The following is a 57,671-nucleotide window of genomic DNA, read 5'->3' on the forward strand; positions in this document are numbered from 1 at the left end:
AAGAGGTTTCCGCAATCGGGAGCGCTTCCGCAATGCGATTTATTTCCATCTCGGCGGCCTTGACCTATACCCCGCTCAGGTGGGAAAGCGGTGATTCAACCCACTCGAATGAGTGATGACCCATTTTTATAAAACTTGCATCGCCCTGCTCCAACAACTGAGTCACCACATTACGCTGCTCCAGCGTCAGCGGCTGTTCGCGCAGATCAGCCCCCAAGGGACGAAGGTTATTTACCTCCTGATAGATGCGGAAGCGCTGTGTACTTGGCAGGGCCAGCGGTGCGCGTTCCTCATCCGGGAGCAAGGTACAGCGGCCGGGCTTGACGGGCTTTAGTGGCCGTTGATGCAGCAAAATATCCTTGAGTTCAGTTCGTGCCGCATCATTGAATAGTGCAGGACTCAGACTACGCTGCTTTTCCCAAAGCGTGTCGAACTCATGTTCAATCATCGCGCGGTCAGCGTAAAAGTCGTATGCCTTGTCCTTTTGGGTTCTCCCCCGAAGCCTGGCGCGTACGCTAAGACGGGCTTCGTGGCGCCTGGCGAGCCATTCCCCCAGGGTCTGGCAATTCTCTTGTTGTAATTTTTCGTGCAGCTCTTTGATGGCCTTTTTGAGCGCGCCGCTGTCATTGTCCTTCTTGTCGGTCTTGCGATTACTCAAAAATCCACGACGCTGGTTGATGTGAAACAGCGCACGGGCGAATTCTGGGCCGGTCAGTGCTTCATACAACCCCTTTTTGCGCAGGGCATAGGGATCGAGAAGCGCCAGTTCCTTGCGGGCTTTCGCATCCTGCGGGAAAAATCCTAGGCGAATCAGCGCGGCCAGCATTCGTGCTTTGCGTTTCAGCAGTCGGTCACGGCGGCGACGCATCTGGCGCGCCAGCCGACGGGTAACGGCTAGCGAAGTGCCATCCTTGGGGTTTCGCCCATCGGAGAAAATCCTGACCCCCATGCGAATAACCGCTACAGGCTCATCTGCGGGATTCAATCGAATCAAACACCAACCTATGGACGTTGACCCTAGGTCCAGCCCGAGCCGATAGCGCATTTTTGGCAGCATGTTGTCCTCCTTGTTGACTAGTGTTATGGCGCGCGTATATCCTCGGATCTGTTTAGATCATCGGGATATGCGCTCTGTCCGCTAACAAGCTGAGAGATGCACCAAATGCGAGGCCGCTATATGCGGCCTCTTTTCATTCTGTGAGACCTACTCCCTCTGCCGCTCAGGTCTGAAGTTACCGTGTTCAGCCAGATGATGGAATAGGCCATGTCGCCACGACTCCGCCCGCGCCTCCATTTCACCCAGTGGGCTACCGCCCCCCACTACTGGTAAACTGTCGGTCCTTTTCTTACCTATTTTCCATCATGACCCTGGCCATCTTCGATCTGGACAACACCCTGCTCGGCGGCGACAGCGACCACCTGTGGGGCCGCTTCCTGGTGGAACAGGGCATCGTCGACGGTGAGTTTTACGAACGCGAGAACAACCGTTTCTATGAGGAGTACAAGGCCGGTACCCTGGATATCCGCGCCTACCAGCGCTTCGCCCTGGCGCCCCTGGTGGGCCAGGCGCCGGAGACCCTGGCGGCCTGGCACCGCCGTTATATGGAGGAGAAGATCGGCGCCATCCTGCTGCCGGCCTCGCGCTACCTGCTGGACTGGCACCGCAGCCAGGGCCATGTGCCGCTGATCATCACCGCCACCAACCGCTTCATCACCGAGCCCATCGTCGCAGCCCTGGGGGTGGAGTACTTCCTCGCCACCGAACCGGAGGTTGTGCACGGCCGCTATACCGGAGATATCACCGGCATCCCCACCTTCCAGCGCGGCAAGGTGGAGCGGCTGGCGCAATGGCTGAACGAGACCGGCTACAACCTGGCCGGGGCCTGGTTCTACAGCGACTCCCACAACGACCTGCCGCTGCTGGAACAGGTGGATAACCCGGTGGCGGTGGACCCGGACGACACCCTGCGCAGCCACGCCGAGGCCAAGGGCTGGGACATCATCACCCTGCGCCGGGGCGAGCGGCCGATGCCGCTTTCAGGGGACGAGATACGGGGGACGGGAGAGCAAGACAACGAGGCTTGATTTTCGTACCGTATCCCTCCGCCCCGCACCGGCTGGCACCGTCCGCCCCACGCAGGCACAATGGCCGGACAACTAGAACGATTCCCAGGCGCCATGCACCGTTTTTCCTTCCCCATCGTCGCCACCATCAGCAGCACCCTGCTGGTGTTGATCTTTGCCCTCATCGGCATGCTGTTCTGGCAGCATGACCGGCGCGAGCTGGAGCACAACCTGGCGCAGGAGTCGGCGGCGCTGCGCACCACCTTCGAGGTGGCGCTGTCCGACCTGGAACAGCAGATGCTGACCCTGGCCACCATGGTGGCGGCCGACCCGCAGGTGCAGGCATTGTTCTATCGCGGCAAGCAGGCATTGGCGGCTGAAGGCGGCGGTCCCGGCGGGCCACGCACCGCACAATTACGTGAAGCCCTCTATGATCAGGTGGCGCCGGCCTGGATTGACATGCAGCAGCAATTCGGCCTGCGTCAACTGCATTTTCAGTTCGGCCCCGGCGCCCTGTCCTATCTGCGCGTGCACACGCCAGAAAAATACGGCGACCGCATGGATGGCCTGCGCCACATCATCGAGGATGTCAACCGCGACCAGCAGCCGCGCACCGGCTTCGAGACCGGCCGCATCTATTCCGGCGTGCGCGGCGTGGTGCCGGTGTGGCACGAGGCCGACGGCGCGCGCGAATACATCGGCGCCCTGGAGGCGGGCACCTCCTTCGAAACCCAACTCGCCCGCCTCGACCAACAGTTCGGCGCCGGCTTCGCCATCCTGCTCAAGCAACAGCACGTGGAAGAAGCCGTATGGGATCAATACCGCCCGCTGAGCGGCCCGCGCGCCGAACAGGGCTGCGGCTGCTATCTGGAGGCGGCATCGCGCGATGAAGTGAAAAGCTGGATGAATGAAACCGTCCTGCCGCGCCTGCAAGACAGCGAAACACTGTCCCGTCTGCTGTCCTGGCAGGGCAAGACCTGGCACCTTACCCGCTTCCCCCTACGCGACTACCAGGGCAAGGTGGACCCGGCGCGGGCCGCGGTGGGTTCGGTTCTGGTGTGGCGCGACAAGACCGCGGTGCTCGCTACCTGGCAACGCCACCAGCGCTTTACCCAGTTCGCCCTGTTCGCCGCCTATCTGATCACCCAGGCCCTGCTCGTCTGGCTGCTGCGCACCACCCGCCGTGGTCTGTTGCAGCGCATCGACGATGCCACTGCCGCCCTCGGCGCGGCTCGCGAACAGTTGGACCTCGCGCTGCGCGGCGCCGACCTCGGCCTGTGGGACTGGCACATTCCCAGCGGCAAGGTCACCTTCAACCAGCGCTGGGCGGAGATGCTGGGCTACCGGCTGGATGAAATCGAACCCCATGTGTCGAGCTGGGAAAGACTGGTGCATCCCGACGACATACCGACCATCAACGCCGCCCTGGAACCGCACCTGAAGGGTGAAACGCCGCACTACGAATCAGAACACCGTATGCGGCACAAGGATGGCCACTGGATTTGGATATTGGACCGCGGCAAAGTGATGGAGCGTGCTGCCGATGGTACGCCGCTGCGCGCCGTCGGCACCCATCTCGATGTCAGTGAACGCAAGACGGCTGAAATGCGCCTGCGTGAAAACGAGGCCGTGCTGCAGCGCGCGCAGGCCGTGAGCCATGTGGGCAGCTGGGAATTGGATGTACCGACCCAGCGCCTCGACTGGTCGGCGGAAACCTACCGCATCTTCGGCCTCGCCCCCGATACCGCCCCCGACTACGCGATGTTCCTGTCGCTCATTCATCCCGATGACCGCGGCCATGTGGATGCGGCCTGGCAGGCCGCCCTGCGCGGAGCACCCTATGACATCGAGCACCGCATCGTGGTCAATGGAGAAATCCGCTGGGTGCGCGAAATGGCCGAGCTGACGGTCGACGAGGCCGGCGCACTGCTCTCCGCCTTGGGCACGGTGCAGGACATCACCGATCTCAAACGTATGGAGCTGGAGCTGCGTGCCAGTGAAGAGCGTTACCGCACCACCTTTGCCGCCGTCGAGGACGGCCTATGGGAATGGGATGTGCCGGCCAATCATGTCACCTGGGACGAACGCAGTTATCGCATGCTCGGCTACGAACCCAATGCATTCGCGGTCACCTTCGAAACCTGGCTGAGTCTGATCCATCCCGATGACGTGCAGAGCGCGCGGACAGAAGTACAAACACAGTTGGCCCGTGGCGCAACCTTTAGCACCGACTATCGCTACCGCTGTGCCGACGGCAGCTGGCTCTGGGTGCAGGGCCGTGGCAAGGTGGTGGAGTGGAAGAACGGCGAGCAGATACGGGTAGTCGGCACGCACACCGACATCTCCGTGCGCAAGAAGGCGGAAGAGGCCCTGCACGCCACCCATGCCCGTCTGGCCACGGTCATCGAAAGCTTCCACGGCGCCATCCTGCTGGAGGATGAGACCCGCCACATCGCGCTGGTCAATCAAACCTTCTGCGATATGTTCGCCATCCCTGTTGCCCCGGAGGCGCTCATCGGCAGCGACTGCGCCAGCAGTGCCGAACAGGTCAAGGCCCTGTTTGCGCAACCGGAACGCTTCGTGCAGCGCATAACCGAGGCGGTGACACGGAGAGAGGCCGTGATCGGCGAGGAGATCAATATGGCCGACGGCCGCGCCCTGGAGCGCGACTATCTGCCCATCGTCAGCGGCGAGACCTTCCTCGGCCATCTGTGGCTGTACCGCGACATCACCGAACGCAAGGAGCGCGAGCTGGAGCTGCGCCGCCTCGCCACCACCGACATCCTCACCGGCCTGCCCAACCGCCGTCACTTCCTCGAGCGCCTGGAACAGGAGCTGGCCCGCTTCCACCGTTTCGGCAAACCTACCGCCCTGCTGATGATCGACATCGATCACTTCAAGCAGGTCAACGACAATTACGGCCATGCCATGGGCGATGCGGTGTTGCGCCACTTCGCCGACCTCACCCTCGGCAGCCTGCGCAAGCTGGACCTGGCCGGCCGTCTCGGCGGCGAGGAATTCGCGGTGCTGCTGCCCGGCGCCGATGCGGATGGCGCCCATCTCTTCGCCGAGCGCCTGCGCCAGAAAGTGGAAAGCCATCCCTGCCTCTCCGCCGCCCACGACGTGGCCATCACCGTGAGCATCGGCCTCACCCTGTTCATCGACACCGACGTGGGCGCCGATCTGCCCCTGGCCCGTGCCGATGCCGCCCTCTACCGCGCCAAGCAGAACGGGCGCAACCGGGTGGAAATAGGCTAACTGCCCCTGCCATGCGCCTCGCCCTGCTCCCCCTGCTCCTGCTACTGACGCTGGCCTGCTTTGCCGTCGGCCTCAGCAGTGGCAGCGTAGCGGTACCGCTGAGCGAAATCATGTCGGCACTGTGGGGGAGCGACACGCTGCACAGCACGGTGATCCTGGAACTGCGTCTGCCGCGCCTGCTCGCCGCCTTTGCCGTGGGCGGACTGCTCGCCGTGGCCGGTGCGCTGTTGCAGGTGCTGCTGCGCAATCCGCTGGCCGACCCTTACATACTCGGCATCTCCGGCGGCGCCGCAGTGGCGGCCTTGCTCGCCATGCTGGCCGGCCTCGGCGGCTGGTGGGTAAGCGGCAGCGCCCTGTTCGGTGCGCTCGGTTCCATGCTGCTGGTGTTCGGCCTGGCGCACAGTGCCGGCAGCTGGACGCCGACACGGCTGCTGCTCACCGGCGTGGTGGTGGCTGCCGCCTGGGGCGCGCTGATCAGCTTCCTGCTGGCGGTGGCGCCGGAACACAATCTGCGCGGCATGCTGTTCTGGCTGATGGGTGATCTGTCCCACGGCGGCGAGTGGCACGCACCGCTGGCGCTGCTCATCGTCGGCCTGCTTCTGCTGTTGCCCTACGCGCGCGAACTGAACCTGCTGGCGCGCGGCGAGATCACCGCCGGCAGCCTCGGTGTCCACGTCGGCCGCCTGCGACTGATTATTTATTTCGCCGCCTCGCTGCTCACCGCTGCCGCCGTCACCACCGCCGGCAGCGTCGGCTTCGTCGGCCTCATCGTGCCGCACATGCTGCGCCTCATCGCCGGTTCCGATCATCGCCTGCTGCTGCCCGCCAGCGCTCTGCTCGGCGGCAGCTTGCTGATGCTGGCCGACACCTTGGCGCGCAGCCTCATCGCTCCGCAACAACTGCCGGTGGGCGTGCTCACTGCACTCATCGGCGCGCCGGTATTTCTCTATCTGCTGCACCGCGAGGCGCGGCACTGATGGAACTGCTGCGCGCCACCTCGATCGACATCGACCTCGCCGGCCGCACGCTGCTGCGCGACCTCAACCTGGCTGTGCATACCAGCCAGTGCTGGGCCCTGCTCGGCGCCAACGGCACCGGCAAGACCACCTTGCTGCACACCCTGGCCGGACTGCGCCCACCGCAGGGAGGCAGCCTGTGGCTGCAGGGCGCAGCGCTGGCACGTCTGCCGCGCCGTGTCGTCGCGCAGCGCCTCGGCCTGTTGCCGCAGGACAGCAACGACAGCTTCCCCGCCAGCGTGCTGGAAACCGCCCTCATCGGCCGCCATCCGCATCTCGGCCGCTGGCACAATGAAGGCGCAGACGATGTGGCCCTGGCCCGTCAGGCCCTGGCCCAGGTGGATCTGGCCGGCTATGAGTCCCGCCCCTGTCACACCCTGTCCGGCGGTGAGCGCCGCCGCCTCGCCCTCGCCACCCTGCTCACCCAGGCGCCGCCGCTGATGCTGCTGGACGAACCCACCAATCATCTCGACCTCAGCCACCAGATCGGCGCCCTGCAACACCTGCGCCATCTGGCCGACAGCGCGGGCCGTGCCGTAGTGATGGCCCTGCACGACATCAACCTGGCGGCCCGTTACTGCGACCATGCCCTGCTGCTGTTTGGCGATGGCACCTGGCAGGCCGGTTCCACCGCAGAGCTGTTCACCGAAACCACGCTGTCGCGTCTCTACGGCCATCCGATCCAGGCCTGCAACGCCCCCAACGGACACAACGCCTTCCTCCCTGCCTGAATCACTGTCTACTCCCCGGCGGTTTCGGGTACAGTGTCCAGAGGGGGCGATGGAGATGCACCGTTGGGAAGCGAAGGTCTACGCGAAATTCTTGCTGCTGGCGCTGGCGCTGGTGATGCTGGTCGCCACCTTGCAAACTCTGTTCTTCGTCGGCCAGCCCGACTGGCGCTTCTTCCTCATGCCCGCCTTCGTCGCCAGCCTGTTCGGTGTGGTCCTCGGCCACGTGGCGGTCCTCAAGCGCCGGCTCGAAAAGGCGACCACGCTGCAGGAGGCGCAGATCGCGGAACGGACCTGGAAGCTCTCGCTGCAGAACACCACCCTCGATGCCATCAACCGGCGCCTGCCGTTGGTGGAAATCCTCGATACCCTGGCACGCCGCCTCGAACACAGACATCCGGAGCGGTTGTGCGCCATCCTGTTGCAGGAGTATGACGGCCGCCACCTGCTGCCGGGGGCCGCGCCACGTCTGTCGCCCCACGCCTTGCGCGGCTTATATGACGCGAACCTGTTTGAAGACCGCACCCTGGCGGAGTTCCTGTCTGTACCGCGCATGGCGCAGGACATGCAGGCCGAGGACTTGCCGCAGGCGTTGCGTGATTTCGGCGTGCGCGCCGAATTGGCCTCTTTCTGGACCCACCCGCTGTGGGACCACACGGGGCAGGCACTGGGCCTGTTCATCCTTGGCCATCGCCATGGCGGTGCGCTGACCGGTGAAGAGCAGGACCACTTCGATACCGCCGTCCGCCTTGCCCTGCTCGCCATCGAACACAATCGCTACAACGAAGAGCTTGTGGGCCTCAACGAACGCCTCACCGCCCTGGTGGAAGCGATCCCCGACGCCATCTTCTTCAAGGACGGTGCCGGCCGCTGGCTAGTCACCAACGCCGCTGCCCAACGCCTGTTCCGCCTGCATGAGTTCGCCTGGCAGGGCCATACCGATGCCGAAATGGCCGAGCAGCGCCCCGCCTTCCGCGAGGCCCATCTGTCCTGTCTTGCCGACGACGAAACGGCCTGGCTCAGGGGCGAACTCACCCTGTTCGAGGAGCAGGTACCGGAGGAAGACGGCCGGCACCAGTTCGAGGTGCGCAAGATGCCGCTGTTCGAGGCGGACGGCGCGCGCAAGGCCCTGGTGGTCATCGGCCGCGACATCACGGCGCAACGCGAGCGCGAGCAGGAGCTGCGCATCGCTGCCATCACCTTTGAATCACAGGAGGGCATGTTGATCGCCGATGCCGCCGGTATCATCCTGCGCGTCAATGCGGCCTTCGTCGAGCAGACCGGCTACAGTGCCGAGGAGGTCATCGGACAGCCGGTCGGCATACTCAAATCCGGGCGACACAATAAAGACTTTTACCGTGTCATGTGGGGCGCGCTCAACGCCGATGGCTACTGGCAGGGCGAGGTATGGAACCGGCGCAAGAGCGGTGATGTTTATCCGGTATGGCTGACCATCACAGCCGTCACCGATCACAACGACCAGTTGACGCATTACGTCGGCACCTATTCGGACATCACCGAACGCAAGGAGGCGGAGGAGCGCATCCGTCATCTCGCCTTCTACGATCCGCTCACCGGCCTGCCCAACCGCCGCCTGCTGCTCGACCGCCTGCATCAGGCCCAGGCTGGCAGCAACCGTAGCGGCCGTTATGGCGCCCTGCTGTTCATCGATCTCGACAACTTCAAGACGCTCAACGATACCCAGGGCCATGTGGTCGGCGACATGCTGCTGACGGAGGTGGCAGAGCGGCTGCGTCGCTGTGTCCGTGAAGGCGATACGGTGGCGCGCCTCGGCGGTGATGAATTCGTGGTGTTGCTGGAAGGGCTGAGCAGCGACCCGGATCGCGCCGCCGCACTGGCGGAGACGGCAGCGGAAAAATTCCGTGCCGCCATCATTCAGCCCTACCACCTGCGCGAGCGTGAACACCACAGCAGTCCGAGTATCGGTATCAGCCTGTATCTCGGCCACGCGGAGAGTAGCGAGGACTTGCTCAAGCGTGCCGACCTGGCCATGTACCAGGCCAAATCCGCCGGACGCAACACCATCCGCTTCTTCGATCCGGCGATGCAGGCGGCGGTGGAGATGCGCGCGGCATTGGAAACGGATTTGCGCCGTGCCGTGCAGGAGAAGCAGTTTGCGCTGCACTACCAGATCCAGTTCGACAGCGACGGCCGGGTGCGCGGCGCCGAGGCCCTGCTGCGCTGGATCCATCCGCAGCGCGGCATCATCGCACCGGCCGACTTCATTCCGCTGGCCGAGGAGACCGGCCTGATCCTGCCCATCGGCCAGTGGGTGCTGGAGAGCGCCTGCGCTCAACTCAAGCAGTGGGAAGGCCATCCCGAGGGCCGTCATTTGAAACTGGCGGTGAACATCAGTGCGCGCCAGTTCTACCAGCCGGATTTTGTGGCGCGGGTACGCGACACCCTGCAGCGGCACGGTATCGACCCGACGCGCTTGAAGCTGGAGCTGACGGAAACCCTGGTGCTGGACGATATCGACGACACGGTGCGCAAGATGAGCGCGCTGAAGGACCTGGGCTGCCGCTTCTCCCTCGACGACTTCGGCACCGGCTATTCATCCCTCGCCTACCTGCGCCGCCTGCCGCTGGACGAGTTGAAGATCGATCAATCCTTCGTGCGCGACGTCACCATCGATCCCAATGACGACGCCATCGTGCGCGCCATCATCGCCATGGCCGACAGCCTCGGCCTCGACACCCTCGCCGAAGGCGTGGAGACCGCGGCACAGAAGCAGTTCCTGCACCAGCACGGCTGCAATGCCTTCCAGGGGTTTCTGTTCGGACGGCCCGTGGCAATCGACGAGTTCGATGCCCAGTTAGCGAAGGTCTGAATAAGTCCAGCCTGGACTTCTCAGCCCTGCTCCAGCCAGCGGATCAGGGCCTCCCACTGACGCTGGTCCTGGGCCACGCCGGAGCGATTGAGGTCGTGCACACCGAGGCCGATCTCGGCGGCGCGCACGTAGTTCTGGGTGTCGCGCAGACGGGCGACGAAGGGGATGTTGAGGGAGTTGAGGAATTTTTCCAGCGACTGGTAGACCTTGGTGTTCTCGCGCACCCGGTTGGCCACCACACCGACGCGGATATTGCGTGCGCGCACCTTGGCCACCAGCAACAGATCCTGAATGAAACGCGAGGCCGCGTGGATGTCGATGGGCGAGGGCAACACCGGGATCAGAATGGCGTCGATCTCGCGCATCAGCTCGATGAGCTGGTGTCCCTGCACACCGGCGGGGGCGTCGAGCACCACCCGTTCGGCACCATCGGGGATGCGCAGCAGAAAGGAGCGCGTTACACCGGACACCACCGGACGATGGGCGGACACACCGTGGATCGGTTTGGCCTCCGTACCACGCAGCGACAGCCACTGCATGGAAGAGCCCTGCGGGTCGTGATCGATGAGCACCGTGCCGCGGCCCTGGCGCGCGTAATAGCTGGCGAGATTGGTGGCGATGGTGGTCTTGCCGCAACCGCCCTTGGCGTTGATCACCAGAATCTGACGCACCGGCGAGGCAAGGCCGGCCATCCGCCCCATGGGCTGGGTGGCGCCACGCAATGCTGTCGGCATGCCTTGTTCCATGATTCGCGACACTCTATCCATAAAGTTACAGCTCACACCTAATCCATTACGACAAATAATAACTGTAACTTTAACATATTCCTTAATTTTTTCTCCAAGAGAAATTCTACACCGGGGCCGTTGCCGTCACCGAGAGGCGGCTCACATCCGCCTAGCGCTCGATGACATATTGCAGATCGGCGCCGCCCTGCTCGCCGCCCTGCTCCATCTTCAAGCTCCAGTGGGATGAAAGCTGGTAGCGCAGACGCCAGCGGTTGGCCGTCTCCCACAGCCCCACCGCATACTGAAGGTATAGCCGCGGACTCAGATATTTGCCCAGCACCACCGCCGCCTCGTCACTGGTACGGCCCTGCTCCAGGCTGACCTCGTCCAAGCCGAATTGCAGCGCGACGCCGCGGGCGGCGCGGTCGCCGCCGAGGGCGAAGGCGGCGCGGTAGAGGGCATCGGCCTCGGTGCGCGAGGTGGCGGTCAGAGGCCGCCCCAGCACCAGCCAGGCCAAGGCCTCGCTCTCCTCCAGCACCGGCACCGAGAACAGACGCAGGCGCGGGTCTTTCAGCCGCCCCCCCACCTCCACGCCCACCACTTGTTCCGGGTCCGGCAGCGGGCGCACCGCACGCACATCCAGACCCGGATTGTCCGGCGGGCTGTCCACGAACAGCAGGCGGCCGCGCTCCACCACCAGATTCTGGCCATAGGCCTCGTAGCGGCCGTCATGGATATTGAGTTCGCCCTGGGCGCGGGTCAGGCCCGGCGTCTCGCCGCGCAGGGTCACTGCCCCGGCCAGACGACCGGAAAAACCGTAGCCCTCCAGCCGCACCCGCTCGCCGGCCACCAGGCGCAGGTCCAGCAACAGGCGCCAGCGGCGCTGCGCCGCCGCCTCCTCCGCCGCATCCAGGATCACCTCGTCCGGCGACACCTCCACCACCGTGGGCAGGCGCGGCAGGTTGATGTCGGCCTGCGGCACCTCCAACTGTCCGCGCACCTCCACCTTGCCCGGCTCCAGCACCACCTGCAGATCGGGCGACACCAGGGCACGGGCCTGCACCAACCGCAACAGCTCGAAGCGCTCACCCTTGAGGCCCACCTCGGCGCGCCAGTGGCCGAAGTGTTCCGAGGCCAAGACGCCACTCACGGCCAGTTGCCCCGCGCCGGAGCGGGCAGCGCCGCTCAGGGTCAGGGTACGACCGTCGGCGGAACGCCCCTCCAGGGACAGGGCGGTGAGATGGATACCGGCGGCCGGCAGCATCACATTGCCATCGCGCAGACTGAACTCACCGCTCAGGGCGGGCTCACTCAGGCGGCCGGCCAGTTGCAGGTGCGCCTGCAGCCGCCCCTGCGGGCGCAGCAGATTGGGCTCCAGGTAGGTGAGCCAATCCAGCCGCTCCGCCTCCAGGTCGAGGCGGCCCCGCACCGGCTGGGCAGCGGTCAGCGGCTGGCCCGGCAGCCAGCCGGGCAGGGACAGCCGCACCTGCGCGGCGCCGCCGTCCTCGGCCACCGCCTGAAGCTCGGCGACCAGCCCCGCCACCGCGCCATCCACATGAAGATGCAGGGTACGCAAGGCGCTCTCCACGGCGCCGTCGGGCAGGCGGTAGCGCAGGCGTCCGTCGGCTACACCGAGGCGCGCGGTGAGTATGGTCATGGCAACGGCATCGCCCTCCGCCACCACGACACCGCCCGCATGGCCGCTCAGGGCCAGGTCCGAACGGGGCAGCCAGGGCTCCAGCAGGGCCAGCGGCACGCCGGCCAGGGCGCCGGTGGCCTGCCAGCGCCCGACAGCGGATGCGCCGGCGATGCACACCTCCCCCTGTCCCTGCCAGCACCAGGACTGCAGCTCACCGCCCTCAGCCCCCCAGACCAGACCGGCCGGCGCCGCCTGCCAGCGGCCCAGGCGCGGCAGGTCCAGTTGGCCACGGTGCAATGCGCCGGACCAGCGCCCCTCCGCCCAGCTCCCTCGCCCCGCCACCTCGAGACTGCCACCCCCGGCGGGCCGTGCCTCCAGGCTCAGATCATGCCGGGCTGCGCTGCCGCGGGCGTGCAAGCGCGCCGACTCCAGCCGCTGACCGCCATGCTCCAGACCACTCAACTGCAGGTCCAGATGCCAGGGGGCCACCCCGGCCAGGTCCACGTCGGCACGCACGCCGGTCTGCGCCAGACGCGCCCCGGCCCAGGCCAAGCCCTGACCCTCGCCCTCCAGGCGTAGGCGCGGCGTCCGTACCGGGCCGTCGACCCGGCCGCCGAACGTGAGCCGCCCCGTCGCCGCCGGCCACAGCTCGGCCAGATCGGCGGCCTCCAGTTGCCAGCGCATATCCCACTGGGCGCCGACGCCGCCGCCGGCACTGAGGCGCGTGCCTCCGCTGTGCAGTTCCAGCCGTGTGATCTGCGCCTGCCCGCCGTCCTGCCAGCGGCCGCTGGCCTCCACCTCGCCGCCGAGACGGGCGGGCCAGCGTGCATCAATCTGTCGCGGCTCCGCATCGGCCATCCCCAGCCGCAGGCGCCAGTCCAGGCCATCGCGCCAGGCCAGCGTCGCCGCGCCATGCCACGTCCCCCCCAGCCACTGCCCGGCCAGGGTGGACAGCGTGATGGCATCGAGGCTGCCGGCAAAGTCAGCGCTCACCTGCCCCGGCGGCAGACCCTCCCGCACCGCGCTGGCGCCAAACCGGCCGCGGTAATCCTCCGGTCGACCGACGGCGTCCAGGCGGCCGCTGCTGCGCCAGCCCGGCAGCAGGGCATGGCTGAACTCCGTCCACTGCGCCGCCAGCCGGGCCGCGGCCTCGCCGCCGGGCCAGGCGCCGTTCAACACCAGCTCGCCGCTGCCCTGTAGTGGCCGCAAGGCCAGCCGCTCCAGCTGCAATCCACCTGCGCCATAGGCGGCACGGCCGCCGTAGCTCCAGCGACCGGCCCGGGCCTCGGTCAGCGCGCCCTCCGCCTCCAGGCTGAACTCGTCCCCCACGCCTGCCAACCGGCCGCGCCCGCCCAGGGTCAGCGCCGGCCAGTCGGGGTGCAGGCCGGCCAGGTCCAGCTCGGGCAGCTCGAACGCCGCCTGCCAGCGCAGCGGCGACGCCTGCCAGGCCAGCGTGCCGTCGATACTCGCGGCGAAGGGTGCGCTGAACCGCGCCGTCAGGCGCGGCTCCAGGAAGTGGCCACTCACCCGCCCCTCGCCGGCCAGCGCCCACTGCGCCACGGTCAACGCCCATTGCGCCGTCAGGTCCGACTCCCGGTCGGGGCCGGTGGCCAGAACGCCATCGAGCTGGATTTCGCCCCAGGGGCCACGCACGGCAAGGGGTGCCAGCCGCAGCCGCGTGCCGCGCCAGTGGCCGTCGAGGCGCACCTCGTCGATGGGCAGCGGTTCAAGCTGAGGGAGTTGCAGGGACAGCTCGCGCAGTACCGCCCCCTGCACCGACAGGGCCAGGGGCAATACCACGGCGGCGGGCAGGGCGGTGTCCCCGCCCCCCTCCGTCTGCTCCAGCCGTATCCCCTGCGCGGTCACATCGTGCAGGGCCAGCCGCCCCGCCAGCAGCCAGCCCGGCTGCCAGTCCAGCGAAAGGGAGTCCACCGCCAGCCCCATTCCGTCCAGCTCCAGGCGCAAGCCTTCCGCCCGCACGGGGCCGAGCAAGCGCCCGCTCACCCGCTCCGCTGTCAGGCGGCCGTCCAGCGCCGTCGCCGCACGGGCCCAGGCCCAGGCCAGCCCGGCCTCGGTGGCCAGCAACCACCAGGTCGCGCCGCCGGCGACCAGCAGCGCCAGGAGGGGAACGCCCCACAGCAGGCGCCGCAGCCTCACAGGTCCGGCCCCACGGTGAGATGCAGCCGCCACTCCGGCTTGGCCTCGTGCACCGGCGAGGCCACATCCAGACGCAGTGCGCCGAAGGGCAGGCGCCAGCGCAGGCCGGCGCCGGCACCCTTCATCACCTCGAGGCCGTCGTCGTCGAAGGCGTTGCCGGCGTCGTAGAACAGGGCGGCGCCGAAGCGCGAACCGAAGTAGTACTCGTATTCCGCCGAGGCCACCGCCAGGTGGCGGCCGCCCAGCACCTCGCCATCGGCATTGGTGGGGCCGAGGGATTTGTAGGCGTAGCCGCGGATGGAGTTGTCGCCGCCGGCGAAGAAGCGCAGCGAGGCGGGGATACGCTCGAAGTGCGGCGTCTGGCTGGCGCCGAGATCGGCGCGGGTGATGAGGCGGCCGCCGGCGAAGGGCAGCACCGCCTTGGCGCGCAGGATGCCCTGCAACAGGCTGGCGTCGGAACCCAGGGTCTCGCTGGCGCCGCGCAGTTCGGCGCCGAGGCGCCAACCCTGGGTGGGGAACAGGCGATCGTCCGCCTCCACCCGCTGCCAGTTGGCGCTGGGCAGCACCAGGGTGGTGACGTCGCTCTGATCGGCGACGGTGTAGCGTTCGTTGTGCACGGTCAGCGCCAGGGTGCGTTGCCAGCGCGCCAGCATCAGGGTGAGGCCGGCGCCGACAGTAAGGGTCTCGCGCGTGCTGGTGTCCAGATCCTCACGCTCCCAGCCGCCGCTGAAGGAGAGGAAGTCGCTGCTGGGGCGCGCCAGCGGAATGCGGTACACGGCGCGCACGCCGGACTGGATTTCCGAGAAGGTGGTTTCCACGTTGAGACGGTGACCGTCGCGGTTCACCCGGCGCTGCTCCATGCCAAGGCTGATGCGTGGCCCGGTGTCGGTGCCGTAACCCTGGCCGAAGGTGTAGCGGGTGGGCGGTTTGAGGCGCAGGCGCACCTCCACCGGCACCTGGCCTGCGGCGGCCGTCTCCGGCTCGGCGCGCACCTCGATGAACTCGAAGTAGTCGCTGTCGGCCAGGGTGCGCTGCAGCTCGAACAGCCGCTCCGCATCGAACGGCTCGCCGGGCGCGAAGGTGAGATAGCGCCGCAGCAATTCCTCGTTCAGCGCCACCGCATCGAAACGCACCGGCCCGAACACATGACGCGTCCCGCTCACCAGATGCAGCACCACGCGGGCGCTGTTGTCGGCCAGGGTCACCTCCAGCGCCTGCTGCACCAGACGCGCCTCGAAGTAGCCGCGATCGCGCGCCAGTTGCAGCAGTTCGCGCTTGGCCCGTTCATAGGGGGCATGCTCCAGTACACCGCCCACGCGCAGCGGGAATGCCGCGCGCCAGGCGAGAAAGGCGGGGTCCTGTGCCGCCGGCCCGTCCAACTCCAGCGCCAGTTCACGCACCCGCACCGGCGCGCCGGGGGTGATGCGGTAGAGCGCCAGCCAGCCGCCGTCGCGCTCGCTCAAGGTCGCCGCCACCTCGGCGCGGTAATAGCCGAAGGGGCGCAGGGCCTCGCGGATCTCCGCCTCGGCGCGCTGGTGCAGGCGGCGCAGACGGTGTTCCTCCAGCAGAGGATGGGTACGCTCCGTCTCCAGCGTCAGACGCTGCATCACGTTGTCGTACAGTTCCCCGTCGATGCCCTCCACGCGCACCTCGACCGCCAGCGCGGCCCAGGCCAGCGCGGGAACGAAACACAGCAGGAACAGCGCGATACGGATAGGAGTCATGGCCGGAGTAGCGAGAATACCTGCTCATATCCTAACCCATCGCCATCGGCGGCAACGGTCGACGTCAGCATTTCCATCGCCGCACCCTCATCGTTCCCACGCAGAGCGTGGGAACGATAAAAAGAAGCCGCCCAGTCCGTCCTTGACCATCCCGCCCGCAGCGCGTAAAGTGCGCCCCACGTTTCAGGTGTTCCGCGGGATGACCGTCCCGAGGAATGAAACGGGAAGCCGGTGCGCGAAATTTTTCTTCGCAATTCCGGCGCTGCCCCCGCAACGGTAGGCGGTGAGGGCTGGCCACAACGCCACTGCGCGCAAGCGTGGGAAGGCGGTCAGTCCAGGGATCGAATCCCGCACCGCGAGCCCGGAGACCGGCCTGAAGCGACGAGTCCATCGGACTCATCGTTCCAGTGCTGCGGCGGGCGGCATGGCGAGCCGAGACCCTCGACTCCCTCACTCCCCCTCCCGCACTGGGTTCATCCATTCATCACGCGCGGGTGAGCGCGAGAGGGAAACCATGCAAGCCAAACTGTCACTGGCCGCGGCGCTGATCGCCGGCGGCGCATCCATATCCATCCACGCCGCACAAATCATCGAACCGGTGCTGGTCACCGCCACCCGCACCGAATTGCGCGACACCGAGACACCCTATGCCTCCGAGGTACACGGCCGCGGCGATATCGAACGCTCCGGCGCCCTCAATCTGTACGATTATCTGGATCGCCACAGCTCGCTCACCGTCATGCCCAGTTACGGCAACCCCTTCATGCAAAAGTTCGACATGCGCGGCTACGGCATCGGCGACGGCCACCAGAACATCGTCGTCACCCTCGACGGCCGCCGTCTCAACAACATCGACATGGTGCCGCAGCTGCTCAGCGCCATCCCGCTGACCAGCATCGAGCGCATCGAGATCACCAAGGGCAGCGGCTCGGTGCTGTACGGTGACGGCGCCACCGCCGGCGCCATCCACATCATCACCCGCGCCATCGACGGCGCCCAGCTGCAGATCAGCAGCGGCAGTCACGGTATTGCCGGCAGCAGTGTCGCTGCCGGTGTGAGCGGCGACTATGCGGGCCTCTCCGTCACCGCAGAGAATTACCGCCACGACGGCTTCCGCGACCCGGATACCAGCGGAAAGAAAGATCAGGCCGACAGCGACAACCTGCAGGCGACGCTGCGCGTCTACCCCAGCGACACGCTGGAGCTGCGCCTGGGCAAGACGCTGTCATGGATCGACACCGTCTACGGCAAGGGCCTGAGCGAGGCCCAGTTCAAGGCCGATCCGGCGCAGAACGGCGGCAAGACCTACACCGGCCAGACCTTCCGCAACGACACCTCCAGTCTCGGGCTCAGTGCCGACCTGGGCAGCGCCTTCCGCATTGAGCTCGATCACCACATCGAGGACAAGCGCTCGGTCTATTCCAGCGGCTGGCGTTCCGACTACGACTACCGCTCCAGCGATCTGGCTCTGCACTACAGGGCGGGAGCTTTCGGCCTGATCGCCGGCCTGCAACACTTCGACGGCACACGCAGCGGCAGCGACAACAAAACCGGCAAGGAAAACACCGCCTACTATCTGCAAGGCCACTACCACCTCGGCGCCACCACCCTCGCCGCCGGCGCACGGCAGGAGAAGGTGCACTACAGCTACCGCCCCACTGCCGGCACCACGCTCAACGACGACCACATGCTGTCGGCCTGGGACGTGGGCCTCAATCACCGCATCGACCCCGCGCTCACCGTCTTCGCCAGTTACAACAGCGCCTATCAGGCGCCGGATATCGATCGCTTTTTCACCACCGACTGGTTCACCATGACCACCAGCTTCAACACCTTCATCAAGCCAGCGCGCAGCCGTACGTTCAATGTGGGCCTCAATCACATCCGTGGCAACAACAAGCTGAAGCTGACCGCCTTCCACATCAATCTCGATGACGAGATTTATCTGGAACCATTCAGTTACACCAACACCAACATCGACAAATCGCACAAGTATGGCGTGGAGCTGCAAGACAGCTACCGCTTCAATGATCGGCTCGGCGGCTCGCTCAATTACACCTGGACCCGCGCCATCATCGACCGCGAGAATGACGGCGGTGGCGCCTACGACGGCAAGAATCTGCCCGGCGTTTCCGAACACGGCATCGTGCTCGGCCTGGGTTATGCGCTGACGCCACGCGGTATGCTGACACTCAACCACACTTGGCGCAGCGAGACCTGGGCCGCCAACGACTTTGCCAACAACTTCAGCCAAAAGCAGGCGGCCTACCACAGCACCGATCTCGGCTACAGCCACAAGCTGGAACGGATGGAATTGTTCGTGCGCATCGACAATCTGTTCGATCAGGCCAACGGCCTGTGGATCAGCGACGACAACATCTATCCGGTCAATTTCACGCGCACCTGGCGCGTCGGCGTCCGGGCCGCGCTGTAACATGACACCGGCAGCGCATCCGCACGACACCACCCCGCGCCGCGGTCCGGGGCGTCATGCGCTGCCGTTGTTCATCGTCTGTTCCGTGGCTATGCATGTGTTCATGCTGGCGAACTGGACGCCGTCGGCGCCGCAGGTAAGCAGCGGCGGCGTCACCCTCACCGTCGCCCTGAGCCGTCCCGCGCCCGTGCCGGAGTTGAAGTCTGACGCCCCCGCCCCTGCAGTGGCTGAGCCTCCGCGGCGCAAGGACACCGCCCGCCGCATGAGCCGAGTTTCACCGGCGCAGGATTCCGCGGTTTCGGATGCGGTGGAAAAATCGGAACCGTCGCCATCCCCGGCAGGCGCGGCCTCACTGCGGCAAGCGATGGAAATCGACTCTGACCCCACCTTGAACATTGCCGCCCGCGTCAATCTGGAATTGGCGCGCCACTTCCATTATCCGGCGCAGGCCGTGCGCCGCGGCTGGCAAGGCACCGTCACGCTCGGCTTTCGCGTCAGTGTGGACGGCGTCATCGAAAACCTGCACATCGCGCAAAGTTCCGGCTACGCCCTGCTCGACCGCGCCGCCCTCGGCGCGCTGGGCAAGGTGCACGCCATCGCGCTGGACAGCGGCACCTTGCGCGCCGCCCTCGACCTGCAATTGCCCGTCATCTACCGTCTGGAGGAAAGCTGACATGGGACACCGCCTCTCCAAGATCTACACCCGCACCGGCGACAAGGGCACCACCGGCCTCGGCGGCGGCGTGCGCGTCGACAAGGACAACGCCCGCGTCGAGGCCTTCGGCACCGTGGATGAGCTGAACAGCGTCATCGGCCTGCTGCTGGCCTGCCCGCTACCCGAGGCGGTGCGTGCCGTCCTCGATGACGTGCAGCACGATCTGTTCGATGTCGGCAGCGAACTGGCCCAGCCGGGACGCATGCTGATCCCCGCCGACTATGCCGCGCGTCTGGAGCAGGTGCTGGACGGTTTCAATGCCGACCTGCCGCCGCTCAAGGAATTCATCCTGCCCGGCGGCGGCGTGGCCGCGGCCCACTGCCACCTGGCGCGTACCGTCTGCCGCCGCGCCGAACGCCGCGTGGTGACGCTGGGCAAGAACGAGGCTATCAACAACGAAAGCCTGCGTTACCTCAACCGCCTGTCCGATCTGCTGTTCGTGCTGGCGCGCGTACTGGCGCGTGCCGATCAGGGCGAAGTGCTGTGGCAACCGGGCAAGAACCGCGCAACGTAATCCGGCACCGTCCGCACCGTCAGACAATGGCCGCACACACGCTGATGATCCAGGGCACCGGCTCCGACGCCGGCAAGTCCACCCTGGTCGCTGCACTGTGCCGCGTCCTGCGCCGGCGCGGCGTGCGCGTGGCACCGTTCAAGCCGCAGAACATGGCGCTGAACAGCGCCGTCACCGTCGATGGCGGTGAGATCGGCCGTGCCCAGGCGGTGCAGGCCGAGGCCTGCGGCCTGGAACCGCACAGCGACATGAACCCGGTGCTGCTCAAGCCCAACAGCGACACCGGCGCCCAGGTGATCATCCACGGCCGCGCCATCACCAACCTCGATGCGCAGGCCTACCACCAGTACAAGCCGCGCGCCATGCAGGCGGTGCTGGAATCCTATGCCCGCCTGCAGCAGCAGTACGACATGATCATGGTGGAAGGCGCCGGCAGCCCAGCGGAGATCAATCTGCGCGCGCGCGACATCGCCAACATGGGCTTCGCCGAAGAAGTCGATTGCCCGGTGGTGCTGGTGGCCGACATCGACAAAGGCGGCGTATTCGCGCAGATCATCGGCACGCTGGAATTGCTGAGCGAAAGCGAGCGGGCGCGGGTACGCGGTTTCATCATCAACCGCTTCCGCGGCGACATCGCCCTGCTGCAACCCGGCCTCGACTGGCTGGCGCAGAAGACCGGCAAACGGGTGTTCGGCGTACTGCCCTATCTGCACGATCTGCACCTGGAGGCAGAGGACGGCCTCGGCGGCCAACTGCACTGGCGTGCGCAAACAACAGACAAAATCACCGTCGCCGTGCCGCTACTGCCGCGCATCAGCAACCACACCGACTTCGATGCCCTGCGCCTGCATCCGCAAGTTGAACTGCGCTTCGTCGCGCCGGGCGAGTCCATGCCACCCTGCGACCTGGTCGTGCTGCCCGGCAGCAAGAGCGTGCGCGACGACCTCGCCTTTGCGCGCAGCCAGCAGTGGGATACGCAACTGCTGCGCCACCTGCGCTACGGCGGCAAGGTGCTTGGCATCTGCGGCGGCTTCCAGATGCTGGGGACCACCATCCACGATCCGCACGGCATCGAGGGCGCGCCAGGCAGCAGCGCCGGCCTCGGCCTGCTCGACGTGCAGACTGTGCTGGAGACCGAGAAACAGTTGCTGCGCGTTCACGGCCGCCTCGCCATCGCCGACGCGGCCGTGAACGGCTACGAAATACACTGCGGCGTAAGTCGCGGTCCTGCACTCGACACGCCCGCAGTGCACCTGGACGGTCGCAGCGACGGTGCCATCTCCGCCGATGGCCTGGTGATGGGCACCTATCTGCATGGCCTGTTCGACCAGCCCGCCGCCTGCGACGCCCTGCTGCGCTGGGCCGGACTGCATGACGCGCGCAGCCCCGACTACCCGGCGCAGCGCGCCGCCCAGTTCGATCGCCTCGCCGCTGCAGCGGAACAGCACCTCAACCTCGCCGCTCTGCTGGCGTCCTAGCCGGCCACAAGACGAGGCACATCCCGTACAATACGCGGCACACGTCACGGGAGAAAAACATGACCAGCTTTGCGGAAATCCTGCCCACCCTGCCCACCGTCGACGGCATCAGCCGCATCGAACTGACGCAGCGCGGCGCCAACGACGCAGCCGCGGTGATCGAGAACAAACCCGGCCAGACCGGCTCGCTGCGCGTCTATCACGCCCTGTGGCAGAGGCACGGCTGCATCAACGCCGCCGCCGCACAGGAGGGACTGGCGCTGTATGCGGAACACACCGCCGATGCCCGCGCCCACCCCGGCAAGCACCCCAACATCGATCGCCTGCTGCAGATTAGCGCACAGGGACTAAGCTACGACGTGCGCGTCTTCTGACACCATTCAAACAAAGGCGAGAGCAACACCATGGACCATCCCATCATCGTCATCGGCACCGGCGAAATGGCCGGCGTATTCAGCCGCGGCCTGCTCAAACACGGCCACCCCATCGTTCCGGTCACGCGCCAGATGGATATGGAAAAGATCGCCGCTGCGATCCCGCAGCCCCTATTGGTACTGGTCACCGTCGGGGAAAACGATCTGCAACCGGTACTGGCGCGTATCCCCGCGACCTGGCGCGATCGTCTCGGTCTGCTGCAAAACGAACTGCTGCCGCGCGACTGGCAGCCGCACGGCATCGACAACCCCACGGTGATCGCCGTGTGGTTCGAAAAGAAGAAAGGACAGGACTACAAGGTATTGGTGCCCTCGCCGGTCTATGGCCCGGCAGCGCCGATCATCGAGCGCGCACTGGAGTCGCTGGACATTCCGGTGTGGGAACTCGGCAGCGCTGACGATCTCACCTTCGAACTGGTGCGCAAGAACGTCTACATCCTCACCACCAACATCGCCGGCCTCGCCCTCCCCGCCGGCACCGATGTCGATGCGCTGTGGCACAACCACCAGGCGCTCGCGCGCGAGGTGGCCAATGAGGTGATGGACATTCAGTTCAAACTGATCGACGCAGAACTGCCGCGCGACCAACTCATCGCCGGCATGGTGGAAGGCATCGAGGGCGATCTGCAACACAAGTGTATGGGCCGTTCCGCCCCGGCACGCCTGGCCCGCGCCATCAGCCACGCCGATCAGTTCGGCCTCGCCGTGCCGCGACTGCGCGCCATAGCCACACAGGCACGTTGACCCCTACTTCCGTCGCGCCATCTCCAGCGCCGCGCACAGACGCTCAGCACCGTCGATGAAACGCGGCCCGGCGCGTTGCAGCAGATCGGGCGGGATGAAGTACAGATTGTCGCGCTGCACGGCGTTCAGTTGCGGCCAGCGGCGCCAGTCGTCGAGCCAGTCGGGCCGCTCTTCCGCCATGCCGCTGGCGATGATCACCTGAGGGTTGGCGGCGAGCACCGCCTCCAGCGAGATCTGCGGCGCCAGCGCCGGCAGTTCCGCGAAGATGTTGCGGCCACCGCACAGCTCGATGGCAGCGGAGATGAGGTGTGCGCCGCTCACCGTCATCAAGGGCTGGTGCCATACCTGATAGAACACGCTCAGCGGTACGGCCTGCGCATGTCGCTCACGCAGACTTTGCAGCCGTGCGCGCCATTCCGCTGCCGCCGCCTGTGCATCCACTTTAGTGCCAGCGAGAACCCCGAGCTGTTCCAGCATATGCGGGATATCGTCCAGTGTGCGCGGCTCGTGGCGATACACCGTCAGCCCCAGGCGCTCCAGCCGCTCCAGTTGCGCGCTGTTGTTGCCACTCTCCCAGGCGACGACCAGATCGGGGCGCAGGGACAGCAGGCGCTCCAGATCGAGCGCGTTGTAGCTGCCCACTTGGGCAATGTCGCGCGCCTGTGGCGGCCAGTTGCTGTAACTCACCACGCCCACCACGCGCGCACCGGCGCCGGCGGCGAACAGGAGCTCGGTGAGATGCGGCGCCAGGCTGACGATGCGTTGCGCCGGCTGCGACAAGGTGATGGCGCGACCACTGCTGTCGCTCACGCTCACTGCCGCCTGGGCCAGCAGCGGCAGACACAGCAGCAATACCCATGGCCCTTTCATTGCGCTTCGCCCTGCAACAGTTCGACAACCGCTGCGCGCCTCTCGCGCCGCGCCCAGTCCAGCGCCGTCATGCCATCGGCATCGCGCAGTTCACGTTGCGCCCCGGCGGCGAGCAACAGTTGCACCACCTCCGCTTCACCCTCCTTGGCAGCCCAGATCAACGCGCTCCAGCCCATGCCCCGATCCTGTATGTCGACTTGGGCACCGCGCGCCAGCAGCAGTTGTACCGTATCGACATAACCGTTGGCGGCAGCGATCATCAGCGCCGAATAACCGCCCTTGTCCAGCGCATTGACGTCGGCGCCGTGATCCAGTAGCAGACGCGCGATGGCGGTGTGGCCGTTGCTCGCCGCCTTCATCATCGCCGTCCAGCGGCAATCATCGCAGGCATCGATCTCCGCGCCGCGGCGCAACAGGCGCTGCACCGCCTCCCTATCGCCCGCCTCGGCCGCCTGGATCAGCAGGGTGCGGCCGCGGCTATCGCGCTGTTCGGTATCCAGGGCCTGGGCGAGGTAATAGACCGCCACGCCGAGCAAGGCCAGCAGGGCGAAGAAATGGTAGGGAGATCGGTAGGCGTAGTCGCGCACCTTCCGTAGCATTACGTATACCTCCCAGCTCATATGGGAACAGGCGCCGGGTCCGCACAGCGCACCGGCGCCGCAATTCGGCTTTGCCTATTGTCCACGGCACCTACAGACAGCAGAGCCTCCTCCAACCGCTGCCACTCCATCTCGCTGCCGGGCAGGCCGAAGCGCAAGGCGGACGGTTGTTCGAACAGGCGCACCAGGATGCCCCGCTGCGCGAGTGCCTGATGGAGGCGCGCCGCCTGCGCATGGCGCAGATACTGGAACAGCGCGGTGCCGCCGTGCGGCGCCAAGCCGGCGCGCGTCAGCAGGCTGCGCAGGTGTGCGCCATGCGCCAGCAGTTGCGTGCGCATCGCCTGCTGCCAGGACGTGTCGAGCAGGGCCAGACGGGCCACCTCACGCGAGGGATGACTCACGGCCCAGGGACCGAACAACGCGGTCAGTTGCTGCAACAACCGCGGCCAGGCCAGCACGAAGCCGACCCGCGCCCCGGCCAGGCCGAAGAACTTGCCCAGTGAGCGCAATACGATGAGCCCTTCCCTGCCGGCCTGCGCCGCAATGCTCTGCTCGGACGTGGCATCCATGAAGGCTTCATCGACCACCAGCCAGCCGCCGCGCGCCGCGAGTCGCATATTCCAGTCCAATAGTTGCGACGGCGCGTGGCACTCGCCAGTGGGATTGTTGGGATTGATCAACAGCAACACATTGAGCGTCGCAAGGCGGGCGTCGATATCGGCGGCGGACAAGGGCACCACCTCATGACCCGCGCCATGCCAGGCATGGGCATGCTCGGCATAGGCCGGATGCAGCATGCCGACGCGGCACGGTGCGCGCAGGCGCGGCAGTGTCTGGATCGCCTGCTGTGATCCGGCGCAGGGCAGAAGGTGTGGCGTGCCGTAATAGGTGGCCGCCGCATCGAGCAGGCCATCGTCGTCCTCCGGCAGGCGCTGCCAGCACGACGGCGGCAGCGGCGGCACCGGCCAACCCAGCGGATTGATGCCGGTGGACAGGTCGAGCCACTGTGCCAGTGGAATGCCATAGTCACGTGCCGCCTGGCGCAGGCGGCCGCCGTGAGGCAAAACAACCGTAAACGTCATGTCAAAATTCCGAAAACCGTCGTGAACGATGCCGTCAATACAATCACGCCCAGCCACAACCACAGGCTGTGCTGCACCAGCCGAGCAGCGCGCATGATGTCCGCCGTGCTCGGGGCCAGACCCTCGCCCAGCAATGGCCGCTCCTCGACGACACCGTGATACACCGCGGCCCCGCCCAGTTGCAGGCCCAGCGCACCGGCGCCGCTCGCCATCACCACACCGGCGTTGGGACTCGCCGTACGGTGCCCCTGGCGGCGCCAGCAGCGCAGCGCGCGGCGGCTGTCGCCGAGCAGCGCATAGCTGAGCGCGGTGAGCCGCGCCGGTATCCAGTTGAGCATGTCATCCAGCCGCGCCGCCGCCCAGCCGAAGGCTTCATAGCGCTCGCTGCGATAACCCCACATGGCATCCAGGGTGTTGACCAACCGGTACAGCACCGCACCAGGCGCGCCCAGCAGCAGAAACCAGAACAGCGCGGCGAACACTGCATCGTTGCCGTTCTCCAGCACCGACTCGGTGGCCGCCCGCGCCACTCCTTCTTCGTCCAGCACGGCGGTGTCGCGGCTCACCATCCAGCCCACGCGCCGGCGCGCCAGGGCCAGATCACCGTCCGCCAAGGCCTCGGCCACCACACGGCCATGCTGCGCCAGACTGGTGGCGCCGATGGCCAGATACAGCAGCAACACCTCGGCCACCACCCCCAGCGGCGACAGGCGCACTAGCAGCGCCGCCAAAACTACCGGCGGCACCACCAACAGCAGCAGGGCAAGAACACCCAAGCCGCGCTGACGCCGATTGAGCCGGATCTCCACCAGATTTGCCAGCCGCCCGAAACCGGCCAGGGGATGGTAGCGACGCGGCTCGCCCAGCCAATGGTCGAGCAGCACCGCACAGGCACAAAGCACGGCAACCATCATGCTCAATCGCCGTCGATGGCCCGGCTCAATTGGCGCAGCGCCTGCACCAGTTGATGGGATAATTCGGCATATTCATGATGCAGCAAGTGCTCGGCCTGCGCCGTCTTGCCGGTATCGTGCAGGTGCACGATCTCGCCGGCGCAACGATGAAAGGCGGCATGTTCCTTGATGAGGGTCCAGTACAGCGGCTGGTCCTGCCAGAGGGTCAGATTGTCGTACAGCCAGCGCCCCAGCTCGCACTGGTTGTCACGCCCCGCCCACTGCGGGTCGAAGGCAGCATCGGCAATGCCGAGCAGGTGGTTTTGCAGGTGTACCTTCCAGGCCACATGGGAGTTGATGGCGTCGAAGAAATTCATGCGCAGTCCACAGTCAGGCGATTGACGCGATTATACGCCCGATTTGGAGTAAACTGGCGGGAACCATTCCACGCCTACATCCTCTCATGGACATCACTGCACTGCTTGCCGCACGGGACAGAATCCAGGCCGATCCGCGCTCCGGCCAGTCCCTGCTACTCTATGCACTGATCAAGACCCTATCCATCCCGCAGGGCGGTCATGCCTATCTGCTGACCAAACTGAAGGAGATGAACCCGGACACACGTCAGCTCGCCTATGCCTTGATGGAGCTGATGGTACAGGGCGGAGCGGCGCAGGCTGGTTGGAACGAGGCCGTGGCACAGATGGACGCCGCCATTGCCGGGAAATGAGTTCCCGCGAACAGGAATGAACAGCGTCTACCGATAGCGGAACCATGGATCGAACCCTTTTCCAGCGTCTTACCACCAGCGAGCTGGACAGTTACGCCGTCGAGCTTGAGCACGCGGTGGAAAATCACATGCGCTGGCTCAACAACATCAACCGCGTACTGCTGTGCCGCACCGCGCCCGATGCGGCCGACATGCAGCCGGAACCGCACCTGCACTGTCATTTCGGCCGCTGGTATCACGGCATCGACAACCCTGCCCTGTTGCGGATGCCGGAGTTCGAAACTATCGGCCCCTTGCACGAAGACATGCACAAGACAGCCTACCAGCTACTGGCCGCACAACAGCAAGGGCAGCCTTTCGACCCGGCAACCTACGATCGTCTGCTGCACCTGAGCGATGAACTGCGCCACAAACTGAGCCAGTTGCGCAGCGGCTTCAAGCACAACATGAACCTGGTCTCGTTGCTGATGGGCAAGGTGTTCGAGAACGCAGCCGAAGGCGTCATCATCACTGACCCCAATGGCGTGATCCTCAACGTCAATCATGCCTTCACTCACTACACCGGCTACAGTCCTGAAGAGGCCATCGGCAAGACCCCGGCCCTGCTGCGCTCAGGTCGCCAGGGCGAGGCCTTTTACCGTCACATGTGGCTGACCTTGCAGAACGAAGGCCAGTGGGAAGGCGAAATCTGGAACCGGCGCAAGGACGGCAAACATTACCTGGAATGGCTCACCATCTCCGGCGTACGCGACGAGAACGGCGCCATCACCCACTACGTCGCGGTGTTCTCCGACATCACTACGGAGAAGGAAAACGAGGAGCGGCTCTACCACCTGGCCCATTACGATCTGCTCACCGACCTGCCCAACCGCATGCTGTTCTATGACCGTCTGCGCCAGGGCCTGCTGCGCGCGCGACGCAACAAACGCCAGGTAGCCATCATGTTCCTCGACCTGGATGGCTTCAAACAGGTGAATGATGAATTGGGGCATCATGCCGGCGATGAACTGCTGCGTCAGGTGGCACGGCGGCTGAGCGGCGTGTTACGCGCCTCCGATACAGTGGCGCGCTTTGGCGGTGACGAGTTCACCGTTTCCGTGCCCGATCTCGCCCCCGACGATGATATAAGCCGCGTGGCGCAAAAGATCATCGAGGCAGTGGCCAAACCCTATTACCTGGGCAGCAACCGGGTACAGGTCACCACCAGCGTGGGGATCAGCCTGTTCCCGCAGGATGGTGACGACCCCGACACCCTCATCACCCATGCCGACATGGCGATGTACGAAACCAAGAAATCGGGCAAGAACAGCTACCGCTTCTACACAGCCTCATTGTAAGAGTCCGTATCGTTTCCACGCGCTGCGTGGGCTCCGGCATGCGCCGCGCACCTACGCCAGACTCTTCTCCACCACCTCGGCCACATCACGCGACAGCCCCGGCACGGCCCCGATACGCTCCAGCTGCGCACGCATCAACTGCTGCCGTGCCGTGTCGTAACGGCGCCATTGCGTCAGCGGCGTCAGCAGGCGGGCGGCGATCTGCGGATTGAGCGCATTCAGCTCGCACACATAATCGGCGAGGAAGGCATAACCGGCGCCATCGGCCTGGTGGAATCCCACCGGATTGCGCGCGCTGAAGGCCCCCACCAGACTGCGCACACGGTTGGGATTCCTGATATTGAAATCCGCGGATGCCGCCAGGCGCTTGACCTGCTCCAGGGTGCCGGGCAGCGGCGCGGTGGCCTGGATGGCAAACCACTTATCGAGCACCAGCGCCTCATCGCGCCAGCGCGCGTGGAAGGCCGCCAGAGCCTCGCTGCGTTCAGGTGCACCGCTGTGCACCAGCGCCGTAAGCGCCGCCTGTACGTCGGTCATATTGGCACCGGCACGCAGTTGGCTCATGGCCAGGCTGCGCACTTCATCATTGCCCAGTTCCACCAGGTATCCCAAACACAGGTTGCGCAGGCGGCGCTGTCCCATCGCCAGTGCATCGGTTCGATAGGGGCCGTCGTCAGTCAAACGCATATAGGTATCGAGCAGGGCATGACGATGGGCGAAACCGAGATTGCGGCGCAGATACTGCCGTGCCACGTGGATCGCCTGCGGGTCCACCACCGCCATGAACTCCGCCACATACTCTTCTGCCGGCAAGGTGAGCGCCTCGGCGATCAGCGCCGGGTCGAGCACACCGTCGGCCAGGGTGCGGGCAAAGGCGGCGGAGAATTTCTCATCCAGCGCCGGCCGCCCCTCGGTGCGCAGCACCTCGATAAGCCGCAGCAGCACACGCAGGGCCAACTGCTGCCCGGCCTCCCAGCGGTTGAAGCTGTCGCTGTCATGGCCCATCAGGAAGGCCAGCTCGCTGTCTTCCAGCTCCATCTGCACTTTGATTGGCGCAGAAAAGTCGCGCAGCAGCGACGGTACGGGCTCGGCGGCGATATCGGTCAGGACAAAGCGCTGTTCCTCTGCCGTCAGTTCCAATACCCGCTCGGTAGCGCCGTCCGCCGCCTCGCCCTGCAGCCGCAGCGGCAACGCTGTGCCGCTGCTGTCCAGCAGCGCCAGGCGCAGCGGAATATGGAACGGCAGCTTGTGTTCCTGCCCCGGTGTCGGCGGACAATCCTGGCGCAGTGTCAGCGTATAGGTCTTGTGCGCGGCGTCATAGGTGCGCTGCACGCTGACGCGCGGCGTGCCAGCCTGGTCATACCAGCGCTTGAACTGGCTCAGGTCGCGCCCGGATACATCCATCATCGCCTGCACGAAGTCGTCGGTGGTGACCGCCTGGCCGTCATGGCGCGAGAAATACAGATCGGTGCCCCGGCGGAACAGCTCGCTCCCCAACAGGGTGTGCAGCATGCGCACCACCTCGGCGCCCTTCTCATACACGGTGAGGGTGTAGAAATTGTTGATCTCCTGATAGCTCTGCGGCCGCACCGGATGGGCCAGCGGGCCGGCGTCCTCCTGAAACTGGTGCGCACGCAACAGGCGCACATCGTCGATACGCGGCACCGCACTGCCCAACATCGCCGTGGTGAACTGCTGATCGCGCAGCACGGTGAAGCCTTCCTTGAGGGAAAGCTGGAACCAGTCACGGCAGGTGACGCGGTTGCCAGACCAATTGTGGAAATATTCGTGGCCGATGACGCCCTCGATGGCGACATAGTCGGCGTCGGTGGCCGTGTCGGGACTGGCCAGCACATAGCGCGAATTGAAGATGTTGAGCCCCTTGTTCTCCATCGCACCCATATTGAAGTCGGACACAGCGACGATCATGTAGACATCGAGATCGTACTCGCGGCCATAGGCTTCCTCGTCCCAGGCCATCGCCCGCTTGAGCGAGGCCATGGCGTGGGCCGTCTTGTCCAGGTCATGGCTGCGCACATACAGGCGCAGCGCCACGTCGCGTCCACTCATGGTGGTGAAACTGTCTTCCACACAGTCGAGGTCGCCCGCCACCAGTGCAAACAGGTAGCAGGGCTTGGGAAACGGGTCGTGCCAGGTGGCATAGTGGCGGCCATCGTCGCGCGCGCCCTCGGCCACCTGATTGCCGTTGGACAACAGCACCGGGTACTTGGCCTGCTCGGCGATCAGGGTGGTGGTATACACCGTCATCACATCGGGGCGATCGGGGAAATAGGTGATCTTGCGAAACCCTTCCGCCTCGCACTGGGTACAGAAATTTCCGCCGGAAACATACAGCCCTTCCAGCGCCGTGTTGCCCGCCGGATTGATGATGGTTTCGATCTCCAGGGTGAAGCGATCCGGCACCTGGGCGATGGTCAGGGTGTCGGCGTCCACCGTGTACGCATCTGCCGTGAGTGCACGGCCGTCGAGCCGCAGCGCTGCCAGCTCCAGCTCCTGTCCATCCAGGCACAATGCCCCGGCGGCCTGGCGCTGCCAGCGCGAGCGTGCGGTGACGCGGGTGCGCGTCTCCTCCAGCTCGAAGGTCAGTTCGATGCCCTCGATGCGAAACGGATAGGGCGCGTAATCTTTCAGGTAAATGGTGTTGTTGGACATGAGCAGGACTCGGGTTGGCGCTCCCACGCAGGGTGTGGGAGCGATAAATAACTCACTACAAAGCCAGCGCCACCAGGCAGGTAACCTCGACCACCTCCAGCAGCGCACCGGCGGTGTCGCCGGTGGTGCCGTGGATGTGCTTCATCATCAGGTAACGCAGTAGCCAGGCGACGGCGGCCACAATCAGCAGCAGACGCAGACCCGACCAGCCAAACAGCAGCGGCATGGCCAGCGCAACCAGGCCGAGAATCAACCAGCCGGTGTCGCGCGGCACATGGCGCGCCAGATCGGAACCCAGCCCGTTTTCACGCACATAGGGTGTGGAAAGAAACAGCCATATCAGCATAGTGCGGCCGAGGATCGGCGCGATCAACAGTACCAGCCACAGCTCCGCGCGCAGCAGCGCAGTCAGCGCGGCAAATTTCACCAGCAGCAGCATCACCACCGCCGCCACACCGGCGGGGCCGCTGCGCGGATCCTTCATGATCTCCAGGGTGCGCGCCGGGTCGCCGCGTCCGCCCAGCCAGGCATCGGCGCTGTCGGCCAGACCGTCCAGATGCAGTGCGCCGGTGACGATCACCCATGCGGTCAACAGCAGGGCCGCCTCCAGCCAGGGATCCGGCGTGCCCAGCAGGTAATCCAGCACCACCATCAGCAGACCGATGACACCACCAACCAGCGGATAGGCCAGCAAGGAACGGCCGCGCGCCTCCGGCGTGGGTGCCTGCGCCAGGCGCACCGGAAAACGGGTCAAGAACTGCAGGGCGATGAGGAAGCTTTGCATGGGGGGTTACAGACCAGGGAACGAGGGCGGAATTATAAACCTGAAACCCGCCGCAACTCTTCAGTACCGTGTCACAGGCGCCCGTCGTGGAACACCAGCTGCGGCAAGGCATCGGCGCCGCTGCCATCGACGCGGATACGGCTGATGGCGGCGTTGCCCACCTGCAGACGAAACAGCTTGTCCAGCGGCATGTCCAGTACCTCGCGGATGATCATGCGCATCATGCCGGCGTGCCCCACCACCAGTACATGCTGGCCGGCATAGCGCGCCAGGATATCCTGCCAGCCGGTGACGATGCGCTCCCGGAAGGAATGCAGGCTCTCGGCCCCGGGCGGGGTGTGGTTGAGCGGGTCACGCCAGAAATTGGCCAGCCGCTGCGGATCGTCGGCCAGCAGTTCCGCCGCCGTCCTGCCCTCCCAGGCGCCGAAGCCGATCTCCTTCAGGCGGGCATCCAGTTGCAGCGGCAGGCCGTGACGCGCCGCCAGTTCCTCGGCAAAGGCGGAACAACGGCAGAGGGGCGAACTGACGATGGCCTGCCAGGGGCAGTGATCGCCCACCGCATCACGCATCTGTCGCCAACCCTTTTCGCTCAGGGGATCATCCACCTGGCCGCGGTATTTGCGCCCGCCCACGGGCTCGCCGTGACGAATCAGATCAATCAGAGTGGTGGTGTATTCAGACATGCGCCACACCGTACTGGCCCGGTGCGGGAAACACAAGAGGTCTCTTGCCTGCGATCCAACGTTGTCACGCAGCGCGTGAGGGTATTGCGTCAGTCGTCCTGCGCCGGTTCCAGTACGTCCCCCGCCAGCAGGTGGGTGAACTCTTCCGCAGCCACCGGCCGGCTGAACAGAAAGCCCTGCGCATAGTCGCAACCGAGTTCCAGCAATAACTGCCGCTGGCCTTCGGTTTCCACGCCCTCGGCCACCACGGTCATACCGAGATCATGGGCCAGGGCAATGGTATTGCGCACGATGGTGACGCTATGCGGTGTATCCGGCAGTCCCCTGACGAAGGAGCGGTCAATCTTGAGACGATCGGCGGTAATCTCCTGCAAGCGCGTCAGGCTGGAGTGGCCGGTGCCAAAATCGTCGATGGACAGGCGCAGACCGCGCTGCCGCAGCCAGCGAATGCTGCGGCGGGCACGGCGCGGCAGCGACATGGTGACGGTTTCGGTGATTTCGAGTTCCAATGCGCCGTGTCCCAGACCATGCTCGGTCATGGCGCGGCACAGGCTGCGCAGCAGGCCGCGGCCGAAGAGCTGGCGCGGTGACAGGTTCACCGCCAGAATGAAATCCGGCGCCAGCGCGCGCCAGTGCGCCGCCAGCCCGCAGGCCACGGTGTTGAGCCAGGCGCCGATAGCGTCAATCTGCCCCGTCTCCTCTGCCAGCGGGATGAACAGCTCCGGTCCGATCAGGCTGCCCTCGTCCAGCCAGCGCAGCAGCACCTCGCCGCCGACGATGCGTCCGCTGGCCAGCTCCACCACCGGCTGCACGACGAGGTGCAGATCGTTGCGCGCCAGCGCACCGCGCAGGCGCGTCTCCAGTGTCAAACGGTCATGCACGAAACGATCCCCACCCGGTGCATATACTGCCGTATCGATGCCGGCCTGCTTGGCCTGATACATGGCCTGATCGGCGTGGCGCAACAGGGTGTCGGCATCACCGCCGTGCTCGGGCAGGCAACTTATGCCGACGCTGGCGCTCACATACAGTTCCTGCCCATCGACGACAAACGGATCCGCCAGCGCCGCGTGCATCTTGCGCGCAACCTGCATGGCGGCAGGACAAACGGCTGCGCCGTCGCCGTTGCGCTCGGCGCTGCACACCACGATAAACTCGTCGCCCCCCTGACGTGCCAGCAGATCCCCCTCGCGCAACACACCGCGCAGCCGGGCCGCCACCTGCATCAACAGCGTGTCGCCGACGTGATGGCCGAGAGAGTCGTTGATGTGCTTGAAGCGATCGAGGTCGAGAAACAGCACCGCCAGCGGCAGGGGATGGCGCTGCCCCTGGGCGATGAGCAGACGCAGGTGCTGCAACATGAAGCTGCGATTGGCCAGGCCGGTCAGGCTGTCGTGATAGGCAAGGTGGCGGATACGCTGCTCATCGTCCTTGCGCCGGCTGATATCGACAAAGGCGATTACCGCTCCGGTGAGCGTGCCGTTTTCGCGCAATGGCGTGGCGTGACACTCGACCGGGAAACGGCTGCCATCACGACGGGTAAACACCTCCTCGCCGTGGTAGGCGATACCGTCGCGGAACGCCCCCAGCAGCTTGCAGTCGTTGCGCGGCAGGGGTGTGCCGTCGGTACGGCGGTCATGAAAGGCGTCATGGGCGTTGCGCCCCAACAACTCCTCCTCGCGCCAACCCAGCATGCGCTCCGCCGCCGGATTGAGAAAGCGCAACATGCCGTCACCATCGACGCAATACAGACCTTCACCGAGGGCGGCAATGATGGTGTGCTGATAGTCGTGTGCACGGCGCAGCGCCTCTTCGGCGCGGTGTTGTTCGGTAACGTCGGTGTAGATGCCCACATAGTGCAGCAGCACGCCGGCCGCATCGCGCACCGCGGCGATGGACAGGCGCAACAGCGCCAGGCTGCCATCCCCTCGCCGGTTCCAGATCTCGCCGCACCACTCCCCGCGGGCAGTGATGGCCTGCCACATGGCGCGGTAGAACGCTGCGTCGTGCCGCCCCGACCTGAACAGGCGCACATTCCGGTACATCAGCGTGCGGCCCGGATAGCCCAGCATCTGCCCCAGCGCCGGATTGACTGCCTGGATGGTGCCGTGGGCATCGGTGACCAGAATGCCATCCAGGGCGTGTTCGAACACACTGTCGGCCAGGCGCTGGTATTGCACGTTCTCCTGCCGCGCATCCACCAACTCATTGAAGGCCGCGGCAAGTTCCGCCACCTCCCCCCTGCCATGGGTAGCTGCGCGCGCCGCGCCATCGGGATCATTCTGCAACGCGCGAACGGTGTGCCGCAGCCGCTCCAGGGGGCGCGCATAGGTACTCATCAGAAAGTAACCCGATACCGCCAGCAGCAACGCCATCGCCCCCAGCGTCACTATGGTGAGAAAACCGCGTACCCAGGCGCCGAGCAACTGCTGCTGCACCTGGTGATGCAGCCACTGCACCAGTTGAGTTTCCAATGCGGCCAGCGCCTCCAGCCGGGACGCCGCCACCGCGTTACCGGAAAAATCAACGCTGCCACTGCGCAAGCCGCAACGTCGCAGGACCGGTTCAGGTTGGCCGTGCTCGAGCGCGGCCACCGCCGACGCCAGCGACGGCGGCAACTCCCGCGCCAGTCGCTGCCGTAGCTGTTCCTCCTGACGTACTCGCAGGTTGCACAATTCCAGCACCAAGGCACCGTCAGATGACACATTGCCGGATACCAACAACCACGCCAGCTCCTGATCCTGGGCGGCATAATCCATGGTGCGCAGCAATGCCAGCCAAGCCTCCACTGCGCCGGCCAGTTGACCGGCCCGCACCGCAGGCTCGCGCTCCGCCTGCTCCAGCACCGCCGTCGCCACGGCGCGAAATGCCCACAAAATCTCCAGGCCGTCGGCATGGGCTGCATCCACCTGACGCCGGACCGGCGACAGCGCCGCCGCGCTGTCCAGATCGTGTCGTATGGCCGCATCGGTGATGCCGCGCGCCATGTGCAGTTCGTTGCGTGCCACACCGGCAACCCGGCGCAGACTCGCGGCCTGTTCCTGGTGCAGGGCGTGCAGCAATGTGGATGACCTATGCAACTGGTCGATTAGTCCCTCAGCCACACGCACCTGACGCAAGTGTGCAGCCGCATCCAGCAGTACCGTACCAGCCGGGATCAGCCACAGCCCGCTGAGCGCGGCGGTGAAAAGAAGGAAATAGCGGAAGAGTCGCATAGGGCACGCCGGGGCGGCGGCAGGTAGTTACATGGCAATCAGGCCCTGCTGAAACGCCAACCGCACCAGCTGCGTCGCCGAGCGAATATCCAGCTTGTGCATGATGCGGGTGTGATGCACACCGGCGGTCTTGGGGCTGATGGAAAGAATGCTGGCAATGTCGTTGACCGAGTGGCCCTCGGCCAACAGGCGAAACACCTCAAATTCGCGGGGGGTCAGTGTCGCCAGCGCCGGCTGGGGCGCCGCACAGTCCAACGCCTGCAGGCGCGTGGCCAGGGTTTTATCGAAGTACTTCTCACCGGCCGCTACCCGGCGCACCGCAGAGACGATCTCCGCCGGTTCGGCGCTCTTGGTCAGATACCCCGTTACGCCCATGCCCACAGCCTGATTGAACAAGGCGTCGCTGTCGGACACGCTGAACATGAGAACTTTTGCTGCCGCATCGCGCATGCGGATACGGCGCACGGCCTCCAACCCGCCGATCCCCGGCATGCGCATATCCATCAGCACCATGTCCGGGCGATGTGTCTCGTAGAGACGGTAGGCCTCTTCCCCCGTTGCCGCCTCGGCCACGACCCCGATATTGTTCACCTCCAACAGGCGTCGCATGCCGATGCGCGCCACCGGATGATCATCCGCCACCAGCGCGGAAATTCGCTCACTACCCATCACTACCCGCTTCAATGCCTAACGCAACGGCACACGCCGCCGACCATGCGCCCAAGATGCCTGTTGCCAGGGAAGAGGGAAATAAGCAGATGGCGTATTTTTATTTACCAAGCCCCCCTAGCGCCCATTTAGACTTGGAACAAATCGTGGCGACCCAAGGAAGCTCTGCATAGTTCAGAGCTTCCGCGGCACAGGGAAGTGCCGCGCGGAGAGGCCCGGGACGGCTTATTCAGACCTTCCCCAAAAACGACGCGATAGCCTCATGTCAAAAAAATAACTACAAAAGAGATGTAGGCAGACACACTAGCCCACCCGCGGCGGAATTTTGTCCACGCTCTCATGGTGTGATGACCCCGTGGCGCAGCGCCAGACGCACCAACTGCACCGAGGTGTTCACCTCCAGCTTGTGCATGATGCGGGTGTGGTGCACACCGGCGGTCTTGGGGCTGATGGAAAGAATGCCGGCAATCTCGTTGACCGAATGGCCCTCGGCCAGCAGGCGGAACACTTCGAACTCGCGCGGCGTCAGCCGTTCCAGCAGGCCGCCGCGACCACCGCTGATGGCTCGCCCCACCAGATCGGGGTCGATGAACATCTTGCCCTGCGCCACTGCATGTACGGCCTCGAGCAGGACCGCCGGCGCCGACTGCTTGGTCAGATAACCGGACACCCCCACCTGCAAGGCACGCGACAACATCGCCTCGTTGTCATGAATGCTGAACACCAAGATACGTGCCTCGCCGTCATGCGCCAGGATGCGCCGCGCAGTCTCCAATCCGCCGATACCCGGCATGGCGAGGTCCAGCACCACCACATCAGGATGCGTTTCCTGGTACAGGCGCACCGCCTCCTCGCCGCTGTCCGCTTCGGCCACCACCATGCCCTGGTTCACTTCCAGCAGGCGCCGGAACCCGGTGCGCACGACTGGATGGTCGTCCACCAGCAACACCCGAATCGCATCATCTTTCATGCTGCACCTCGCGCTTTGTCAACGGCAGCGAGACATGGATGGTCGTCCCCATGCCAGGCCCCGTGGTCAGATGAAACTCTCCGCCGGCCGCCAGGGCACGCTCACGCATGCCAATCAAGCCATAGCCGCGCCCGTTGGCACTGCGTTCGATACCGCGGCCATCGTCGCGGATGCGCAACTCGAACTCCCTATCCAGGGTACGCAGCACCAGTTCGATACGGTTCGCTTCGGCATGTTTGACGATATTGGTCAAAGCCTCCTGCACGATGCGGTAGGCCGCCAACTCCACTTCATGGGACAGCGGCGGCAAAGAGTCCAGCGTCGCCTCCACTGTCAGTTCCGGATGATGGCTGCCGCATTGGCGCAACAGCTCCTGCAACGCCGCTGCCAGACCGAGATCATCCAGCAGTGCGGGTCGCAGTCGGTGCATCATGCCGCGCACCACACCATAGACCTGTCCAGCCACCGCATTGATGGCCCCGGCGCATTCACTGATGGTGGAGCTGCGATCGCGATTGATCTGTAGCACGCATTCCGCCTCGGCGCGGATGGCGGTAAGCGATTGCCCCAGCTCGTCGTGCAGCTCGCGCGCCAGATTGGCGCGCTCCTCTTCCTGAATGGCCAGCGCCATGCGCGCCAGCTGGCGGTTCTCTTCCAGTAGCCGCGCCGTCTCCTCCTCAGCGTGCTTGCGTGCGGTGATGTCCTCCCCTACGGACTGAAATTCGCGGATAGTGCCATCGTCGTCGAACAGGGCGCGATCCACCCAGCGCTCCCAACGTTGCGTGCCGTCGTGCTGCGTCACCGGGTATTCCATCACCACCACCGGCTGCTCGCGATACAAGGCCGCATCAAAGCGATCGGCACCGGGATGAAACAATGGAAATCCGCCCTGCCGCATGAGTTCCTCACGCGACACCTGGAAGTGACGGCAATAGGCCTCATTGACGTAGCTGATGCGGCCATCGGGATACCAGCGGCAGATCATCTCCGGAATATCTTCCAGGATGGTGTGATAGAAATGTTCGCGCCGCTGCAGTACCTGCTCGGCTGCGCGGCTCTGCGCCAGGTCTTCGCGCAGGCTCTGCAACGCCGCTCGATCGCTGCGCCGTACCTGGCGCTGGCGTCCCACACACCACAACAACACGGCACCGCTCAACACCAGACCGGCACCTGCCATCAGCAGCAACGGCATATCGAGGGGTACACCGCTTCCGAGCCAACCGCCCAACACCCCGCCAAACGCAGCGGCCGCCACCAGTGCCGCCAACCCGGGCCAGCGGGTATTCCAGGCAGAAATGTGGTCGCTGTCCGGCAGCATAGCTCACCCCGTTACGAGGCCGGCCACTAGCCCAACGCGTTGCTCGGCCGTCCGATGAAATAGCCCTGCACGTAATCGATGCCCGCCTCACGCACGTGGGCCATCACCTCCGCATCCTCGACGAACTCGGCGATAGTTCGAATACCGAGGTCACGAGCCATGGCTGCCATATGGCGCACGAACACCTGGTCGCGCTCATCGTGCATCAGATTGATGATGAAGTCACCGTCGATCTTCACGTAGTCGATGGGGAAGTGCTTGAGGTAGTGGAACGAGGAGAAACCGGAGCCGAAGTCATCGATGGCGAACTGAAATCCGTGCGCCTTGAGTTCGGTGACGAAGGTCTGCAGCAGGGCCAGGTTGCGCACCGTCTCGCGTTCGGTCAGCTCGAACACCACCTGTGATGGGTTGATCCCGCAGCCCGCCACCAGGCGTTCTACCGTGGGCATGAACTCGCCCAGGATCAGGGCCTTCGGCGACAGGTTGACGAACAGCTTGCCCTGGTAGCCGGTGCGGCGCATCGTCTCGAAGGCGTGCTCCATCACCTGATAGTCCAGCTTGTGCACCACGCCCATGCGCTCGGCCACGTCGATGTAATCACCGGCCACCGCCACCTGCCCGTCCTCGCCCTGCATACGGCTCAACACCTCGAAGGCGAAGGGGCCACTGTCGGCGGTAGTGACGATGGGCTGGAAATAGGGCACAAAACGCTTTTCCTCCAGTGCGGCGAGGATGCTGAAACTTTGCGCGCCGATGCCGCGGTAGATCTCAGCGACATCCTCATTGCCGGCGAGCAGCACGCGGTTCTTGCCCTCGCTCTTGGCGCGGTACATGAGATTGTCAGCGATGAGAAACAGATCACGCGCGGCCTCGGCATGGTCCGGACACATGGCGATGCCGATGGAAATAGTGACGCGCACAGCTTTGCCATCCGGCGCCGTCAGGCTCAGTTGCGACGCCTCCTCCACCAGACGTTGAGCCGCCGTCATGGCCTGATTCTCCGGGGCATCGGTGAGCAGCACCACGAATTCGTCGCCGCCATAGCGCGCCACCACGTCGCCGTGGCGAAACACTTGCTTGAGCAGGTTGGCGAAGGCCTGCAGGAAGGCGTCGCCGAAAGTGTGGCCGTAGGTGTCGTTGACACCCTTGAAGTTATCCACGTCGATCATCAGCAGACCGATGCGCTCTTCCTTGCGCTTGGCGCGGTCCATTTCATATTCCAGCAACTCCCAGAAGGCGCGCTGGTTGTACAGGTGGGTGAGCGGGTCGCGCGTGGCGTAGTACTCCAGTTCCTTGGTGTACTTGTAGATGGCCTTCACCGAACCCACCACGTTGAGCAGGGTAGAGAGGATGCTCTCCATCACCAGCAGGCGCATCGGGTCCTTGCCCAGGCCAGCCTGCACACCGATGCCGACGATGCCACCGATCTTCGGTGTGTCCACGAACAGGCTCTTGCTCTGTAGCTCGATGTCGCTCTCGGAAAGATTCGGCATGTCGCGGCTGGCATCGGCAGTGTTGTGATTGACTTCCACCGAGGCCATTCCCTTGAAGTAGGGGTGCCGTTGCAGCACTGCACGCACGCTGCGCTCGAGCACCTGGGTCATATGCGGCGTGGGACGGTTGCGCCAGAAGATTTCCAGGTCGAAGACTTCCTCTTCCACCTTGAACACGGAGAACAGTACATAGGCCTCCATCACCTTGTTGATCTCCAGCAACAGGTGATTGACGTACTCGCGCCAGTCGCGCACCACCTCGGAGGTGATGATGAAGCGCTCCAGCAGGCGGATCTCGAACTCCAGCAGGTCTTTGTCCACGGCAAACTCGCGCAGCCTCTCCACCAGGGCGCGCACCTCGCCGAGGATGTCATCCAGCTCACGGAAGCCGACTTGGGACTCATCCATGGCGAAGTGAGCCAGATCGGAGACCTTGTTGACCTGGCCAACGCGGCCGCGCAGCAGTTGCACCGAATGGTCGATACGACTGTGGATGAACATCGCCACCAGAAAAGCGCCCACCAGCATCACCGGCACCACCAGCCACAGTGCCGCCATGAAGCCGGCGCGGGCCCGCTCCAGTACCGGGCGCAGATCCTGGCGCAGATCGATCACGCCCAGTGTGTCCCCTACGGCGGCATTGCTGTGGCAGCCCAGGCACTCCTGGCGCGCCAACAGAGGATAGACGTGGCGCAGGCCGTCGTCGTCCTCGCGCACCACGTTGCGGCCATCGGCGAAGGCCTGGCGGATGGCGGCGTCGGGCAGCGGTTGCTCGATGGGGCCGTACAGCGCCTCGACCAGGTCGCCGCGGTAAATCTCCAGGCTGTAGGGAGTATCAGAAAACCGGCCGCGCATGGCGGCGAGGAACTCTTCCAGTTCGGCACGGGTCCAGCCCTTGCGCATGACCTGGAACATGGCGTCAAAGGTCTGTCCCGCCAGCACGCCGGACACCTCGCGGGCATCCTCGCGCACGGTGCGATCATAAAGCGACGCCACCACCGCATAGGCCCCCGCAAACAACAGCAGGGAACCGGCCAAAGCGGCGAGCAGCATGAAGCCTTTGATGGTACGAAATAGATGCCACATGACGATGGCCTTTAGTTTTTTTTATGGAAAACCTGCGGCGGCAACTATCACACACCCGCCGCATGCCAAGGTATTGGGATATTCCTTACCTTCAAGAATAGCCCAGTAAAAATGTAAAGAAAGACATATCCCACGGCCTATCGTTGGGCTTGTCTTGTGCTGAAATCCGTCCCGCGCAGAGGGTCGCAGCCGTTACGCTTCCGATACCCCGGCCTCGGCAAAGGTCGCCATCTCGCTGTGCAGGCGGCAGGCCAGTTGCAGCAGCGGCAGCGCCGTCGCCGCGCCACTGCCTTCACCGAGCCGCAGCCCCATGCTCAACAGCGGGTGCGCCTCCAGCGCCGCCAGCAGGCGGCCGTGACCGCGCTCGGCGGAGTGGTGAGAAAACAGCAGCCAGGGACGGACCGACGGATTGATCTGCACTGCCATCAACGCCGCCGTGGTGGTGATGAAGCCATCCACCAGCACCGGCACGCCGGCCTGCGCCGCGGCAATATAAGCGCCGGAAAGTGCGGCGATCTCGAAACCACCCACGCAACGCAGGATGTCCAAGGGCTGTTCCAGTTCCTCGCGGTGCCGGGCCAAGGCACGGCGCACCACCTCGGCCTTGTGGCCGATACCGGCCGCATCGAGTCCGGTGCCGGCGCCGGCCACCAGGGCGGGGTCCAGGTGGAGAATGGCGCAGGCCACCGCCGTGGCCACCGTGGTGTTGGCGATCCCCATCTCGCCGCCGATGAACAGATCCATGCCATCGGCGAGGCCACGCTCGACAGCCTCACGCCCGGCAGCCAAGGCGTCGTGCAACTGCTCTGCGCCCATCGCCGGGCCACGGCAGAAATTGGCGCTGCCGTTGCCGGCACGGCGGCTCACTACCCCAGGCAGCGGCTCCACTGCGCTCGCCGCCCCTACGTCCACCACCTCCAGCACTGCGTTCAAATGCCGCGCCAACACGCTGATGGCGGCGCCGCCGCGGGCAAAGTTGCGGATCATCTCCACCGTCACCGCCTGGGGAAAGGCCGACACCCCCTCGGCGGCCACGCCGTGATCGGCGGCAAACACCACGATACGCACCCGCTCCAGCTGCGGCCGCTCGCGGCGCTGCAAGCCGGCCAGCTCGATGGCCAGTTCCTCCAGTCGCCCCAGCGCGCCGGGCGGCTTGGTCAACATCCCCTGCCGCGCCTGGGCGGCGGCAATGGCAGTGGCGTCGGGCGCAGGGACACCCTGCTGCAGCCAGGCTTCAGACATTGACATAATCCTTGTGTGGAAATTGACGATGGGGCGCATTGTGACCCAACCGGGCACAAATGCAAAAGATTTGGATCAAGAAACGCCCGAGTGTTTAATAGGGTTTCACTTGAGTGCCAACGGCAGCCCGGCCACCACCAGGGTGACGCGATCGCACAGCGCCGCCAGGCGCTGGTGCAGACGCCCCGCCTCGTCACGGAAACGACGCGCCAGGGCGTTGTCGGGGACGATGCCCCAGCCTACCTCGTTGCTGACCAGCAGGATCTCGCCGGACAGTTCGGGCAGGGTGGCATAGAGGGCGTCGACCTCCTGTTGCAGGCGTGATTCATCGGCCAGCAGGTTGCCGAGCCACAGGGTGAGGCAGTCGACCAGCAGGCAGCGATCGGGGGCCGCCTGGGCGCGCAGCGCGGCCGCCAGCGCCAGCGGCTCCTCCACCAGCCGCCAATGACCCGGACGCTGGGCACGGTGGTGCGCAATGCGCTGCGCCATCTCTGTATCCAAGACCTCGGCAGTGGCGAGGTACACCACGTCATGGCCGGACTGCGCCGCCAGGTGTTCGGCATGACGGCTCTTGCCCGACCGGGCGCCGCCGAGGATGAGGTGCTTCATGGGGTGGTGACACGAAATGCCGTGGCGGCCAATCAGAGCGCACCCGCCAGCGTAAAGATCGCCAGCACGGCGAGCCACACCAGGGCGGCGCGGCGGATCAGGGCCAGTGCCTCGCGGATGTAGCTGTCTTCCTCCAACAGGTCCAGCGGCGCCTCTTCGTCTTCCGCCGGCTGGTAGCGCAAGGCACCAAAACCGCTGGCAATGAGGATGAAGCGGCTGTCCTCCAGCCACTTGGGCGCCTCCTCGCGCCAGTAGTGCATGGCGTCCACGAAGCTGCCGCTCAGGGCATAAGCCAGCGCGGTCAGCCGCGCCGGCAGCCAGGCCAGGATGTGGTGCAGGCGCCGCGCCGCACCGGCAAAGACCGACTGTTCCGCCGCCGTGCTGCGCTGCATGACGCAGGACAGCCGGTACAACAGCGCCCCTACCGGACCGAGCACGATGAACCAGAACAGCACGCCGAAGAAGCGCTCATTGGCCTCCGCCAGCATGGTCTCCAGCATGGCGCGGGTCAGCTTGCGGGAGTTCTCCACTTCACTGCCACCGAGCAGATCGGCGGCGTGCAGCATGGCTGCCTCCTCGTCGTCACGCTCGCGCGCATCGAGAAAGGCCTCCACCTCCGCCTCCAGATCGCGCGGCCCGAAACTGAACAACAACACCAGCAGGGCAAATAGAAAGAACACTGCCCAACCGAGCGCGCCGAACAGGACGCCCAGCAGCAACACCGCCACGACCGGCAGCAACACCGCCGCCGCCACACCGGCCGGACCATCGGCCCAGGGCTGACGCCGGATCTGATTGACCAGGGCATCGAACCAGCCGAAGCGGCGCATCTCCTCCAGCGAACCGAGGAAACGTTCAAGAAAGAGGCTGAGCAGTATCGCGATCAGGGTCATAGCCGTTCCATGCAGGGCAGCGCTCCATGCGCTGCACGCTAGTTTCAAGTTTCAGGCCGCCGCTTGCAAGTCAGACCGGTGGCTAGAGTGTCACCGGCGAGACAAATCCGGGCGGCTTGAGCGCCAGCACGGCGCATTCGACCTTGTGCAGTATAGTCTCTGCCGTGTTGCCGATGAGCAGACCGGGGATACCGCTGCGGCCGATGGTTCCCATCACGACGAGATCGGCGTCCAGTGTCTGGGCCAGCATCGGCACCTCCTTGCTGGCGTTGCCACGCGGCAGGTGCAGGTGTGGCGCCAGAAACTCCATCGCCTCCATGCCGATCCAGCCGGCCGCCGCCATCATCAGATCGTTCAGCCACAATTCATGGCGCTGCCGCTCCAACGCCACGTATTCAGCGATATTGGCCTCGCTGGAGCTGGAACCCCACACCCGCAGCACGTTCTCCGCCGCCGCCTCCCACACATGCACCACATGCAGCTCGGCAGACTCCGCCAGCGCCTGCGCCGCGGCCAGTTCGAGAATATGGCGATTGAGCTCCACCGCCTCGTCCGGCCGCGAGGGATCGAAATCCACCGCTGCCAGGATGCGCTGGTAGGGCACGCGTCCGCCCGGCTTGAGCAGCCACACCGGGCAGGGGCACTTGCGCAGCAGGTGCATGTCATTGCTGCCAAACAGCAGCGCCTTGAGATTGGCATCCGCCGTGGCCGGCTTGAGCACCAGGTCATAACCATGGCGCAACACCTCACGGATCACCTCCAGATAACCACGGCCGAACACCACCTTCACCTGTGGCGCCGGGGCCTCCGCCACCTCGCGCAGCAGTGCGGCCACATGGTCGGCAAAGCGCTGGCGCAGTGCCTGCTCCACCGTCGCCGGCACCACGTCCGCCACCGCCGGCACCGGCTCCAGCACCGTCAGCACGGTGAACCGCGCCTGGTTGTTCTGTGCCAGGGCCGCGGCACGTTCCAGCACCCAGCGCTGGTCCGCTTCGGCATCGATCACGCACAGGATGTTGTTGAACCGTTGCATGGCTTGTCCCTCAGTTCGTTATGGCGCTCTCGTCGGCATCAGGTCAGGACGCTCTTGTCATTCTCCAGCACAGCATACAACCGCGACCAGTCGAAGCGGGGGCCGGGATCGGTCTTGCGTCCCGGCGCGATGTCGCTGTGGCCGGCAATCTGCCCGCCCGCCAGCGACGGATAGGCGGCGCGCAGAGCAGCGATCACCTCACCCAACACCAGATACTGCACCGACTCATAGGGCAGATCATCGCTGCCCTCCAGTTCGATGCCGATGGAAAAATCATTGCAGCGCTCGCGCCCGCAGTGGGACGACACGCCCGCATGCCAGGCCCGCCGGTGGAACGGCACATACTGCACCAACGCGCCGTCGCGGCGGATCAGCAGGTGCGAAGACACGCGCAGCTGATGGATGTCCTGAAAATAGGGATGGGCCGCCGGGTCGAGGCTGTTGGTGAACAAGGCATCGATCCACGGACCGCCAAACTCACCCGGCGGCAGGGAAATGCCATGGATGACGATGAGGTCCGGCAGCACGTCCGCAGGCCGCTCGTCGCAATTGGGCGAAGGCTGCTGGCGCGCCTCCCGCAACAGGCCGCTGGCCGCGTCCACATGCAGACTCATGGCGCCTCCTCGGCCGGCCCGGCCAGCGCCGCATCAATGGCCGCACGCAGCCGCTCCGCCTGGGCCTCGCTGTGCAGCACGCAGTGATACTCGCCGTCACGGAACAGAAACATGGCAGGCAGATGAAACACGCCGAATTCGCGCGTCAGCGCCATGTCGCGTTCGGCATCCACCTCGAACAGGTGCACATCGGCAAACAGGTCGTGCCGCTCGCGCACCACCTGCTTCAGACGCTTGCAGGCGCCGCAGGCCGGTGCGGTGAACAACACCAGACTGACGCCCGGCGTCGCCGCCAGGCGGTGATGGAAATCACCGGCCAGGGGGGTCAGAACCGGCACAGGCCGCCGAACACCAGATTTGTGAAGCTGACGATGCCCACCACCTTGCCGTTCTCGATCACCGGTGCGCGGGTGAGGTCGAAACGGGTGAACAGCCGCGCGCAGTAGCGGATGTCCATCTGCGGATCCACCGAGATCACCGGCTTGGCCGTCACCTCATATACATTGACCCGCTCCGGCGCGCGGTCCTGCCCCAGCACATGGCGGGCGATGTCGGACACCAGCAACATGCCGTATTCGTCATCGTCGTGCCGCTTGTCGACGATCAGGCATTCAGCGTTGACCTTGCACATCAGGGCCAGCGCCTCGCTCACCGTGGCCATGCTGTCGACCGTATCGAAGCGGGTGTTCATCACATCGCGTACCCGCACCACATTGCGCTCGCTCATAGCTGCTCCTCCACCACCGGGGTCAACTTGCGCACCTGTTGCGCCACACCCACGGCATCCTCCACATCAATCTGGAAGGCAATACCGGTACCCGGCGTGTCGTCGAACTGACCGACCTCGGCGATCTTTTCCAGTATCTTGCGCGCCAGATGCTCCTCCACCAGGAACAATACCATGTCGCGCTGCGTCTCCACGGCCAGGCCGAAGAACGTCTTGGCCTGGCGCAGCCCTTCGCCGCGCGCCTGGCTGACCACGGTGGCACCGGTGGCGCCGGCCTCGCGTGCGGCTTTCAGCATCGCATCGGTCTTGTCATCCTCCACCAGGGCTATCAACAGCTTGAAATGCATGATCCCACCTCCTCGTCAGAAAACGTCCATCACGCCTTGCCACGCCAAACCGCCAACTGGGCGTAACCCATTACCGTCAGTGCCGGTCCCACCGCGGTGACCGCCAGCAGACCGAAACCATCGGTGGCACTTGCTCCATCCAGTTGTGTTGCCACACCGATACCTACCGCCACCAGCAGGGGCGCGGTTACCGTGGAGATGGTCACCACGCCCGTATCCAGCGCCAGATTCACCACCAGGCGCGGTGTCACCCGTGCCTGCAGATACAGAATTACGAACAGCACGGCCAACAGTGGAAACAGGGGCACCCCCAACATCATGCGCAGCAGGCCGAGACAGGCGCCAAGGCCGATCCCCACCGCCACTGCCAGACGCAATCCCCAGGGCTGGATGGCACCACCGGACAATTGCGATGCGCGGTGCGCCACCGTGGTCAATACCGGCTCCGCCAGTGCCGCCGCGAAACCCAGCGCGCCCAAAAACAGATAGAGCTGCGACAGACTCATCGCCGTCGCCTCCACCGCAGTGGCCGCCAGGGTACCGGCCACCTCACGCCCCAACGGGAACACGGTGTACTCCAGGCCGTACAAGACCAGCGCCAGACCAACGACCAGCAGCCCCAGGCCGATGGCCACCTGCGCCGGGCGGCGCAGCGGTCGTCGCAGCACCAGGCCTTGAAACACGGCCAGCACCAGGACGATCGGCAGCAGATCGTTGATGACGACCAGCAGAGCGCGCCCCGCCTCCGCCATCATCGCAACCAGCCCCACAGCAGTACGCACAGCGGCGGCAACAACAGCGCTGGTGCCACCATACCGAATCCATCAATCAGGGATGAACGCTGGGCCAGGCTGGCGGCCAGGCCAATCCCCAACGCCACCACCACCGGCACCGCCAGCGTGGACATGGCGGAGATACCCATATCGAAGGCTAGGGTGGTCATCAGCGGCGGCGCCAGCAGGATCAGCAACAACAACGGGATCAACAACACCAGCAGCAGCAACGGTAGCGGCCAGCCACGCAGGATGCGAACGATACCCAGAACGACGGACAGCGCAATGCCAAGCGCGGTGGCGAGCCGCAAACCCCATGCGAAGGCCGTAGCGTCACCAGCGGAGATATGTCCCCCTTCCACTGCCGCCTGCGCCGTCTGCATCGCCACCGCCGCCAGCGCCGGCTCCGCCACGGTAGCGCCGAAACCCAGGGTAAAGGCAAACAGCAGCAACCAGCCCAGACTGCCCTTGCTGACAAAATCATGGGCAATGCCCTCGGCCAGGGGGAACAGCGTGAACTCCAGCCCCTTCACCACCAGGGCGAGCCCCACCACCAACACCAGGCCGCCGATCAGCAGATCACCCAGTGGAGGCAGTGCCGCCCCCAGGGCCAGGGCGAAACCGAGCAAGACCACCGCCAACGGCGCCAAGGTCACCGCACTTTCGCGCGTGGCTTGCAACAAATCCTGCAGCAGTCGCAACATCGACCCCGGTCCCCGTTCAATGCGGCAACTTGACGCCCACGCTCAACACCTGATCACCGTGCATTTCTTTGATCACCAATTCGATACTGCCGAGCGGCAGGCGATCGCCCGGCACCTGGCGGCCGTGGAAGTGCTCGGCGAACAGCTGTGCCAAGGTTTTGCCGCTGTACTCCGGCGGTACGCTGATGCCGTAGACCAGTGCCATGTCCTCCAGCCGGGCATCACCCTTGAGCACGAACTCACCGAAAAACTGGCGCTTGGCCGTTTCCGTCTGCGTGCTGCTGGGGACGAACATCCGTTCCAGCTGCGACAGGGCCTGGCGGAAGGCGAGCACGTAGACAAAATCACCGATACGAAAGTTCTCCGCCTGCCGTATATCCAGCGGCTCGCCCTCACGCACCAGGCCAGCGAGCCGGCAACCCTGGGGCAGCGTCACGTCGACCAGCGAACGCCCGGTGATGGGGGTGCGCTCCGCAACCTCATATACCGCGAGCTCGAAATCCGGCTGCCCCGGAATATCCAGGCCGACGCGGTGCAGGCCAACAGACTGCCGCGGCACGTTCAGCCCGAGTCTGCGCGCCAGCGGCGCCACCGACCAGCCCTGGACAATGAGCGACACCAGCACCACGAAGAACGCTGTATTGAAGAACTCGCGCGCATGTTCCAGTCCTGCCAACATGGGGAACAGCGCCAACACGATGGGCACCGCACCGCGCAACCCCACCCAGGCAATGAACAACTGCTCGCGCCCGGGCAGACGGAATGGCTTCAGACACAGTGCCACCGCCAGCGGCCGCGCCACGAACATCAGGATGGCGGCAATGAACAGCGCCTGACCGGCATGGTCCAGCAGCTCCGATGGCTGCGCCAGCAATCCCAGCACCAGAAACAGACCAATCTGCGCCAACCAGGCCATGCCATCGTGAAAGCGCAGGATGTTGTGTCCCGCCTGGAGCGGTTTGTTACCCACCACCAGACCAGCCAGATAGACCGCGAGGAAACCGCTGCCATCAATACTGGCTACCGCGCCAAACAGCGCCAAGGCACCTGCCAACACCATCAGTGGATACAGACCTGGCGTCAGCCGGATGCGATTGACCATCTTCACTAGCAGCCAACCGCCGCCCACGCCAGCCAGGCCACCCAGGCCCATCTGCTTGATGAACTCCAGCAGCCAGTGCCACTCCAACACGCTCCGACCCGTTGCCAGCGCCTCCACCAGCACGATGGTGAGAAAAATCGCCATCGGATCGTTGCTGCCCGACTCAATCTCCAACGTGGCGCCGACGCGCTGCTTCAGTTCTATGCCTTGATTGCGCAGCAGGGAGAACACAGCCGCCGCATCGGTGGAACCGACAATGGCGCCGATCAACATACCCTCCATCCAATGCAGGTCGAAGGCCCACATGGCCGCCCAGCCGGTGATGACTGATGACACCAACACGCCAAGGGTGGACAGTAACAAGGCCGGGCGTAGACCGACACGGAAGGTGTTGACCTCAGTGCGCATACCGCCATCAAACAGGATCACCGCCAACGCCAGGCTGCCAATGAGATGGGCGCTCTGCACGTCGTCATACTTGATACCACCCGGTCCCTGCTCGCCCATCAGCATGCCCAAGCCGAGGAATGCCAGCAGTAACGGCATACCCACACGCGCCGACAACAGGCTGGCATAGACGCTCACCAGCAGCAGGGCGCCCATGGCGAGGATGATGTAGTTGGTCAGTTCCAAGATGGAGTATCGAATTGGGCAAGGTTACCGCTGCGGGCGAGCGGACAGTGTTCATAGCATATAACGAAAGCGCCGGCCGGTGCCGACGAAGTCCCCACGCAACGTGTGGCAGGAAATCACGCCGGTGATGCGACGAGCCTGCCACCGTGATTTGCCGAAAACGAGCCTTGCGGGAAACACCAGTAAGGTTACCATGACTGGCTGTCCTTCACCCTGCGAGATGCACCATGCCACTGACTGCGATCCTGGTTGCCACAGACTTCTCCCGCGGCAGTGACGACGCCCTGCAACGGGCCTGTCACCTCGCCGCGGAACACGACGCCACCCTTGCCGTGCTGCACGTCGTGGCTATGGCAAAGGGCAAGGAACACGCCTGGCTGCCGCCGGAACTGACCCTGCCGAGGGAGGGTGTGGCCGAGGTGCAGGAGCAGCTCCATCAGCGCATCAACACCCTCTGCCCCCACGCCCCGCCTCTGCATACTGTGGTGCGGCAGGGCCGCCCCTGCGAACTGATCACCGCCGCCGCCGACAAGGCCGACCTCATCGTGGTGGGCGCACACGGCAGTCACCGCTGGATGGACGGTCTCATCGGCAGCACGGCGGAACGCGTGGTGCAGCATGCTCAGCAGCCGGTACTGGTGGTGCGTCGACCGCCACAGGACAGCTACCGCCGCGTGGTGATTGCCACAGACTTTTCGCCCCACTCGGCGCGCGCCCTGGCTGCGGCGGCGAATCTGGCGCCGCAGGCCGAACTGCACCTGCTCCATGTGCACCACGCCTGGCATGTCCAACAGGGCACCGTGTCGGAGGACGCGCTGCGTTCTCTGGAACAGGCGGCGCAGACACCATTGCAAGCCCTGCTGGAGCGGGCCAAGGTGGAGGCAACGCGCGTGCGCCTGCACCTGCGCTTCGGCCACCCCGCCGCCGAGATCACCGCCTTTGCCGCCGCCCTGGATGCCGATGTGGTGGCGGGAGGTACCCGAGGCTACTCCCATGCCGCCGGCGTCCTGCTCGGCAGCACCAGCGCGAGCCTGCTGCGCGGGACAGAATCGGATATGCTGCTGTGCCCATAACCACCCACAACAACCAACCGGGAGCACCATGCAAGCACCCATTGATTGGCTGACCGCCTTCACCGGCCAGATCGCCGGCCTGCTGTGGGGCAATCCCCTCACCCTGTTGCTGCTGCTCGGCACCGGCCTGTATCTCACCCTGCGCCTCGGCCTGATCCAGCTGCGCGGTTTCCGCCACGCCACCCAACTGGTCGGCGGCCGCTACACCGACCCGAGCCACCAGGGCGAGGTGTCGCACTTCCAGGCCCTGGCCACCGCCCTCTCCGCCACCGTCGGCACCGGCAATATCGCCGGCGTCGCCACCGCCATCACCCTGGGCGGTCCCGGCGCCCTGTTCTGGATGTGGATGACCGCCTTCTTCGGCATGGCCACCAAATTCACCGAATGCACCCTGGCGCTGAAATTCCGCGAGGTGGCGCCCGATGGCAGCGTGGCCGGCGGCCCCATGTACACCCTGCTGCACGGCCTCAAGATGAAGCGCATGGCCGTGCTGTTCGCCGTGTTCGCCCTCGTCGCCTCCTTCGGCATCGGCAACATGGTGCAGGCCAACTCGGTGGTCGACGGCATCGCCTTCATCTGGCCCGAACTGCGTCAGGACGCCTGGCTGGTGGGCGTGGTGATGGCGATCCTGGTGGGGCTGGTAATCCTCGGCGGCGTCAAGCGCATCGCCCGCGTCGCCGCCGCCCTGGTACCGTTCATGGCGATCCTCTACATCGCCGCCGCGCTGATCGTGCTGTTCAACCACATCGAGGCCATCCCCGGCGCCTTCGTCACCATCTTCAACTACGCCCTCAATCCCTGGGCGGTGGGTGGCGCCGCCGTGGGCGAGGCCATCCGCTGGGGCGTGGCGCGCGGCCTGTTCTCCAACGAGGCCGGCCTGGGCTCCTCGCCCATGGCCCATGCCGCCGCCAAGACCAACGAGCCGGTGCGCGAGGGCCTGGTGGCGATGCTGGAGCCGTTCATCGACACCCTGGTGATCTGCACCATGACCGGTCTGGTAATCGTGGTCAGTGGCGCCTGGGAGGTACGGCCAGAGGAGATGAAGGGTGCCGCCTTCACCGCCTTCGCCTTCAGCGAGTCCCTCGGCTCGGGCGGCGCCATCGTGGTCGGCCTCGGCCTGGCCCTGTTCGCCTTCTCCACCATCATCGCCTGGTCCTACTACGGTGACCGCTCGGCCTACTTCCTGTTCGGCGAAAAGGCAGTGATGCCCTACCGCGTGGTGTTCACCCTGCTGGTGGTGGTGGGCGCCGCCGTGCCGCTGGAGCTGGTGTGGAACATCGCCGACATCACCAACCTGCTGATGGCCCTGCCCAACCTGCTGGCGCTGGTGCTGCTCGCCGGCCTGGCGAAAAAGCTGAAGGACGATTATTTCAAACCGTAGGATGGGTGGAGCGAAGTGGAACCCATCGGCATGCCCATGATGGGTTGCGCTGCGCTCCACCCATCCTGCCAAGTATCATTCCTGTACAATCACGCCATCCCATTCCCAACTGATAGAGACCCATCCCATGACCGCAAAGATCACCGATTCCGGACTCAAATACGACGACCTGGTGGAAGGCAACGGCGACACCGCCACGGCCGGCCAGATGGTCACCGTGCACTACACCGGCTGGCTGGAGAACGGCCAGAAGTTCGATTCCAGCAAGGACCGCAACGACCCGTTCCGCTTCAAGCTGGGCGCCGGCCAGGTGATCCGCGGCTGGGACGAGGGTGTGGCCGGCATGAAGATCGGCGGCACGCGCAAGCTCACCATTCCCGCCCACCTCGGCTACGGCGCGCGCGGCGCCGGCGGCGTGATCCCGCCCAACGCCACGCTGATCTTCGACGTGGAGCTGCTGGCGTTGAACTGATGCAGCCGAACGGCATTTCCATCCACGACGTGCGCGAGGACGTGCGCCGCGCCCTGCAGGAAGACGTGGGCAGCGGCGACATCACCGCCGCGCTCATCGACGCCGACAAGCAGGCCGAGGCCACGGTAATCAGCCGTGAGCGTGCGGTGCTGTGCGGCCGGCCCTGGTTCGAACAGGCGTTTCTGTTACTGGACGAAGCCGTGCGCATCCACTGGCGCGCGCAGGACGGCGACACGGTGGAACCCAATCAGATCCTCTGCGTCGTCTACGGCCCGGCGCGCGTGCTGCTCACCGGTGAGCGCAGCGCCCTCAACTTCCTGCAAACCCTGTCCGGCACCGCCACCGCGGCACGCCGCTACGTGGAGGCCCTGGGCGACAGCGGCGTGCAGTTGCTCGATACACGCAAGACCATCCCCGGCCTGCGCCGGGCGCAGAAATACGCTGTGCGCTGCGCCGGCGGGCGCAATCACCGCATGGGCCTGTACGACGGCGTGCTGATCAAAGAAAACCACATCGCCGCTGCCGGCTCCATCGTGCGCGCCGTGGACCAGGCGCGCCATCACGCGCCGCGTGGCATCCCGGTCGAAGTGGAGGTGGAGGATTTGCAGCAACTGCACGAAGCCTTGGCGGCCGGTGCCGACATCGTGCTGCTGGACAACATGGAGCCGGATCTGCTGCGCCAGGCAGTGGCCATCAACAAGGGCCAGGCCAGGCTGGAGGCATCCGGCGGCATCACTCTGGACAACATCCGCGCCATCGCCGACACCGGCGTCGACTACATCTCCATCGGCGCCATCACCAAGCACGTGCAGGCAGTGGACCTGTCGATGCGCATCGTCATTTGATTACAGCAGCTTCTCGAACTCCGCCGCCGGCACCGGCGTACTGAAGTGGAACCCCTGCACATAGTCGCAGCCCTGCTGTTGCAGGAAGGACAGTTGCGCCGCCGTCTCCACACCCTCCGCCACCACGCGCAGGCCCAGGCTGTGTGCCAGACCAATGGTGGCGGAGACGATGGCGGCATCCTCCTGGCTGCGTTCGATGTCGCGGATGAACACGCGATCGATCTTCAGCTCATCGAGGGGGAAGCGCTTGAGGTAACTGAGCGAGGAATAGCCGGTGCCGAAATCGTCCATGGCGATGCCGAAGCCATGGGCATGCAGCTGCGCCAGCATGCGGATGGTCTCCAGCGCATCGTCCATCAGCATGCTCTCAGTCAGCTCCAGGGTGAGCTGCGACGGGGCGATGCCGGCCTCCTGCACGATGCGCGCCGCCAGGGCAATGAAGTCCGGCTGATGGAACTGGCGCGCGGAAATATTTACCGACACACGCAGCGCGCCATGCCCCTGTTGCCGCCACTGCGCCAGCTGGCGGCAGGCGTCGCGCAACACCCATTCGCCAATGGGGATGATCAGCCCGGTCTCCTCCGCCAGCGGAATGAAGTCTGCCGGCGGGATCAGCCCCAGTTCAGGATGGTGCCAGCGCAGCAGCGCCTCGGCGGCAATCACCCGTGTCGAACCGGCGTCGAGCAGCGGCTGGTAATACAGTTCGAACTCACTCCGCTCCAGCGCCCGGTGCAACGCGCTCTCCAGCGCCAGATGCTCCAGTGAGCGTGCATTCATTGCCGGCGCGTAGAGCTGGAAGCTGTTGCGGCCGGTGTCCTTGGCGCGATACATGGCGATATCGGCATTCTTAAGCAGCAAAGCCGCATCTTCACTGTCATCGGGATAGATGCTGATGCCGATGCTGGTGGTGACCACCAGCTCCTGCCCATCGACCAGTACCGGCTGCTTCAAGGTTTCGATGAGCCGGCGTGCAATCTGCACCGCATGATCCGGATTATCGATATCACTCAACACGGCGATGAATTCATCGCCACCCATGCGTGCCACCGTATCATCCTCGCGCACCCCGTCGCGCAGGCGCTGGGCGATGGCAATCAGCAACTGATCGCCCACCTCATGGCCGAGACTGTCATTGATGCGCTTGAAGCGGTCCAGGTCGATGAACAGCAGCGCCAGCTGGCGCCGATTGCGATGGGCATGGGCCAACGCCACGCGCAAACGGTCCTCCAGAAGACGGCGGTTGGGCAGGCCGGTGAGCGCATCGTAATAGGCCAGATGGCGGATGCGCTCCTCGCTTTCCTTCAACTCGGTGATATCACTGAATAAGGCCGCGTAGTGGGTCAAGTTTCCATCACGATCGGTAATGGCCGCGATGGTGAGCAGCTCCGGGTAGATCTCGCCGCTCTTGCGCCGATTCCATACCTCGCCCTGCCAGTGGCCGGTTTGCCGCAGGCGCCGCCACATGACTTCGTAAAAGGCTTTGTCGTGCCGCCCAGAACTGAGCAGCGCAGGGGATTTTCCCACCACCTCTTCGGCGCTGTAGCCAGTCAAGCGCGTAAACGCCGGATTGACCGACACGATGATCGAGTTGGCATCGGTGATCATGATGCCTTCCAGCGAACTTTCGATGACCTTCTCCGCCAGGTGAAGATTGCGTTGGGAGATATTCAGCGCCTCGTCGCGCTCGCGCAGAGCATGTTGCAGCTCCTGCACGTACACCAGCTCCATTCCGCTCAGGATGTCGCTGAAGCTGACCACATCGATCAGCGTGCCGTCATCACGCACAACGCCAATGTGCCGCAACTTGCTCTCGGTCAACAGGGCGCGCACCCGATACAGACTGGTGTGCTGATCCACCGTCAGCAGCGGCCGGCTGGCCAGGGCACCGATGGTTTCATTGCCGCATTGCCGCGCCACCAGGCGCACCACATCACGTTCGGTCAGAATGCCCCAGCTACCATCGTCATAACTCACCACCACGGCATCAACGGCTGACTGGCGCATGACACCCGCCACCTGCGCCAGCGTGGCCGATTCGGGCAAGGCCTGCAAACGACCACGCACCACCGAATCCACACTGCGCAGACGCAGATAGTGCTCGATGCCTTGATTGAGAACCACGTCGGTTTGCGACACCACACCGCAACGCCGTCCATCCGTGTCCACTACCAGATAGTGACGCACGTGTTCTTCACGGAACTTGACCGCCAGCGCCTGCAAGGTCAATTGTGCCGGCACGGTTTTCACCGGTGCACTCATCACCTCACGCACCGGTCGGGTAAAGGCGGCCGGATCGAGAAAATCCACTGCCAGCGCATCGCGCTCGGTCCAGATCCCCAGCGCCACATCATCCTCCACCACCAGGATGGAGCTGACCCGCGCCTCGCTCATGCGCTGCGCCGCCTCGAACAACGGCGTCGTGGGGGAACATTCGAGAATAAAGGGCTTGACGATCTGCCCCAGGGACACATCGGAGGAAATCAGGGTGTCGATCACACCGCTGTCTGCCGTGGCAACACGGGACTCGGCATCGGATTTCGCCATAAGGATTGCTGCCTCAGTTCCGAGCACAGACCCGACTCCACCAGAGTCGACACTCGGCAGAAAACACCCATCGTCCCTGAAGCGCACCATGAACATCACGCCAATTGCCGCAAAGACGCTATCCCGCCGGAGGCATATCCATCGGCCAACATACCGCGGGCAGGGGCGAGCAAGAGTAACACGGGCACCGACGGTGCGGGACTGCGGGAAATGGTGCCGTTGAGAGGAGTCGAACCTCCGACCTACTGATTACGAATCAGTTGCTCTACCAACTGAGCTACAACGGCGCTGTCAGCGCTGACTTGCGAAGGGCGCAAGTATACTGAAAACGCGGCCGGGGGCAAAGAAAGAGCAGCTGTGACTCGAACACCACGAGCTGGGCATGGCGCCCAACGGGGGCGCGGTTATTGCGCCGAGCGCAGGCGGATGATGACGTCGACGCCGGCGACAACAGTACCCTGCGGCAATGGCGGCAACTGCTCCAGCCCCAGCGTGGGCATCGGTACGTCGGTCAGTTCGCCGGTATCGATATTGAAGAAGTGATAGTGCTGCGAGGTGGTGGAGTCGTAAAACACCTTGGTCGGGTCGACGATGACTTCGCGCACCAGCCCCTTGCGGGCGAACAGATTGAGGGTGTTGTAGACCGTGGCCTTGGATACGTGGTTACGCTCCCTGTTGACCTGCGATAGCAGCTGGTCGGCGGACAGGTGCTGCGGCCGGGCGAATAACAGCTGGGCGATCTCCACCCGCTGCTGCGTCGGGGTCACGCCATGCTGGTGCAGCATGTCGATAACCTCACGGCGGTCGGCGCTCTGTCTGTTCGGGGTATGTTCCATGTTTCCGAGTATAGCGATGGGTTAAGACCAAGTCTAGATGACAGAATTATTTTAAAAACCATACCCTTGGCAGGACATATCTCGTAATTGGTAGGCCCATGTGGCGGGTGGATCCGCTACAGCGCATACGGTGCCGGAGCGATGATGGGCGACCGTCCCAGCACCAGATCGGCCAGCAGCCGCGCCGATGCCGGCGCCATCACCACGCCGTTGCGGAAATGACCGCTGTTGATGAACAGTCCCGCCACCTCGGGATGCTGATCTATATAAGGTACGCCGCTGGGAGAGCCCGGCCGCAGCCCGGCCCAGTGCCGCTCCACCTCGCACGCGCGCAATGCGGGCACCAGCCGGAACGCCGCCGCTTGCAACTCCTCCCGCGCCGCCGCCGTGGTGGAGTCATCGAACCCCACCTCTTCCATGGTGCTGCCCACCAGCACCCGGCCGTCACGGCGCGGGATGACATAATGCCGCTCGCCCAGGATGATGCGCGACACCCGGCCCGGCGCACCCTTGAACAACAGCATCTGCCCGCGCACCGGGCGAATCTCCGGCCGTATCCCCAACCCCGCCAGCAGCCGGCCGCTCCAGGCCCCCGCCGCCACCACCACCACCTCGGCAGCCCATTCGCCCCGCGTCGTCACCACCCCAGCCACCCGGCCATCGCGCACCCGCAGGTCGGTCACCTCACACTGCTCCTCGATCACCCCGCCCTGCTTCACCAGGGCGGCGCGGGCCGCCTGCACCAGGCGCGGATTGCGCACCTGCGCCACCTCCGGCATCCACAGCGCCGGTCCGCTACCTGCGGCCAAGGCAGGTTCGCACTGCGACAGCGCCTCCCCCGCCAGCCCTTCCAGCCGGTAACCGAAGCGGCCCGCCCAGTCGTCTGCCATCCCCCGGTCGGCGGTGTCCAGCAGCACCATCCCGCTCCGCGTCCACTCCGGGTCGACCCCGCCCTCG

48 protein-coding genes, 1 tRNA gene and 1 riboswitch (1 of these 50 running past the window's edge) are annotated in these 57,671 nt (G+C 65.1%); of the genes, 17 read left to right on the forward strand and 32 right to left on the reverse strand.

What is annotated here, in order from left to right; all coding sequences use genetic code 11:
• Positions 1-64: 64 nt before the first annotated feature.
• Entirely contained in the window at positions 65-1,057 is a 993-nt protein-coding gene (gene cas9 / locus ACMV8A_RS05570) for a type II CRISPR RNA-guided endonuclease Cas9 (RefSeq protein ID WP_495324776.1), read from the reverse strand.
• A 305-nt stretch (positions 1,058-1,362) separates the two neighbouring features.
• Here cas9 and ACMV8A_RS05575 point away from each other — a divergent pair, with 305 nt between their 5' ends.
• The 5 genes from ACMV8A_RS05575 (at position 1,363) to ACMV8A_RS05595 (ending at position 9,917) form a co-directional block, all read left to right on the forward strand.
• Positions 1,363-2,085: a histidinol-phosphatase gene (locus ACMV8A_RS05575; protein WP_495324777.1), complete on the forward strand. Its 723-nt coding sequence runs from the start codon at positions 1,363-1,365 to the stop codon at positions 2,083-2,085.
• A 93-nt stretch (positions 2,086-2,178) separates the two neighbouring features.
• A complete protein-coding gene (locus ACMV8A_RS05580; protein ID WP_495324778.1) occupies positions 2,179-5,322 on the forward strand; it encodes a PAS domain-containing protein in 3,144 nt (1,047 codons plus the stop codon).
• Between the two features lie 11 nt (positions 5,323-5,333).
• On the forward strand, positions 5,334-6,299 hold the full coding sequence (locus ACMV8A_RS05585; RefSeq protein WP_495324779.1) for a FecCD family ABC transporter permease: 966 nt from the start codon (positions 5,334-5,336) through the stop codon (positions 6,297-6,299).
• The gene (locus tag ACMV8A_RS05590) at positions 6,299-7,069 is read left to right on the forward strand and encodes an ABC transporter ATP-binding protein (RefSeq protein WP_495324780.1); all 771 of its coding nucleotides are present in this window, start codon (positions 6,299-6,301) and stop codon (positions 7,067-7,069) included. Before ACMV8A_RS05585 ends, ACMV8A_RS05590 begins: the two co-directional genes overlap by 1 nt.
• A 55-nt stretch (positions 7,070-7,124) precedes the next feature.
• The gene (locus ACMV8A_RS05595) at positions 7,125-9,917 is read left to right on the forward strand and encodes a sensor domain-containing phosphodiesterase (RefSeq protein WP_495324781.1); all 2,793 of its coding nucleotides are present in this window, start codon (positions 7,125-7,127) and stop codon (positions 9,915-9,917) included.
• A 20-nt stretch (positions 9,918-9,937) separates the two neighbouring features.
• On the opposite strand, the gene ACMV8A_RS05600 is transcribed toward ACMV8A_RS05595, so the two are convergent.
• The 3 genes from ACMV8A_RS05600 to ACMV8A_RS05610 all read right to left on the reverse strand — a co-directional run bounded on the left by ACMV8A_RS05600 (position 9,938) and on the right by ACMV8A_RS05610 (position 16,165).
• A complete protein-coding gene (locus ACMV8A_RS05600; protein WP_495324782.1) occupies positions 9,938-10,651 on the reverse strand; it encodes a nucleotide-binding protein in 714 nt (237 codons plus the stop codon).
• Between the two features lie 163 nt (positions 10,652-10,814).
• Positions 10,815-14,441, reverse strand: a complete 3,627-nt coding sequence (locus ACMV8A_RS05605) for a translocation/assembly module TamB domain-containing protein (RefSeq protein ID WP_495324783.1) — start codon at positions 14,439-14,441, stop codon at positions 10,815-10,817.
• Complete coding sequence (locus ACMV8A_RS05610) at positions 14,438-16,165, reverse strand: autotransporter assembly complex protein TamA (protein WP_495324784.1); 1,728 nt, start codon at positions 16,163-16,165, stop codon at positions 14,438-14,440. Before ACMV8A_RS05610 ends, ACMV8A_RS05605 begins: the two co-directional genes overlap by 4 nt.
• Before the next feature lie 168 nt (positions 16,166-16,333).
• Positions 16,334-16,556: riboswitch (cobalamin riboswitch) on the forward strand.
• Between the two features lie 123 nt (positions 16,557-16,679).
• Here ACMV8A_RS05610 and ACMV8A_RS05615 point away from each other — a divergent pair.
• The 6 genes from ACMV8A_RS05615 to ACMV8A_RS05640 are packed head-to-tail and all read left to right on the forward strand — an operon-like array spanning position 16,680 to position 22,484.
• Positions 16,680-18,599 carry a TonB-dependent receptor gene (locus ACMV8A_RS05615; protein ID WP_495324785.1) on the forward strand — a complete coding sequence of 640 codons (1,920 nt, stop codon included), beginning with the start codon at positions 16,680-16,682 and terminating at the stop codon, positions 18,597-18,599.
• A gap of 1 nt (position 18,600) precedes the next feature.
• Entirely contained in the window at positions 18,601-19,272 is a 672-nt protein-coding gene (locus tag ACMV8A_RS05620; RefSeq protein ID WP_495324786.1) for an energy transducer TonB, read from the forward strand.
• A gap of 1 nt (position 19,273) precedes the next feature.
• Positions 19,274-19,828 carry a cob(I)yrinic acid a,c-diamide adenosyltransferase gene (locus ACMV8A_RS05625; RefSeq protein ID WP_495324787.1) on the forward strand — a complete coding sequence of 185 codons (555 nt, stop codon included), beginning with the start codon at positions 19,274-19,276 and terminating at the stop codon, positions 19,826-19,828.
• A 26-nt stretch (positions 19,829-19,854) separates the two neighbouring features.
• Positions 19,855-21,306, forward strand: coding sequence for a cobyric acid synthase (locus tag ACMV8A_RS05630; RefSeq protein ID WP_495324788.1), 1,452 nt, complete (start codon positions 19,855-19,857; stop codon positions 21,304-21,306).
• A 59-nt stretch (positions 21,307-21,365) separates the two neighbouring features.
• Positions 21,366-21,680, forward strand: a complete 315-nt coding sequence (locus tag ACMV8A_RS05635; protein ID WP_495324789.1) for a DUF2322 family protein — start codon at positions 21,366-21,368, stop codon at positions 21,678-21,680.
• A 30-nt stretch (positions 21,681-21,710) separates the two neighbouring features.
• A complete protein-coding gene (locus ACMV8A_RS05640) occupies positions 21,711-22,484 on the forward strand; it encodes a hypothetical protein (RefSeq protein ID WP_495324790.1) in 774 nt (257 codons plus the stop codon).
• Positions 22,485-22,487: 3 nt separating this feature from the next.
• Here the strand turns inward: ACMV8A_RS05640 and ACMV8A_RS05645 are convergent, their stop codons facing one another.
• From ACMV8A_RS05645 to ACMV8A_RS05665, 5 genes are read right to left on the reverse strand one after another with little or no spacing between them, the layout of a single operon-like run.
• A complete protein-coding gene (locus ACMV8A_RS05645) occupies positions 22,488-23,354 on the reverse strand; it encodes a cobalamin-binding protein (protein ID WP_495324791.1) in 867 nt (288 codons plus the stop codon).
• Positions 23,351-23,953: an ankyrin repeat domain-containing protein gene (locus ACMV8A_RS05650; RefSeq protein WP_495324792.1), complete on the reverse strand. Its 603-nt coding sequence runs from the start codon at positions 23,951-23,953 to the stop codon at positions 23,351-23,353. The genes ACMV8A_RS05645 and ACMV8A_RS05650 overlap by 4 nt, the downstream gene beginning before the upstream one ends.
• A gap of 17 nt (positions 23,954-23,970) precedes the next feature.
• Positions 23,971-25,035 (reverse strand): threonine-phosphate decarboxylase CobD, encoded by a 1,065-nt coding sequence (gene cobD, locus ACMV8A_RS05655; protein ID WP_495324793.1) that lies wholly within the window; start codon positions 25,033-25,035, stop codon positions 23,971-23,973.
• Positions 25,032-25,949 (reverse strand): adenosylcobinamide-phosphate synthase CbiB, encoded by a 918-nt coding sequence (cbiB, locus tag ACMV8A_RS05660; protein WP_495324794.1) that lies wholly within the window; start codon positions 25,947-25,949, stop codon positions 25,032-25,034. Before cbiB ends, cobD begins: the two co-directional genes overlap by 4 nt.
• 2 nt (positions 25,950-25,951) lie before the next feature.
• Complete coding sequence (locus ACMV8A_RS05665; protein ID WP_495324795.1) at positions 25,952-26,305, reverse strand: CZB domain-containing protein; 354 nt, start codon at positions 26,303-26,305, stop codon at positions 25,952-25,954.
• A gap of 86 nt (positions 26,306-26,391) precedes the next feature.
• Here ACMV8A_RS05665 and ACMV8A_RS05670 point away from each other — a divergent pair, with 86 nt between their 5' ends.
• Both ACMV8A_RS05670 and ACMV8A_RS05675 read left to right on the forward strand, forming a co-directional pair.
• Positions 26,392-26,658, forward strand: a complete 267-nt coding sequence (locus tag ACMV8A_RS05670) for a hypothetical protein (protein ID WP_495324796.1) — start codon at positions 26,392-26,394, stop codon at positions 26,656-26,658.
• Between the two features lie 44 nt (positions 26,659-26,702).
• On the forward strand, positions 26,703-27,995 hold the full coding sequence (locus tag ACMV8A_RS05675; protein WP_495324797.1) for a diguanylate cyclase domain-containing protein: 1,293 nt from the start codon (positions 26,703-26,705) through the stop codon (positions 27,993-27,995).
• A 51-nt stretch (positions 27,996-28,046) separates the two neighbouring features.
• Here ACMV8A_RS05675 and pepN read toward each other — a convergent pair whose 3' ends face one another.
• The 19 genes from pepN to ACMV8A_RS05770 all read right to left on the reverse strand — a co-directional run bounded on the left by pepN (position 28,047) and on the right by ACMV8A_RS05770 (position 49,563).
• Positions 28,047-30,668 carry an aminopeptidase N gene (gene pepN, locus ACMV8A_RS05680; protein ID WP_495324798.1) on the reverse strand — a complete coding sequence of 874 codons (2,622 nt, stop codon included), beginning with the start codon at positions 30,666-30,668 and terminating at the stop codon, positions 28,047-28,049.
• A gap of 55 nt (positions 30,669-30,723) precedes the next feature.
• Positions 30,724-31,452 (reverse strand): adenosylcobinamide-GDP ribazoletransferase, encoded by a 729-nt coding sequence (locus tag ACMV8A_RS05685; RefSeq protein ID WP_495324799.1) that lies wholly within the window; start codon positions 31,450-31,452, stop codon positions 30,724-30,726.
• A 71-nt stretch (positions 31,453-31,523) separates the two neighbouring features.
• Positions 31,524-32,135, reverse strand: coding sequence for a histidine phosphatase family protein (locus ACMV8A_RS05690; RefSeq protein WP_495324800.1), 612 nt, complete (start codon positions 32,133-32,135; stop codon positions 31,524-31,526).
• 89 nt (positions 32,136-32,224) lie between these two features.
• Complete coding sequence (locus ACMV8A_RS05695) at positions 32,225-35,350, reverse strand: EAL domain-containing protein (protein ID WP_495324801.1); 3,126 nt, start codon at positions 35,348-35,350, stop codon at positions 32,225-32,227.
• A 27-nt stretch (positions 35,351-35,377) separates the two neighbouring features.
• Positions 35,378-36,019, reverse strand: a complete 642-nt coding sequence (locus ACMV8A_RS05700) for a response regulator (RefSeq protein WP_495324968.1) — start codon at positions 36,017-36,019, stop codon at positions 35,378-35,380.
• Positions 36,020-36,356: 337 nt separating this feature from the next.
• Positions 36,357-36,989, reverse strand: a complete 633-nt coding sequence (locus tag ACMV8A_RS05705) for a response regulator (protein WP_495324802.1) — start codon at positions 36,987-36,989, stop codon at positions 36,357-36,359.
• Positions 36,979-38,307, reverse strand: coding sequence for a PAS domain S-box protein (locus ACMV8A_RS05710; protein ID WP_495324803.1), 1,329 nt, complete (start codon positions 38,305-38,307; stop codon positions 36,979-36,981). The genes ACMV8A_RS05705 and ACMV8A_RS05710 overlap by 11 nt, the downstream gene beginning before the upstream one ends.
• Positions 38,308-38,333: 26 nt before the next feature.
• A complete protein-coding gene (locus ACMV8A_RS05715) occupies positions 38,334-40,886 on the reverse strand; it encodes a putative bifunctional diguanylate cyclase/phosphodiesterase (protein WP_495324804.1) in 2,553 nt (850 codons plus the stop codon).
• A 192-nt stretch (positions 40,887-41,078) separates the two neighbouring features.
• On the reverse strand, positions 41,079-42,128 hold the full coding sequence (gene cobT / locus ACMV8A_RS05720; RefSeq protein ID WP_495324805.1) for a nicotinate-nucleotide--dimethylbenzimidazole phosphoribosyltransferase: 1,050 nt from the start codon (positions 42,126-42,128) through the stop codon (positions 41,079-41,081).
• A 105-nt stretch (positions 42,129-42,233) separates the two neighbouring features.
• Positions 42,234-42,737: a bifunctional adenosylcobinamide kinase/adenosylcobinamide-phosphate guanylyltransferase gene (gene cobU, locus ACMV8A_RS05725; protein WP_495324806.1), complete on the reverse strand. Its 504-nt coding sequence runs from the start codon at positions 42,735-42,737 to the stop codon at positions 42,234-42,236.
• A 32-nt stretch (positions 42,738-42,769) separates the two neighbouring features.
• The gene (ampE, locus tag ACMV8A_RS05730; RefSeq protein WP_495324807.1) at positions 42,770-43,630 is read right to left on the reverse strand and encodes a regulatory signaling modulator protein AmpE; all 861 of its coding nucleotides are present in this window, start codon (positions 43,628-43,630) and stop codon (positions 42,770-42,772) included.
• Positions 43,631-43,712: 82 nt separating this feature from the next.
• Positions 43,713-44,663, reverse strand: a complete 951-nt coding sequence (locus tag ACMV8A_RS05735) for a universal stress protein (protein WP_495324808.1) — start codon at positions 44,661-44,663, stop codon at positions 43,713-43,715.
• A 38-nt stretch (positions 44,664-44,701) separates the two neighbouring features.
• Positions 44,702-45,277 carry a 1,6-anhydro-N-acetylmuramyl-L-alanine amidase AmpD gene (ampD, locus tag ACMV8A_RS05740; RefSeq protein ID WP_495324809.1) on the reverse strand — a complete coding sequence of 192 codons (576 nt, stop codon included), beginning with the start codon at positions 45,275-45,277 and terminating at the stop codon, positions 44,702-44,704.
• Entirely contained in the window at positions 45,274-45,615 is a 342-nt protein-coding gene (locus tag ACMV8A_RS05745) for a thioredoxin family protein (RefSeq protein WP_495324810.1), read from the reverse strand. Before ACMV8A_RS05745 ends, ampD begins: the two co-directional genes overlap by 4 nt.
• On the reverse strand, positions 45,603-46,004 hold the full coding sequence (locus tag ACMV8A_RS05750; protein ID WP_495324812.1) for a CBS domain-containing protein: 402 nt from the start codon (positions 46,002-46,004) through the stop codon (positions 45,603-45,605). Before ACMV8A_RS05750 ends, ACMV8A_RS05745 begins: the two co-directional genes overlap by 13 nt.
• Positions 46,001-46,351, reverse strand: coding sequence for a P-II family nitrogen regulator (locus ACMV8A_RS05755; protein ID WP_495324813.1), 351 nt, complete (start codon positions 46,349-46,351; stop codon positions 46,001-46,003). The genes ACMV8A_RS05750 and ACMV8A_RS05755 overlap by 4 nt, the downstream gene beginning before the upstream one ends.
• 29 nt (positions 46,352-46,380) lie before the next feature.
• On the reverse strand, positions 46,381-47,106 hold the full coding sequence (locus ACMV8A_RS05760) for a DUF1538 family protein (RefSeq protein WP_495324814.1): 726 nt from the start codon (positions 47,104-47,106) through the stop codon (positions 46,381-46,383).
• Positions 47,103-47,828 carry a DUF1538 family protein gene (locus ACMV8A_RS05765; RefSeq protein ID WP_495324815.1) on the reverse strand — a complete coding sequence of 242 codons (726 nt, stop codon included), beginning with the start codon at positions 47,826-47,828 and terminating at the stop codon, positions 47,103-47,105. The genes ACMV8A_RS05760 and ACMV8A_RS05765 overlap by 4 nt, the downstream gene beginning before the upstream one ends.
• Positions 47,829-47,844: 16 nt before the next feature.
• Positions 47,845-49,563 (reverse strand): potassium/proton antiporter, encoded by a 1,719-nt coding sequence (locus tag ACMV8A_RS05770; protein ID WP_495324816.1) that lies wholly within the window; start codon positions 49,561-49,563, stop codon positions 47,845-47,847.
• 227 nt (positions 49,564-49,790) lie between these two features.
• Between ACMV8A_RS05770 and ACMV8A_RS05775 the strand changes: the two genes are divergently transcribed.
• The 4 genes from ACMV8A_RS05775 to nadC all read left to right on the forward strand — a co-directional run bounded on the left by ACMV8A_RS05775 (position 49,791) and on the right by nadC (position 53,334).
• Positions 49,791-50,636 (forward strand): universal stress protein, encoded by an 846-nt coding sequence (locus tag ACMV8A_RS05775; protein WP_495324817.1) that lies wholly within the window; start codon positions 49,791-49,793, stop codon positions 50,634-50,636.
• Between the two features lie 28 nt (positions 50,637-50,664).
• The gene (locus ACMV8A_RS05780) at positions 50,665-52,017 is read left to right on the forward strand and encodes an alanine/glycine:cation symporter family protein (RefSeq protein ID WP_495324818.1); all 1,353 of its coding nucleotides are present in this window, start codon (positions 50,665-50,667) and stop codon (positions 52,015-52,017) included.
• Positions 52,018-52,144: 127 nt separating this feature from the next.
• A complete protein-coding gene (locus ACMV8A_RS05785) occupies positions 52,145-52,489 on the forward strand; it encodes an FKBP-type peptidyl-prolyl cis-trans isomerase (protein ID WP_495324819.1) in 345 nt (114 codons plus the stop codon).
• Positions 52,489-53,334: a carboxylating nicotinate-nucleotide diphosphorylase gene (nadC, locus tag ACMV8A_RS05790; RefSeq protein WP_495324820.1), complete on the forward strand. Its 846-nt coding sequence runs from the start codon at positions 52,489-52,491 to the stop codon at positions 53,332-53,334. The genes ACMV8A_RS05785 and nadC overlap by 1 nt, the downstream gene beginning before the upstream one ends.
• Here nadC and ACMV8A_RS05795 read toward each other — a convergent pair whose 3' ends face one another.
• The 4 genes from ACMV8A_RS05795 to thiO all read right to left on the reverse strand — a co-directional run.
• Complete coding sequence (locus ACMV8A_RS05795; protein WP_495324821.1) at positions 53,335-55,878, reverse strand: EAL domain-containing protein; 2,544 nt, start codon at positions 55,876-55,878, stop codon at positions 53,335-53,337.
• Between the two features lie 211 nt (positions 55,879-56,089).
• Positions 56,090-56,165, reverse strand: a tRNA-Thr gene (locus tag ACMV8A_RS05800).
• A 117-nt stretch (positions 56,166-56,282) separates the two neighbouring features.
• A complete protein-coding gene (locus tag ACMV8A_RS05805; protein ID WP_495324822.1) occupies positions 56,283-56,714 on the reverse strand; it encodes a Fur family transcriptional regulator in 432 nt (143 codons plus the stop codon).
• Positions 56,715-56,830: 116 nt separating this feature from the next.
• Positions 56,831-57,671: the 3' portion of a glycine oxidase ThiO gene (gene thiO / locus ACMV8A_RS05810; RefSeq protein WP_495324823.1), read on the reverse strand. The gene runs 245 nt beyond the window's last position; the window shows 841 of its 1,086 coding nt (coding positions 246-1,086); the start codon falls outside the window, past its right edge; the stop codon is at positions 56,831-56,833.

It is taken from the genome of Sulfurivermis sp. (genome assembly GCF_059410345.1).

Excerpts from the sequence above, each read along its gene's own strand:
- ACMV8A_RS05795 (WP_495324821.1), bottom strand. The coding sequence starts at position 55,878 with ATGGCGAAATCCGATGCCGAGTCCCGTGTTGCCACGGCAGACAGCGGT.
- ACMV8A_RS05805 (WP_495324822.1), bottom strand. The coding sequence starts at position 56,714 with ATGGAACATACCCCGAACAGACAGAGCGCCGACCGCCGTGAGGTTATC.
- ACMV8A_RS05715 (WP_495324804.1), bottom strand. The coding sequence starts at position 40,886 with ATGTGGCATCTATTTCGTACCATCAAAGGCTTCATGCTGCTCGCCGCT.
- ACMV8A_RS05615 (WP_495324785.1), top strand. The coding sequence starts at position 16,680 with ATGCAAGCCAAACTGTCACTGGCCGCGGCGCTGATCGCCGGCGGCGCA.
- ACMV8A_RS05645 (WP_495324791.1), bottom strand. The coding sequence starts at position 23,354 with ATGAAAGGGCCATGGGTATTGCTGCTGTGTCTGCCGCTGCTGGCCCAG.
- cbiB (WP_495324794.1), bottom strand. The coding sequence starts at position 25,949 with ATGATGGTTGCCGTGCTTTGTGCCTGTGCGGTGCTGCTCGACCATTGG.
- ACMV8A_RS05735 (WP_495324808.1), bottom strand. The coding sequence starts at position 44,663 with ATGCAACGGTTCAACAACATCCTGTGCGTGATCGATGCCGAAGCGGAC.
- ACMV8A_RS05755 (WP_495324813.1), bottom strand. The coding sequence starts at position 46,351 with ATGCATTTCAAGCTGTTGATAGCCCTGGTGGAGGATGACAAGACCGAT.
- ACMV8A_RS05665 (WP_495324795.1), bottom strand. The coding sequence starts at position 26,305 with ATGAATTTCTTCGACGCCATCAACTCCCATGTGGCCTGGAAGGTACAC.
- ACMV8A_RS05620 (WP_495324786.1), top strand. The coding sequence starts at position 18,601 with ATGACACCGGCAGCGCATCCGCACGACACCACCCCGCGCCGCGGTCCG.
- cas9 (WP_495324776.1), bottom strand. The coding sequence starts at position 1,057 with ATGCTGCCAAAAATGCGCTATCGGCTCGGGCTGGACCTAGGGTCAACG.
- ACMV8A_RS05630 (WP_495324788.1), top strand. The coding sequence starts at position 19,855 with ATGGCCGCACACACGCTGATGATCCAGGGCACCGGCTCCGACGCCGGC.
- ampE (WP_495324807.1), bottom strand. The coding sequence starts at position 43,630 with ATGACCCTGATCGCGATACTGCTCAGCCTCTTTCTTGAACGTTTCCTC.
- ACMV8A_RS05690 (WP_495324800.1), bottom strand. The coding sequence starts at position 32,135 with ATGTCTGAATACACCACCACTCTGATTGATCTGATTCGTCACGGCGAG.
- ACMV8A_RS05580 (WP_495324778.1), top strand. The coding sequence starts at position 2,179 with ATGCACCGTTTTTCCTTCCCCATCGTCGCCACCATCAGCAGCACCCTG.
- ACMV8A_RS05695 (WP_495324801.1), bottom strand. The coding sequence starts at position 35,350 with ATGCGACTCTTCCGCTATTTCCTTCTTTTCACCGCCGCGCTCAGCGGG.
- ACMV8A_RS05765 (WP_495324815.1), bottom strand. The coding sequence starts at position 47,828 with ATGTTGCGACTGCTGCAGGATTTGTTGCAAGCCACGCGCGAAAGTGCG.
- nadC (WP_495324820.1), top strand. The coding sequence starts at position 52,489 with ATGCAGCCGAACGGCATTTCCATCCACGACGTGCGCGAGGACGTGCGC.
- ampD (WP_495324809.1), bottom strand. The coding sequence starts at position 45,277 with ATGAGTCTGCATGTGGACGCGGCCAGCGGCCTGTTGCGGGAGGCGCGC.
- ACMV8A_RS05650 (WP_495324792.1), bottom strand. The coding sequence starts at position 23,953 with ATGCTACGGAAGGTGCGCGACTACGCCTACCGATCTCCCTACCATTTC.
- ACMV8A_RS05775 (WP_495324817.1), top strand. The coding sequence starts at position 49,791 with ATGCCACTGACTGCGATCCTGGTTGCCACAGACTTCTCCCGCGGCAGT.
- pepN (WP_495324798.1), bottom strand. The coding sequence starts at position 30,668 with ATGTCCAACAACACCATTTACCTGAAAGATTACGCGCCCTATCCGTTT.
- ACMV8A_RS05780 (WP_495324818.1), top strand. The coding sequence starts at position 50,665 with ATGCAAGCACCCATTGATTGGCTGACCGCCTTCACCGGCCAGATCGCC.
- ACMV8A_RS05750 (WP_495324812.1), bottom strand. The coding sequence starts at position 46,004 with ATGAGCGAGCGCAATGTGGTGCGGGTACGCGATGTGATGAACACCCGC.
- cobD (WP_495324793.1), bottom strand. The coding sequence starts at position 25,035 with ATGACGTTTACGGTTGTTTTGCCTCACGGCGGCCGCCTGCGCCAGGCG.
- ACMV8A_RS05705 (WP_495324802.1), bottom strand. The coding sequence starts at position 36,989 with ATGAAAGATGATGCGATTCGGGTGTTGCTGGTGGACGACCATCCAGTC.
- ACMV8A_RS05675 (WP_495324797.1), top strand. The coding sequence starts at position 26,703 with ATGGATCGAACCCTTTTCCAGCGTCTTACCACCAGCGAGCTGGACAGT.
- ACMV8A_RS05785 (WP_495324819.1), top strand. The coding sequence starts at position 52,145 with ATGACCGCAAAGATCACCGATTCCGGACTCAAATACGACGACCTGGTG.
- ACMV8A_RS05625 (WP_495324787.1), top strand. The coding sequence starts at position 19,274 with ATGGGACACCGCCTCTCCAAGATCTACACCCGCACCGGCGACAAGGGC.
- ACMV8A_RS05600 (WP_495324782.1), bottom strand. The coding sequence starts at position 10,651 with ATGCCGACAGCATTGCGTGGCGCCACCCAGCCCATGGGGCGGATGGCC.
- ACMV8A_RS05710 (WP_495324803.1), bottom strand. The coding sequence starts at position 38,307 with ATGCTGCCGGACAGCGACCACATTTCTGCCTGGAATACCCGCTGGCCC.
- cobU (WP_495324806.1), bottom strand. The coding sequence starts at position 42,737 with ATGAAGCACCTCATCCTCGGCGGCGCCCGGTCGGGCAAGAGCCGTCAT.
- ACMV8A_RS05610 (WP_495324784.1), bottom strand. The coding sequence starts at position 16,165 with ATGACTCCTATCCGTATCGCGCTGTTCCTGCTGTGTTTCGTTCCCGCG.
- ACMV8A_RS05595 (WP_495324781.1), top strand. The coding sequence starts at position 7,125 with ATGCACCGTTGGGAAGCGAAGGTCTACGCGAAATTCTTGCTGCTGGCG.
- ACMV8A_RS05635 (WP_495324789.1), top strand. The coding sequence starts at position 21,366 with ATGACCAGCTTTGCGGAAATCCTGCCCACCCTGCCCACCGTCGACGGC.
- ACMV8A_RS05685 (WP_495324799.1), bottom strand. The coding sequence starts at position 31,452 with ATGCAAAGCTTCCTCATCGCCCTGCAGTTCTTGACCCGTTTTCCGGTG.
- ACMV8A_RS05590 (WP_495324780.1), top strand. The coding sequence starts at position 6,299 with ATGGAACTGCTGCGCGCCACCTCGATCGACATCGACCTCGCCGGCCGC.
- ACMV8A_RS05640 (WP_495324790.1), top strand. The coding sequence starts at position 21,711 with ATGGACCATCCCATCATCGTCATCGGCACCGGCGAAATGGCCGGCGTA.
- ACMV8A_RS05760 (WP_495324814.1), bottom strand. The coding sequence starts at position 47,106 with ATGATGGCGGAGGCGGGGCGCGCTCTGCTGGTCGTCATCAACGATCTG.
- ACMV8A_RS05585 (WP_495324779.1), top strand. The coding sequence starts at position 5,334 with ATGCGCCTCGCCCTGCTCCCCCTGCTCCTGCTACTGACGCTGGCCTGC.
- cobT (WP_495324805.1), bottom strand. The coding sequence starts at position 42,128 with ATGTCTGAAGCCTGGCTGCAGCAGGGTGTCCCTGCGCCCGACGCCACT.
- ACMV8A_RS05575 (WP_495324777.1), top strand. The coding sequence starts at position 1,363 with ATGACCCTGGCCATCTTCGATCTGGACAACACCCTGCTCGGCGGCGAC.
- ACMV8A_RS05700 (WP_495324968.1), bottom strand. The coding sequence starts at position 36,019 with ATGGGTAGTGAGCGAATTTCCGCGCTGGTGGCGGATGATCATCCGGTG.
- ACMV8A_RS05670 (WP_495324796.1), top strand. The coding sequence starts at position 26,392 with ATGGACATCACTGCACTGCTTGCCGCACGGGACAGAATCCAGGCCGAT.